Source organism: Nocardia brasiliensis, assembly GCF_042691675.1.
GTDB classification, from domain to species: Bacteria; Actinomycetota; Actinomycetes; order Mycobacteriales; family Mycobacteriaceae; genus Nocardia; species Nocardia brasiliensis_D.
On sequence record NZ_CP170507.1, the window covers coordinates 5,179,475 to 5,235,560 of the forward strand.

Genomic DNA, 56,086 nt, shown 5'->3' on the forward strand with positions numbered 1-56,086 from the left:
GACCTGTCAACTCCGGCCCGAACGTGACGGGAATCTTCCAGGCCAACCGTGACCCGGCCGCCTAAGCGGACGTCCCATAATGGCACCCCTTTATGTCAAGACACTGCTGCGGATGCGGGGTTAGCCTTGTTGGTGGCAGGTCCGGGATGTGGCTTTTCCGAAGGATCGGTGTGCGGGGTGAGGCCGGTCGCGCTGGATTGCAGAGTCGTTCCCGAGTGCCCTCCCGGGCTTGCCTTTTCGCGTTGTCGCTGGTCGGCGAGCATACGGGCGTAGACGATGTTGGATAGTCGCCGTTTGAGTGAGCGCATCGACTCCATTGAGGTCTTTCCTGCGGCTTTGCGCGTGTCGAAGTAGACGCGGCCTGGGGTCGGATTGCGGAGTTGGACCACGGCCATGATGTGCAGGACGCGGTTGATGCGCCGGTTCCCGGCGCGGGAGAGTCGATGCCGTTGCTGTTCGCCGGAGGAGGCGTCCAGTGGTGCGGTGCCGTTCCAGGAGGCGAACCGATCTCGGTTGCGGAAGCGGTGGATATCGCCGGTGTCGGCGAGAAGCCTTGCGGCGCTGGAGGGTCCGATGCCGACCAAGTCCATCAACGTCGAGCCGCGGTCGATGATGAGTTGGCGCAACTCTTTGTCGGCTGCTTTGATCTTTCGATCGATGCTTTCGAGTTCACCGATCAGCTCGACGGCCAGCCGGCGCCGGGCTTTGCCGAGCGGATCGCGTGGTTTGATCGTCGCGATCAGTGTGCGTGCCTGCTTGGAGGACAAGAATTTCTTGGCCCCACCAGGGAAAAGCTCGAGCAGGAACCGGTGCAGTCGGTTGAGGGTTTCGGTGCGGGCGCGACCGAGTTCGTCGCGGCGATCAGCGAGCATGCTCAGCAACAGCAGGTCTGGATCGGGTTCGACCCGACGTAGGTTCGGTGAGTGCAGTGCTGCCATCGCGACCGAGTGGGCGTCGACGGGGTCGGTTTTGCGGCCGTTGCCGGTGGCGAATACTCGTATTTGGGCGGAGAGTTTCGCTGGGACGTCCAGCACGGTTTCCCCGTCGTGGACCAGGCGGTGGGCGATATGGCGGCCGATACCGTTGCAGCCTTCCACCGCCCACACCCTGTTCTGGAATTGTTTTCCGGTGGTGAGCATTTCGGTGTATCCGGCTTTGTCGGTGCCGTATCTTGCGGCGGTCAGGATCTTGCCGGTGTGGTCGATGATTTCGATGGTTGCTGAGCGTTTGTGTGGATCCATGCCGATGATGATTGTCATCGGTGTCCTCCCTGGTCAGCGGATGTTGTTGGCGAGGAAGGGCAACGCTACTTCGAGCTCGGGCAGACCCCTTTCCAGCCACTCCTCGCGCGGTGACCGGCGAGAGGCAAGCCATGAGAGAGCCACACCAATGACGCAGGTGGGCAGCCGATTAGGGAGCTTCTCGTCGGGCACCTGGACTAGATCCTGGCCGGGATCAGGTCCTGGCACCAGTCTTAAGTAGCCGAGTTGAGTACGTCCGAAGCGAACCTGCGGGCTTGCCTTGGGCTGGTGGGTTTGGCTGTTCGGGGTGTCGCCGGGTGCGAATGATGGCTGCCGATGCTGTGGTGTCGGTTGCTGGTATCGGCGGCGATCGGCATTTTGTCAACCATCAAGTCCTGCAACGTGATTCCATGCGTGGCGCGAAACGAAAGAGGCTACGATTAGTTCTCGATCGTCCGGATTTGGTTCCCCGAAGGGGTCGGGGACGTATGTCGGAGACCGCGGGCGTTGGGCGGTGACATCGGTCCGGCGCAGGGAGAGGGCAGGTCATGCCATTGGGTTTCCCGGACGGAAAGTTCCGCATCATCAATGAAGCCACGGGAGAGTGTCTGTTCATCTCGTTCGGCTCGGGGCGGCCTCCCGAAGTCAGCCACAAACCGATCAACAACTCCAACAGCGAGCTGTGGTCTATCTACACCGAAACCGATCCTTGGGGCGCTAAGAAGTACTTCCTCATCAGTGCCGAGACCTACAACGGGTCCGATATGGCGATCCACGCCACGCCCGAAGACGTCCGATTGGTCGGCACCGGCAGGGCCGACGTGTCGCAATGGGAAACCAAGGATGGGTTGATCTATCTCCGAGACAAGCCTGGGCGGGTGCTCGCCGTCCGCGGCGGAGTGCTACCCGTGATGGAGGATCCCTCAGGTGACAAAGCGCAGATGTTTCGGTTCCAGTAGCCGCCAGGGCGGCACGCTCGTTCGGGTGATACCGCGCTAGGCCGCGCTCGCAGACAGAACAGTGATGCCCCGCGCACGCCGTCAGCCCGCGCGGGGCCTCACACGGAGGACGGCATGTCAGCCCGTCCATCCCTGACCTGCTCATCGAGTGTCTAGATGACCGCTCGGCAACGTCCGCTACTGCCGCATGGCGGGCGTTCCGCGCGGCGAGATCAATTGCGGCGCAGAACATCCGCTCTTTCCGACGAGCGCGCGGTCCCGAACCTGCACCCGCGCCGATGTGCCGGTACCGGCGGGAGCCGGGCACCGTACTTCCCGCCACGTCACGTGTGGATGTCGACGCAGGCTCTGCCGACGGCCCGCTTGTCTTCGCCCGATGCGCTGTGCTCCCAGCCCTCGGCGCAGATCTTGGTGTGGTTTTTCACGCCGTGGCCCACCGCGACGCTGTACCGCGAACCTTCCTTCCACTCCTGCACCTTGCTTTGGCCGTTGATGCCGGGGCCGAAGATCCGGAAGTGGCCGTAGAACTCGGAGCCGGACGCAGGGGTGACAGTCACGCGGGACACATACAACCTCGAGCCCTCGACCTCCAGGCAGGTCTGACCCGAACAGCGTCCCCAATCCGCCGACGCCGGTGGCGCCATGGCGGAGGATAAGGCCACCGCGCCGACCACCGTGGCGAACAGGCGTAAGGCCCCACGGGTTCTCACAGAGATACGCTTCATCTACTCCGCTTTCATCGGATCGTCCGAGCGATCGACGGATCGGTCACAAAGCCATTCGGTACAGAACCGACCAAGGATTGCTTCGCAACGGAAGCAACACCACGACCGAACGGACATCGCCACGGAGCAGCTCCCGATCAGCCTTCCACCGAACGTACGCAGATCAGCCGTGGGTGCGGTGTTCAGGGCGATCTTCGCGTGCCGTCGGAGAAGGGTTCCCGAGCCCTGAGGGCACCGCCATGACAGGGGAAGGGCCCGACGTGAGGATCTGCTTCGAACATGTTGCTGCTGCTGCCGGATCGCCGGTGCCGTCGTGTTGGCGGCACCGCTACCAGCAGCGCAGGCGTCACCAGCGGCGCCGGTCCAGGATTCCGGCAACTTTCCCTCCGGGACGTTTCTTATCGTCTCGGCCTCGGTGGACAAGCAACCGGTCGGCCGTTGCGCTCAAGCCGTCGACGATCCGAACGGTCCGCGAGTGGCGACGAGACCGTGCGCTGCGACCGATGGTCAGTCCTGGACCTACGATGCGGCCACCCAGCAGCTCCGCAACGTCGGTTCCGGCAAATGCGCTGAGGTCGGCTCCCACCCGACTATGCGCTCCCGATAATCATTTTGACCGAATGCCGGGCAGTGCAGGTCGTCAACTATGACGGTGCCTCCAAGCACATCACGGTTGCTGAGGCCAACAAGCCGAAGCAGCAACGCTGCTGGCGGGCGCGCAGGACGAATTTCGACATGGGGATGGGCGCTTGCGACAGTGAGCATGCTGGGCGGGCTCAGTGAGTCTGAGCGCCAGCATGTTCAGCAGCGCACGCGCGCGAGTATGGACGCACAGGTGCTGAACGAGGGACGTCACCAAGGCGGACGCGCGCCCTACGGCTATGTCGTGGTCGACGGACCGCCGCATCCCAATCCGCATCGAGCAGCGGACGGGCTGAAGCTGCGCATCGTCTCGATCGACGTGGTTGCGGCGCCGGTGATCCAGCGCATCTTCCGCGAATACATCGTGGCAGAGGCGATAAGGCGATTGCAGAGGGACTCAACCGGGACGGGATACCGTGCCCTTCCGCCCACCGTCCCGAACAGAACCGCCACCGCTCCGGAGACCGCTGGCAGGCCCCAACGGTCGCGGCGATCCTGCAGAACCCGCGCTACACCGGCTACGCGGTGTTCGGACGGTGGACCAAGCGAGAAGAACTGATCGACCCCGATGATGTCGCCGCCTGGTACGCGATCCGGTTCGTCCGCGCCACCGCGGATCGCATCATCCGTTCCCGACGCCCTGCTCATCCTCAGATCGTCTCGGTCGAGAATTTCACCGAGGCACACCTGATCCGACGAAGCCGAGCCGGGATCAACAACCGAGACGGCGCCAAACTCGAGCCGACAAGGTCGTTGATCCCCCGCCTGTACCTACTCCGCGGACACATCCGCTGCGACGCCTTCAACCGCAAGATGCAAGCCGAAATGGTCGGCCAGAATATCTACTACCGTTGCCGCGCAAAAACTCTCGCGCTCGGTAGCGACGCGCTGGCCGATCACCCGAAGACGGTCAACCTTCGAGAATCGATACTCGTGGACCCGCTGGATGGCTGGCTCTCAACCCTTTTCGATTGCGATCACCGAAACCAGACCATCGCGACCCTTCTGAAGGCGCAGGAAGCCGACGATACGGATGCCGTTCGCGCTTGCTGCGTCGCCGAATTGCCAACGCGGACACGAAGTTACAGCGCCACCTGACAGCCATCGCGGCCGGCGTAGACCCGGCCGCTTTCGTGACTTCGATGAACGCAGCACAAGCCGAGAAGGCCGCGGCGCGGGCCGAACTTGATGCGATACCGAAGCCGCTTCGGATGACCGAGATCGAGATGCACAGACTCATCGAATTCGGTGGGTGACATCCACGCCGTACTGGCTGCCGGAGCCCCGGAGGATAAGAAACTTCTCTACGAAGCCCTGAACACCCAGGTCCGGTACCAGCACTGACAACAACTTGCTGTTGTCAGTGCTGGCCTCCCTGGGTTTAGCACTGGTGTCCGGAGGGGGACTTGAACCCCCACGCCCGTTAAAGGGCACTAGCACCTCAAGCTAGCGCGTCTGCCATTCCGCCACCCGGACCGGTGGTGCTCAGCAAGGTTATCGGATGTCGCCGCGTGGACCAAATCGCGGGTTGACCGCGTGATTTGTCGAGAGGTGCGGGGCGGGTGGGTGGGGTTGTGGGAGGGCTTCCGGCGGGGTGGGTCGGAAGCCCTTTCCTTGGGTCAGACCAGTTCTTCGATGGTGCGGGCGAACTCGAGGGAACCGTTGCCGTCGGCGATCTGGCGGTCGATGAGGTTCTTGATGGGGGCGACGAAGTCCACGGCGACGCCGGCGTCGCGGCTGGCTCGGTTGATGGCGTCGAGGGCGGCTTTGTGGAAGGCGAGGCTCTGGATGGGTTGGGTGTAGTCGCCGCCGTCGATGAGCTCGCCGTAGGCGGGCAGCATCTGGGCCATGGCGGTGATCCATGCCGCGGCTCGGTCGGCGAACGCGCTCGCCGAGACGCCGACCGAGCGCATCATGGCGGCGCCGTGCATGAAGCCGCCGAACATGGCGTACATGTTGGCGAGCAAGGCGAAGTCATAGGTGGCGGCTAGTCCGGCATCGTCGCCGAAATATTCTGCGGCGGCGAGCAATTCGAGGGCCGCCCGGTGCTCGTTGAAAATCGTCTCGGAGCCGCTGTACAGGATGGACGCGCCCGGCTGACCGATCATGGACGGGATGGCCATGATGCCGCCGTCGAGGTAGTCGATGCCGTGTTCGGCCGCCCAGGTGGCCAGTTCGCGGGCCTCGTTGGGGGCGGTGCTGGTCAGGTTGATCACCTGTCTCCCGGACAGTTCGCCGACCACCGGGTCGAGCGTGGTGTGCACGGAGGCGTGGTCGAACAGGACGACGATGATCGGGCCGCCCGCCCGCACCGCCTCGGCCACCGACGGGGTGCTGACCGCCCCGGCTGCGACGAGGTCGGCGTCCTTGCCGGGGGTGCGGTTCCAGACCGTCGTCGGGTGGCCGCCCTTCAGCAGAGTGGCGGCCAGCGCCTGGCCCATCGCGCCTAGTCCGAGGACCGTCACCGGGGTGTTCGTGGTTTCCGCCATTGCGGGGTCAACTCCTTGGAAGTTCGTCAACAGGATGGTCAGCGCGCTGAAACCAACCTTGCTCGTTGCCCGCGATGGCGACAAGTACCTACTATTTGGTCCGGTACTTACCAATGGGTGTGTGAACAGGTAGCGAGGTCGGGCGATGGGCGAAAAGAGATCCGGACCATACTTCTGCGGGATCGACGCCGCGATGGACGTGATCGGCGGCAAGTGGAAAGCGCTGATCCTGTGGGAGCTGGAGAACTACGGCGTCCGCCGCTTCGGCGAACTCCGTCGCGGGCTGCCCGGCGTCTCGGAGAAGATGCTGATCCAGCAGCTGCGCGAGTTGGAGGAGGACGGCATCGTCACCCGCGAGGTCTATCGCGAGGTGCCGCCGCGGGTGGAGTACCAACTCACCGAGCTGGGGGCCGCCCTCAACCGTGCGCTCGAACCCCTCGGAGTCTGGGGGCGTGACCGTATCGATCGCATCGGCGCCGACCGCGTGCATCCGGTGACCGCCTGACCCCTATCAGCGGTCAGGCGCGACGGCTGCGGCGCGAGGTATCACACCGACGGTTGACGTCAACGGTGTCGAGATGAGCGGCAACTGCCGCATCTGCTGCCGTTCGGGCGCATCAGGAGCCAGCTACGGTGTCGTTCGTTGCCTGAAAGGGGCATACCAATCCTTAGGGAGACCTTGGATTGTGCCGATTTCAGCGAGGGAATCGTTCACGATGCCGAAGCATGTGAACGTCGGAGAATAGTACTCCGCAGACATGGCCTGCTCCCGGGTAAGGACACGCAGCTCACCGACGCGGTCGCCGGTGACCTGAAGCGTGGCGCAGAAACCGATCCCGTCATCCCGGTATACCTCGACAACTGTTCTTTCCTGTGAGGTAGGAAATTCCAGATGCCATACCGTTTCCCACCGCCCGTCGTCGAGTTCGGTGATATTTCCCCAGACGGTCTTTCGGAGGTCTGCGGCAGAGTATTCATTCATGGGGTGACCTTCGCTATCCACTCCATCTCGCGATTCAATACGTCGAATGAATCCGGGTGGAATATCGTTTCGTCAGGGACTCCGCTACCGACTTCTCTGATCTCGACCAGCCCGCGTTCGACCAACCGTTGGTAAGTCGCCTCGGGAAGTCTTCCCACTATGACAGTCGAGGGCGAATCCGGATCGACCCGCAAGCCCCACTCGTATGCGGCCTGGAACCCTGGCGAACCACCTCCGGCAACCTCGTGTGTGAAGAACGAACCAGGTCGGCTCATTGCTCCTCCGTGCGTGGCCGCTCGGCCCGCGTCTACGCTGATCCCATTGTTGATAATGTCCTCGGCGTGAGCAAGGGACGTGCCGTGGGCGAATTCTCTATAGCACGGTTCCGGTACAAGCCCTAGAGGGTCGCTCCAGGTAGTGGGGTTATGGGGGTAGATGTTCGGATTTGGGGCCGGTGCTAGTCCGAGCGGGTCTTGGGTGAGAAATCGGGCGGTTGCGGGGTCGTAGGTGCGGTGGAGGTTGTAGTGCAGCCCTGTCTCTGGGTCGTGGATTTGACCAGGGAAGCGCAGTGGCGTGCTGACAGAGCCGTGCCAGGTGGTGTGGCCCCATAGGTCCGCGGTCGCGGTGGCTACGGTGTGGGCGGTATCGGGCTCGATCAATTCGACGGGCGTGCCGATCAGGTCGGTGACGATGGCGTAGAACTCGTGATCGATGCTGTTCTGATCGGTGGTTTGACTGATAGGTGTGTAGGAGTCGGGCTGGTAATGCCAGCGGGTGACACCGGCGGCAGTGACTTGCTCGATTAGATGCGTGCCGTCCCAGGTGTAGTCGACGCGTTCCAGAACAGCGCCGTCATTGGACAAATGCTGCTTGGTGGTGCGGCGGCCGAGAGCATCGTATGTGTAGTGCCACCACTGCCGATCCGGTGTCCAGACATCGGTCAGCTGATCGAAGCTGTTGTAGCGATAGAACCAGGTCTCGGATTTGCGCGAGAGCCGCGTGCGGGTCTTGCGAATCAGCCGTCCGGATTCGTCGTAGTAGTAGCGGGTTCGCCCGTCACGGATGAGCAGGTTGTCGCGATACTCGCGCCGTCTCCCGTGTGTCCCGTGCGGATGGGGTGCACCGGGACTGTCGTCGCGGGCCCCCTGGTGCTCGTCGACAGCGGACAGGGTCGTGGTGATGTTGCTCAGCGGGTCGTAGGAGTACTGCTCGGTCACAGTGCTGTTGCGCAGAACAGTGGTGATGCGGCCGAGCGGGTCGAGGTCGTAGGCCCGTTCGATCGAATCGGCCCCGGGCCGGGCGGTACGGTGACCGACGAGGTATCCGTCTGGGCGGTAGGTGAATTCGTCGCGCCGCAGTTGATAGGGCGCCGGGCGGGTGGACTGGCCCATGTCGAGGGACAGGGCTTGCGCGGGGAAGGCAATTACCGCTTGGTCCGCGGTGCGCCCGAGAGCGGTGAGATTCCGGGTAACCGCGATTTCACCGGTGCGCCAACCGGTTAGACGTCCGAGGGGGTCGTAGCTGAAGCAGACCTCGTGGTTCTCGGTGCTGAGACCGTCAAGGCGGCCGACGATGTCGTGGTGCCAGGTAGTGGTGGCGCCGGAGGGGGTAGTTCGGTGGGTTCGATTGCCCCGTGGGTCGTACTCGAACAGCATCGGCTGCTGCCCGTCCAACTGCTCGGAGGCGACTTTTCTGGTTGCGGTGTGAGCGAATTCGAGGGTATGCGTCGCGTCCGCGCCGATGCCATTGGCAGCGGTCAGGACTTGACCAGCGGGATCGTAGGTATAGCGGATCCAGGCGTCGTCTGCGGTGATCTCAGTGAGGCGGCCGAGGATGTCACGGCGGTAGCTCCGGGTGGTGCCCGTCGCCGGTGTAATGGTGGCGACTCGTCCCGCCCTGTCATGGGTGTATCGGGTTGTGGAACCGGAATAGTCGGTCTCGGCGGTCAGCCGACCAGCCCTGTCGTATGTGTAACTCCAACTTTGCCCTAGCGGGTTCTGCACGGCCGTGAGCCGACGCTCGGTGTCCCAGGTAAACCGAGTGACGGAACCCGCGGGATCGGTGCGGGTCCGCGGGAGATCGAAAGCGCCGTAGGTGAATCGGGTGACGCCACCGGCGCGGTCGGTGTGGGCGAGTACGTTGCCCTCACCGTCGTAGGTCCAGCATTCGGAGTGGCCGTCGGGATCGGTTCTGCGGAGCAGTTTTCCGGTTGGGGACCATTCGTAGTGCGTTACCGCGCCGATCGCGTCGATGATCTGTGTCGGGCGTCCTGCGGCGTCGCGCTGGATCTGGGTGATCGCGCCGTGTGGCGCGGTGATTCGGATCGGTAGTCCGGCCGCGTTCACCTGGACTACGGTGCGCGCGCCGTTGGATTCGACGATGGTGGCGATGGCACCGTTGGCGTGGTAGGTGAATTCGGTGCGGTCCCCCGCCGGGTCGATCACCGCGGCCAGGCTGCCGTCCTCGGACCACTCGCGCTGCCAGATCGCGCCGTCGGGGGTGGTGACCTTGGTGGGGCGGTTTCGCCACAGGTATTCGATGAGGGTGGCGTTTCCGTCGGGGCGGGTGATTTTCACCGGATCACCCGCGCCGTTGTAGAAGTAGGTGGTCTTCGCTCCGTCAGGGCCGGTGACGCTCAACGGTTTTCGGTCGGCGTTGTAGTCGATGTGGGTACGGCCACCGGTGGGGTCCATGATGTCGCGGAGCTGTAATTCGCGGTCGAAACCGTGGGTGGTGACCGCGCCGCGGGAGTCGGTGACGGTGGTGAAGCGTCCGGTGCCGTCGGGAAGCGACAGATAGTCGAAGTCGGAGTTCAGGACTCCGTCGGTACCGCGCTGGAAGACCACGCGGCCGGACTCGTCGTAGGTGTTGACCATCTGGTTGCCGTTGGAATCGGTCCATGACGTCATTCGATGGTCGGCGTCGTAGGTGTAGCGGGTGGTTGCGGCCGCGGCGTCGGTGACGGCGACCAGGAGGCCTGAGGCGTAGGTGAATTCTTTTATGGGCGTGGCGAATTCGCCGAGGTCTGGATTGTCGGTGATGAGGGATAGGCCGGTGATGCGGCCGTGGTCCGAGTGGATTCGGACGCGGTATCCGCCCGAGTGGGTGACCTCGGTCGGCACGCCGTCGGCGTCGTAGTGGAAGCGGACGCGGTTGTGGTGGCGGTCGGTGATGGCCGAGATCGCGTAGTTGCCGAGGCGGGCTTCGATGCCGTCGAGGCCTAGTTCGGGGGCGAAATGCCAGATCAGTTCGCGGCGTTGGTCCCAGACGCGGTAGCCACCGGAGTCGGTGCGGGTCAACGACCACTGCTGGCCCTCGCTGAGCGGGTGCACGGGGACCCCGACCTCGGCGTGCGGGTAGGCCAGCATCATGCCGTCTTCGCCGATGAAGGTCACGCCCGCGTCCTCGATGACCAGCCGGACATCCAGAGTGGCGGACCAGGACGGGCCGAACCAGCGACCGAATCGGTAGTTCGAGTGGTGAGCGCGCCGCAGTACCAGCGGCAGCACACCTGGTAGCGCGAGATCTGTTTCGGGGAGCAGGAATTCGCCGGTGCTGATATCTACCGGGTCGGTGGAACAGGTCTTTTGCTCCGGCGTGCGATCGGATTCCGAGCCCGAATCGCGAGCCTGCTCGTGCGCGTTGCGGTCAGCGGCGGCGCGGTCTTGCGGCGTCGGGTTGTCGGAGTCGCGATCGGGTCGCGGTTCGCGATCGGGATCGGAGTCGCGATCTGACTTCGGGTCGCGGTCGGACTCAGGGTCGCGGTCGGACTTCGGGTCCCGGTCCGAGTCGGGATCGCGGTCGGACTTCGGATCCCGATCGGACTTCGGATCCCGGTCCGAGTCGGGATCGCGGTCGGACTTCGGATCCCGGTCCGACTTCGGATCCCGGTCCGACTTCGGATCCCGATCCGACTTCGCATCCCGATCCGACTTCGCATCCCGATCCGACTTCGCATCCCGATCCGACTTCGCATCCCGATCCGACTTCGCATCCCGATCCGACTTCGGATCCCGATCCGACTTCGCATCCCGATCCGACTTCGCATCCCGATCCGACTTCGCATCCCGATCAGACTCCGAGTGACGATCCCGTGGTGGATCTTCCGGACCACGCGGACGGTCGTCCCCATCACCGCGATCGCGTGTTCGGTCCGGATCATGGTGCGGGGTACGCGGGTTCGCGTCGTCAGGTCCTCGGCGGGGGTCCGGATCCGATCGCCGCGGCGCATCCGGATCGGTCCGGGTGGACGGATCGGCGTGCGCGCGTTGCGGCGCATGGTCCGGAGTCGGACGGGCGGTTGCGGGCGAATGGGGTTGTGTGCGGGCCGCCGGTGACGAGTGCGGATCGGCCCGGACGGCGGGCACGGGTTCGCGGCTGGGGGTTGCCCTCGGCGAGGAGTCCGGTTGCACACGGGGTGCGGGTTCGGGACGCGCGTTCGGCCTGGATTCCGGGTGCGTGCGCGGGGTGGTCGGGTCGCCGTGTGGACGGGTAGCAGGCGATGGGTCGGCGGGTGGCCGGGTCGGCGACGACGAGTCGGGTTGCGTGCGCGGTGTCGGACTGTCGGCGTGGGTGACCGGGCTGTGCCACCCCGGCGTCGGGGCGGGATCGGTGCGTCCCGCAGGCGTGGTATCTGGATCGGTACGCGGTGTGCCGTCATTGCGCGCGCCGGGTGATTGGTCCGAGTCGGGGCGATTGACGGGCGACTGGTCCGGATCTGGGCGTCCAGCGGGCGTCTGGTCGGGGTCCGGTCGACCCGGCTGTGCCGCATCGGGATTCGTCCGCGGCGTACCGTCCGAATCGGGCGATGGACGATCGGCATCCGGGCGTTGCGTGGGCGTCGGATCGGGATCCGCGTGCGAAACCGGCCCCGGATCGTGGCGTGGTTCCGGCGTCGAATCCGCGTCCGGGCGGGTAGCCGGGTTCGGATCAGCCTCCGTGCGCGGTGTCGGATCGGGGTCGGTGCGCGAAGTGGGGGAAGGATCGGTGCGTGTCGTCGGGTCGGGCTCAGTCCGCGACGTCGGCGTCGGGTCAGACTCGGAACGCGGCGTCGGCGTCGGATCAGATTCCGAACGCGGCGTCGGCGTCGGGTCAGATTCCGAACGCGGCGTCGGCGTCGGATCAGGATCAGCCCGCGGCGTCGGGTCAGGATCAACACGCGGCGTCGGCGTGGAGTCCGACTGCGGCCGAGAAGCCAAGTCCGGATCGGGATCCGGACGCGGCGTGGGCGTCGGATCCGGATCCGCGCGATTACCAGCGGGCTCGGTGCGTGGCGTCGGATCAGGGTCGGACCGCGGCGACGGGTCCGGATCGGCACGCGGTGCCGGGTCTGGATCAGAACGCGAACTGGGCGTCGGATCGGGATCCGCATGCGGCGTCGGGTCAGGTTCGGGTTCGGGTTCGGACCGCTGCCTCGGCGCAGGATCGGGATCGGCACGCGTATCCGGAGCGTTCGACGGCGACTCCGAGCGTTGCGGACTCGATTGCTCCGGCGTCGTCGATGGACCATCGCCGGTGTCGGCCCGCGGTGCGGGCGATTCCGGCCGACTGCTCGCATCGACCGGACTCGTCGGCGTCGGCCTGGTATCGGAATGCGGTGCCGGACCGGCACTCGGGCTCTCCGGCGTGGGTGTCTGCCCCAGCCGTCCCGGCGGATCGGTCGGCAGCCGTCGTCCGAGGTCACCGGCGTCGTCGGCAAGACGGGTAAGCCTGGACGCGTCGGTGAGCTTCTTCAGCGCGCTGACCCCGATCTTGGCGCTACCAGCACCGCCGGTGGCGGCGGTGAGCAGCGCGTCGCCGGTCAGCGAACCGAGGAATTCGAACGGATTGCGGCGTGCGTCAGACAATATCGCCGACACCGTGGCGCCCGGATCGGCTACGGCGACAACCAATCCCGTGCCGAGGTTGGAGAGTCCCGCGGCGTACTCGGCCGGATGGGTCAGGTTGTAGATGTCGGTCGGATTGACCTGGCGGGCGAACTGGACGAGCCCGGTGAGGCTGGTGAGCAGACCTGCGGAGAAGTTCAGCGCCCCGTGCTCGAACACCCCGCCCAAGTCCGAGATATTGGCCATCCAGCGTTCGGTGAAAGGCGGCTCTTTCGGCGCCTTCTCGGTGGCCGCGGCGAACGCGCTGACCGCGACGGAGGCGCCGTTGTCTCGTTGCGTTCGCGCGCCACGCAGGATCTCGCGCGCCTGGTTGCGGATCGGCGTCCAGGTGTCGACCAGCGGGGTCTGCGCCTGCTGTTCCCCGGAAAGCGAGTTCCACCAGGTCTTTTGCCTGCGTTCCTCGGCGTCGGCGGCCTTCCATTTGTCGATCGCGTCCGCGGCTTTGCTCTGCGCGGTTTTCACCTCGTTGTGCCAGGCCTCCATGGCCTTGGCCGCCGCGGTCATCGCGTCGGCGCCCTCGAACCACAGCTTCGGCTGTTTGTCGTAGACCTCGTTGAACGCGTCCGCACCCGCGCCGACCCAGTCGGCGGCGTCGATCTGCTTGAGTGCCTGACCGGTGGAGTCGATCGCACTGGCCATCTTCTTCAAGGTATCCGCGGTGGAACTGATTTCGGCGGGTTCGCCGCGGATCAGCTCCTTGGGGTCTTCCGTCTCGCCGAGTTCCTCCTCGTCGACGTCGCCACCGGTGCCCGAGGCGATGTTGTCGCCGAGGTCGTCGAGGCCCTCCCCCAGGCTGTCGAGGCCGATCGCTTTCGCCCCGTCGCCGAGTAGGTCCAACCCGGCGTCCGCGAGCTGACCGGCACCCTCGACGACCGATTCGACACCCTTCTCGATCGCATCGCCGACATTATTGATTAAATCGCCGAGCCCCAAAGCTATTGCCCCCCTGACTCCTTCATGATGTCGGCGGCCTTCTTCGAGGCACCGGTGTTCCAGCCGGGCGTCTCACCGGTGGCGAGCCCACTCAACGGGCTCACATTCGCCAACGCCTGTGGGCCGACCGCCTCGATCACCCTCATGTTCGTTTGCATCGTCTGCCCCGCCTTCTGGAACGACTCCGCACTGTAGTCCGCGTTGCGTATGTGATTGAAGGCGTTGTCGGAGAATGTATCTCCCCACGACCGGGAGGTGATCTGTTCGTCGGACAGGTGTGGGTTACCGGCCAGGTGCGTCCACATCTTCTTCAAGGTGCCCTGGGCCTTGGCGTCCATCTCGTGATAGCGGCCCGCCGCGAGGCCGAGGGTTCGCGCGATCGAGTTGCCCGCCTGCACGAGTGCGCGCACACCCCATGACCAGCGCTCGGTGAACTCCTCGAAGGTCTTCTGTACCGAGTGCTTGCCCGCCTCCATTGTCGACAAGGTCAACAGCGAGAAACCGCGCCCCATATTGCCCGTTTCACCGATGCCCATATTCGACAGCTCACCGATGGTCGATTCGATCCCCTTCGCGGCTTGTACCAGCACCGCAGGGTCCACCTTCACCTGCTGTGTCATGACCGGCCTCCCGATTCTGTTGTTACTCGGTCACATCGGGCGGAAATGCCATCGGCGCCGACCCCACGACGTCGACAGTGACGCCGGTCGGCTGATCGCGTGTTTCGGCGTAAGCGAGCAGGCGCCACCCGGACAACGAATGATATCGATACTCCCGGTCGGCGTCGATGCCGCCGTCGGCCAGGTAACCACGGGCCATCATGTATCGGGCGTACTCCTCGATGCTGGTGAAGGCGCACAGCCAGTCGATGCCGCCGAACTGCGAAACATACACGCGCTCGTCATCGGTCACCGGCACCAGCAGGGCAGCCTCCCGAAATGCGGCCAGCAGGGCGTCGGGTTGCCCGAAACCCGCATAGAACGCGGCTATTTCACTGCGCAGAGCAGCCCGCCCGTCGCCATCCCCCACGGACCTCCTCCTCGGTATGTATAGTCCGCTGAACGGAGCACATCATAGTTTACCCGCATGACCGGCGTTTTTCGGCACGACAGCCATTTGCCATTGCCCATAATTCCAGTGGCACAGCCGGGCTCAGCGCGCGTCGATGAAATCACCGATCAGATCGGCGATCATCGCTGCTCCCCGGCTGTTCTGGTGGACGAAGTCGGTGGTCAGCTCCAGCCCGTGCAGCCTGGCGATGTCGTCGAGTGAGCGCCCCATCAGCAAGCGGTGCCGAGCGAAGACGCGCGCACGGAAAGCCGAGTCGTCGCGATATGGAATACACGGACGCGACCGGACAGATCGCAGATGCTCGATCTGGCGCTCGTACAGCGGCAGATACGCGACACCGTATGCGGCGGCGGTTTCCTTGACCACCCGGCTGAACAAGCGCGTCGTCCGCGCGGGCAGGGAGTCCAATTCCTGACCGAGCACCGGCAGGGACAGCAGGGCGATCCGGGCGTTGGTCTCCTCCAGCAGCCGCTGGGTGATGGCGGACAGGTTCTCCCGGTAATCGCCGATCGTCGGCATGGTCGGCAGCTTCTTGCGGCGCATCGACGCCAGAGCGTTGTCTTCACTCAGACTGCACCAGGCGTCGTTACTGCCGATCAGCACGGTCGCGATATCCGGTTGCTGCTCGATGATGGCGTCGAGGCGGGCCAACAGACTGTACGAGTGGTCGCCGTTGACGCCCGCGCGGATGAATGTCATCAGGCGTCCCTCGGTCCGTGCCCGCAGCATCGCGATGTAGTCCGCACTGTACTGACCAGAGGTGATACTGTCCCCGGCGCAGACCACAGTAGTGTCGAGAGTACGAGTTCCGGATCTTGGCACCGTGTTCTCCTCTGTCCCGCACCATGTCTCGACGCAGCCACGTCCCGTGGCTAGCCTCTCAGTCATGACGGTTGCGCCGCTTCCGAAAACGTGCGGTGATCGACGACCGGTATTGTTCGTCCGCCCAGGCTATGTCTGTTACATCGGTCCGGACCTGAGCGTTGCCGCGCACGCCACCTCGGTTGCGGTCCTCGGCGTCGGCCTGGACGCGCCGCTCATTTTCCGTGCGCCGGAGCACGGGCCGACGACAACGGGCAGCGCGTTCGCTCCCGCACGGGCCGTGCACTCGATGGTCGCATCGGACGGGCGGATCATGTTGCTCTTCATCGACCCGGCCGGAACGCCGATCGCCCCCGTTGCCGCGGCGATGCGCTGCTTCACCGGTCCCTTCGGCTTCGGCCACCGGCACGAGCGCGAACTCATCGCCGCGTGCGACAACAACTGCGATCCCGGAGCTCTGCTGCGGCATGCCGGAGTCCCCGCACCGGAAAACGTGGACCAGCGGATCATCCAGCTGGCCGAGGCGATCCGGCGGGACCCCGTCCGGGTGTTCCACGCCGAGGAGACCGCCGCTCGGCTGGGACTGTCGGCCTCGCATTTCCTGCGCCTGTTCGGGCGGAGCACCGGCACCACCTTCCGCCGCTACCAGCAGTGGGCCCGCCTACGGCAGGTGGTTCAGGGCATCGCGGCAGGCCACGATCTGTCCCGCTGCGCGGTGGACGCGGGCTTTGCCTCCCCGTCGCACTTCAGTGACACCTTCCGCAAGACATTCGGTTTGTCCGCGACCGCCATGCTCGACTCGGGGGTCCGCTTCGATCTCGAAATGGACAACCTTCCGCCATCGAACCCGTGACTCACCGATCAGCGGACTCCGGAGTGCCGGACAGGGATTCCGCGAGATAGTCGACGATGCGGCGGGCGTGGCGCTGGTCGCTGTCGAGATCGGGGTTGTAGATGGTCAATGTCATTCCGACACAACCGGGTTGGATCGCGGCGTCGGTAATGGCCCGCAGGTCCGACCAGTCGAGGCCGCCCGGTTGCGGGTAATCCACCGCAGGCATCGCGGCGGTGGAAAGCACGTCCAGGTCGACATGCAACCACCAGGAAGAGCCGCGGCGACGGAACCGGCCCACGGCGATTTCCGTTGGTACCGCGGCTTTTTCGTGCAGCTCGCGATCGGTGAGCAGGGCGATGGTCGAGGCGAGCGAAGGCACTCCGTCCGCCTGTAGCTCGGCCGCGTCGCGTGGGCCAAGCGCGACGACCCGGGTCGGGTCGAGGGCGGGCAGTTGATCGGCCAGCGCAGAAGGAAGCCGAGCGTCGGTACCGGCCAGCGCGAGGCCGAGTTCGCAGTCCGCCGCTTCGCCGGTAGTGCTTCGCTCCGGCGGCCAAGCGTCCTCGTGTCCGTCCACGAAGACCAGCGCGACGTCATCGAGCACGTCTCGAGCGCCGCGCAGGGCGCCCAACAGCACTGGGCAGTCGCCACCGAGCACCAGGGGGAACTCCCCCGCCTCGATGCTCGCGGCAACCACGGTGCGTACGGATGTGGTTGTCGCGGTGAGCGATTCCTGCGCCAGTAGGCCGCTCACCGGGTCGCGCGCTGGGCTGGGAGTGCCGACATCGATGTCGCCGATATCGCGTACGTCGCCACGGTGACCGCGGAGCGCGTCGAGGAGACCGGCGGCGCGCAGTCCGGCGGGCGCCTTCGCCACCCCGCCGGTTGTCCCGGCGGAGTTGAACGGTGCGCCGATCACGGTCAGCAGTGGGTGGCCCTCGCATTCCTGCTCGCTCGGCGAGGCCAAGCGGAAGGTTCGCACCGAGGCCTCCTTGCTTCGAGGGTAACTCGCCGTCCGCCGTTCGCTGCGATGCGCATCACATCTGCCTATTGAATGTGGCCCGCCTTGATGCTAAACATTGTGGCACGCAACGCAATACGCGTTGCACAATACGCAACATGCTATGAGTGGGACCCCGAAGGACCTTGATGCTGCATCGTGAATTCCGGCCGAGAGCCGTTGGCGGGTCCGTGCGACGCGCACTCACCTTCGGAGCCGCACTGTTCCTGCTCGCCGGGTGCGCACCGGTGCAATCCGGACCGGCCGGGTCCGGCGGTGATGAGCGGACCGGCACCGTACGGGTCTGGCTTTTCGACGAAGCGAACCGCGCACCGAAGGAAACCGTGGTCAACGAGGCGATCGCGGAGTTCCGGGCGACTCGGCCGAATGTCGAAGTGGACGTGCAATGGGTGCCCGTCGCCGGCCGCGCGGAAAAGTTCGCCGGCGCCTTCAACGATCCGGCCAGCGCACCGGATCTGGCCGAATTCGGCAATACCGACCTGGCCGGCTACGCCGTCACGGGCGCGTTCGCCGATCTCGGCGGCGATCTCGCGTCCTGGCCGGAGGGTAAGGACATCGACGCTTCGGTCCTGGAAACCGCGAAATCCGGCGGCAAGATCTACGGGCTGCCCTGGTACACCGGTATGCGCGCGCTGTACTACCGCACCGACATCTTCGCCGAACTGGGCCTGCGGCCACCGGCCACGCTGGCCGAACTGACCGACACCGCCCGTCGTATTCGCGCGAAACGGCCTGACTTGTACGGCATTTCGGTCGGCGGCAAGTACACCTACGCCATGCTGCCGTTCCTCTGGGCGCACGGCGGCGAGATCGCCGAATACGACGGCACGATGTGGAACTCCACGGTGAACTCGGATCGGGCCAAGGAAGGGATCGTCCGATACGCGGAGCTGATCCACGACGATATCTGTCCGGCCGCGCAGTGCGCCGACTTCACCGGAACCCAGAGCGTGCAAGCGTTCGCGGGCGGGAAGGCCGCGATGACCATCGGCGGCGACTTCAGCCGCAAGGCGATGGATCAGGGTGCGGTCAAGGACAAATACGCGGTGATCCCGCTGCCGGGTACCGAAACAGGTTCGATCGCACCGGCATTCGCGGGCGGCAATCTGCTCGGCGTCTTCCGCGCGAGTATGCGGCGTGGCCTCGCGGTGGACTTCGTGGAGTTACTCGGCAGCGCGAAGTATCAAGAAAAAATGTACCTGGCGATGGGGAACCTGCCGACGCTGTCCGGTGTGCAGCAGAGGCTCGCGGCGAACGACCCGTTTCTCGCGCCGTTCGTCGAAACGCTCAGGGCGGGGACGAAGTTCGTACCCAGCACACCGGCGTGGTCGAAGATCGACAGCCAGAACGTGCTGCCGACCGCGGTGCAGCAGATCGCCACCGGGGCCAAGGAACCATCGGCGGCGCTCGCCGCGGCAGCCGCCGCGATGAACAAGGCATTCAGGTAGGCGCACATGGCAATTCAGGAACGGCCGGTCACCATCCCGGCACCGCGTATCGCACCGAAACCGCGGCGCATTCGCCGAGATACGGTAGCCGCCTGGCTCTACCTCGCCCCGGCCGGGATTCTACTCGCCGCCGTGCTGGTCTATCCGATCTACCAGATCGTGCTGATCTCGTTCTACGACTACGGCCAGGCACAGGCGACGGGCGCCGCGCCATTGGAATTCATCGGCTTCGGCAACTATCGCGAACTCCTCGCCGACAGCCAGTTCTGGATCGTGCTCGCCAACACCTTCGGGTTCGGCGCGGTCTGCGTGGTCGGCGGACTTTTGGTCGGCACGGCGCTGGCCGTGCTCGCCACCCGGGTTCGCGCGGTGCCGCGAATGCTGCTGTTCCTCGCGGCGCTCGGCGCGTGGGCGACTCCCGCCATGGCGGGTTCCTACGTGTGGCTCTTTCTGTTCGACGCCGACTTCGGTGTCGTCAACGAAGCGCTCTCCGGGCTCGGCTTCCGTTCGATGGACGGTCATTCGTGGACCTTCGGGACCCTCAGCGCGTTCGGACTGGTTGCCGCCGAGGTGATCTGGTGTTCGTTCCCGTTCGTCATGGTGACCATGTACGCGGGCATCAAAGCGATCCCGGAGGAAGTACTGGAGGCCGCGGCACTGGACGGCGCTTCGGCGTGGCGGGCGGCGCGCTCGGTGATCCTGCCGATGCTGCGGCCGCTGTTGCTGATCGCGACGGTTCAATCGATCATCTGGGACTTCAAGGTGTTCACCCAGATCTACGTCATGACCAATGGCGGCGGTGTCGCCGGGCGCAACCTGGTGCTCAATGTCTACGCCTATCAAAAGGCCTTCGCCGGGCAGGAATACGGGCTCGGCTCAGCGATCGGAGTGCTGATGACACTGTTGCTGTTGTCGATCACCGGGCTCTATGTCCGGTCCCAGCGCAGGAGCACACCGTGGCAGTGAAACCGGTGCGCCGCACCCCACGCAAGCCCGGCCGGCTTGTCGCCGAGGTGGTTACGGTGGTGATCGCGGGGTTCGTCGCCTTCCCGCTGTACTGGATGGTGCTCTCGGCGCTGAAACCGCCGGGCGAGATCCAATCGGCGGGCCCGAAACCGTGGACGCTGACGCCCAGCCTGGACAGCTTCACCCGGGTGCTCTCGATGAACGGTTTCGGCCGGTTCTTCCTCAACAGCTTGCTGATCGCGGTTGTGGTGGTGCTGCTTTCGCTTGTCCTGTCGTTCCTGTCCGCAGTGGCGCTGACCCGGTTCCGGTTCCGTGGCCGGACGGTGCTGCTGGTGATGATTCTGGTCGCCCAGATGGTTCCCGTTGAGGCGCTGACGATTCCGTTGTTCTTCCTGATGCGCTCGATCGGCGGCACCGTTCCGGCGCTCGGTCTGAACGAACTCGGCTCGATCATGCTGGTGGATCTGGTGTTCAGCCTGCCGCTGGCCATCTGGTTGCTGCGCGGATTCGTCGCGGCGGTGCCGATCGAGCTCGAAGAAGCGGCGAAACTCGATGGTGCGAGCCGCCTTCGGTTCGCGTGGCAGATCCTGCTCCCGCTGGTGGCGCCCGGGCTGGTGTCGGTCAGCGTGCTCTCGTTCATCCACGCCTGGAACGACTTCCTGTTCGCCAAGACGTTCATCATCTCCAAAACCGAGAATCAGACACTGCCGCAGGCGATCTTGGTGTTCTTCAAACCGGAGGACACCGATTGGGGCGCTGTCATGGCAGCCTCGACATTGATGACCATTCCGGCCCTGGTGCTGTTCGTGCTGGTCCAGCGAAAACTGGTCTCCGGCCTCGGTGGGGCGGTGAAAGGCTGACATGCCGGGTTTCGACACGCTGCTCCCCCGTCCGGTCTCGGTGACCCCACTGCCCGGTGTTTGTTCCTGGCCCGCCGAACTCGACGTGCGCACCGACACCGACCTGCCGCCCGAGGGCTATCGGCTGGAGATCGCGCCGACCGGCATCACACTCACCGCCGCGGATCACGCGGGCCGGACCCACGCGCAGCAGACCCTGCGCCAACTCGCCGGGCCGGACGCCTTCCGCGCCGCACCCATCGGTACGCGCGAGCACACTGTGCCGTGCGGTGTGGTGACGGATCATCCCAGATTCCGTTGGCGCGGTTGCCTGCTCGATGTGGCGCGGAACTTTCGCACCAAGGCGGAGGTCCTCCGTTTCATCGATCTGCTGTCGGTGCACAAACTCAACGTGCTGCACCTGCATCTGACCGACGACCAGGGGTGGCGGATCGAAGTCCCGGACTTCCCCAGGCTGACCGAAATCGCTTCGTGGCGACGGGAATCGATGGTCGGACGGCATGACGGTCCGGAACGCGACGGTCGCCCGCACGGTGGTTTCTACACCACCGACGACCTGCGCGAGATCGTCGCGTACGCGGCCGAGCGGTCGATCACCGTGGTGCCGGAGATCGATGTCCCCGGCCATGCTCGCGCGGTGATCGCCGCCTACCCCGAGCTCGGACCGGAACCCGAAACATCTTGGGAGGTTTGGACTTCCTGGGGTGTCAGCACCGCATTGCTGGAGCCGACGGCCTACACGACGGACTTCTTCCGCCGCGTCTTCGATCACGTGTTGACCGTGTTTCCCTCGCCGGTCATCGGTATCGGCGGCGACGAGGTGCCCGGCGCGACTCCGGCGCACGGCCGCCTGGTCGCCGAGTTGGCGGCGTATCTCGCCGAGCGCGGCCGACGTGCGTTCGGCTGGGACGAGGTGCTCGACGCCGGTGCCCTACCGCCGATGGTGATCGGCGCATGGCGCGACGCGGCGGCGGCCGCGCGAGCGGCGATGGCAGGTCACGAGGTCGTGTTGTGCCCGGAAGAACATGTCTACCTGGACCATCGGCAGTCGGATCACCCCGAGGAACCCATCCCGGTCGGCTACCTGCGCACGCTCGAAGACATGTACCGCTACGAGCCCGGGTCGGACGAACCACGCGTCCTCGGTGTGCAAGCCCAGTTGTGGAGCGAGCATCTGGATTCGGTGCGGCGAGTGGACTATGCCGCCTTCCCCCGGCTGTGCGCCATCGCCGAAGTCGCTTGGAGCCCGGCGAATCGGGACTTCGCGGAGTTCCTGCCGCGGCTGCGCGACCACCATCTCCCCCGCCTCGACGCACTCGGCGTCGAATACCGCCCGCTCGATGGGCCGCGGCCCTGGCAAACCCGTCCCGATGTTCCGCCGACGGCACATCGACCGACGCAACTGAAGCTGTGCCCTTAGCGGTCCTATCGGCAGGTGTCGAACTCCTCGCGCATCCTGCGCTGGACGGTGAGGGCCGGTCCGCTGAGGGCGTCGTCGAAGACGGTGGGAATGGAATAGTCGCAGCCAGCGGCGTGGACGAAGCCCTCGTTGGCTTTTCCGTCGGTGTAGAAGAAGAGCCATGTCCACCTCAGGCGCAGGGGGTGGTCGGTGGTCGGGCCCAATTTCGTTACGGTGTCGGCGAGTTGGTCGTAGGCGAGGTCGGGGTCGAAGGTCGACGGCACCCTGTTGCGCACCGACAGCTCGGTGAGGTAGCTGTCTTCGATAACTACCATCATGGTGGCCAAGGGGATTTCGGACAGCTGGCGGCGAAACTCTGCCTCCCGTTCGGCGGATAACGGTAGGTCGACGCTCCACTGTCCATGCTCGGAGGTCTCGATCGAGACATCAGCGGCCGTTGTGGCGCCGATCATCGCTCGGATCGCGGCGAGCGGTTCGGCCGTGCTGGTCTTCCCGTCCGAGACGGAAATCGCCGGTGTGGGGCGCACATCCCAGAAGATCCGCCCATCGGGCACTGACGCCGTGTACTGGCGGACGTTTCGGATCGCATCGAGGAAAGGGGCGACCTCGAAATACTTGGTGGTGCCGACCCTCGCTCTGTCGCCGACGACCAATTCGATGCTTCGGTCTCTCGAGCCGCCGAAATTGCCAAGGAGCTCCTTGATGCGGTTGATGACGTCACTGATCTGCGGCTCGGTCGCGTCGGGCAGGTGTGCGCCGAGTCGGAAGTAGTTGTCCCCGAGAAAGAAGTCGCTGGCGTAGGCCACATCGACACTCTGCACCCCCGGCATAGCCGAGATCTCCTTCTCCAGCTTTTCGGCTTCGGCGCGGTAGTCGGTCACCAGCGAGGAGCAGGCAGTGAGGACGAGCGCGGCGACGGCGGCGAGCACGGCACACCGTACAGTCCTGAAAGCTGTTATCGGTGTGCGAATCGTACTGACTCCTCTACGTTTCGCCGAATGCTACCTCGCCCGACGGGTCCTCCGAGCGAAGGGCGCGGCCGCCCCGCGCCGGTCCGATTCACGGCCTGAGTCGGTGGAAAGCCGCCAGCCGGTCGCGGTGGTATTCGAGGTCGTCCTCGTCGTGCACCACGCCGCGCGCGACCGCGATACCGAAATACACTGCCTCCCTGCGCAACCGGTGCCGCATCAGCTGGGCGAGCGCGAGGTCGTCCAGGGGTCCCGCCGTGCCGCCCTCGGCGTGGTAGGCGTCTACGAACATTCGCGCGTTGCCGAGGTCGCGTCCCATCTCATCCGCGAATTCCAAAGCGGCCGAAGCCAGTTCGACCTCTGGCGGGCCGATCAGAGCCTCGTCCCAGTCGAGTACGGCCGTGACGTGCCCGTCGCGAGCGAGCAGGTTGCCTTCGTAGTAGTCGCCGTGCAGCGGCTGCGGGCGGGCAGTTCGGGTGAACTCGGCCAGCCAGCGGTCCAACTCGGGATCCGGCAGCTCCGCCGACGGCTCGCCATCGAGGCCGATCTCCAGGAACGAGCGGGCGGGTCGCGGCGGCGGACGGTAGTCGGCGAGCGCGCGGTGCACGCGCGCCAGCAGCCTTGCCGCCTCGGCGAACTGCACCGGATCCGCGCTGTCGGGCCACTGTCCTTCGATCAACGGCCACACCGTGATCGGGCGTCCCGCGACCACCTCGACCGTCGATCCATCCGCGCGCGGCAGCGGGGCCACGGCCTCCGGCACCGTGCCAGCGGCGGCAACGGCGACACTGTCGCACCACTCGACCTCGGCGGGGTCGCGGTCGAGTGCGCCGATCCGCACCACCACCTCACCGACCCGGTAGGCGGCGGACTCCTCACCGCCGTGCAACCGCACGCCGTCGCCCTTGTATCCCCATTCGGCCGCGACGGCGGCTCGGATGTCCTCGGTCAGCGGAATGTCGACATAAACCACGCGTCAACTTCTACCAGCGCGCGCGAGCGGGGCGCAGCTCGATTTCCGACACGCAGGTGCCTGCGGATCAATCCTGCGCCGATCCGCCTGACGGGACCTACCAGGCCGCGCTGTCGCCACCGGGCATTGACCGGTAAGCGTGCTCAGCGGCCGCGGCCGCCCGAGCCGCCCTACCCGCCGAGGCGGTAACCGCACCGAAGCGTCGCGCCGGATGCCGTGCAACGCGCCTGGCCAGTCACCGCCCCTACCTCCATCTGGCGTAATACGCGCGTATTATGTGGAGTTGTGGGTTTCGAGTGGCCTGATTGGGCGCTGGACATGCTCATCGGGATCTCTCCGAACGAGGTGATGCAGGTGCTGACCAAGCAGCGACGGTGGCCACGGCGTGGACGCGGTACCGCGGGCATGGAGATGCTGACGATCTGGGGCCGGACGGCGGCGGGTCGACCGCTGATCGTCGGCCTGCGTCAGGCCGAGCCCTGGCAATGGCAGATCGTCGCCGCCCGAACGATGAGCCCGGAGCAGGTGGCCGAGTTCGAAAAGTGGGAACAGGAGAACCAGTGATGGGCGACAACAACTTTCCGTCCACACCCCGGGGCGTGGACGAACTGATGGACAGCCTCGTCTTCGACGACGCACCGGTGCCCGAAGCCGACGTACCGCCACCGCTGACACCGGGCGAGGACATCATGGTGGTGCGGTCCCTGCGCATACCCCTCGACATGGACCAGGCGATCAAGGCCGAAGCCCAAGCCCGGGGCATCAGCATGAGCGAACTCATCCGCGACTGGCTCGCTATCGAACTCGCCGCCCTCGCCGACGATCAGCCCATCTCGCGCGCCGACGCGCTGCGCGCCCTCGCCGGTGTACGACCGATCCACCACCGCGCCAGTTGACCACTGCGCCGAGCCCCGGCGCACGAACGATGGCCCGCGCAGCCTCCGGCGTCTCGACACCACGGTGCCGATACCGCCGTGTGTATGCCCTGCGTCCTCGCCACACCCCTTCTGAACTGCTGATACGCAGAAAAAGACGACCCGATGGCAATCTGCGCCAACGGTCCATCCACCCGTTCGCGTCCGCACACGCGCCCCGCAACAACGTGCGTTCGACACTGCTGAACAGCTGAAACGTTGCGTGAACTATGGGTGAGTAAAGCGCCGAAGGGACAAGCCGATCCGGTCGCCGACCAGCCGTGCGTTCCGCCCCGCCGACAGCCGCGACACCGGCGTGAAAGTAGTCACGGCAAATTCCTGGCGAATTGCCTTTAATCTTCCCTCACCTGGTCGTACGACCAGTTTCTGTCGATAACGGCAGACACTTCCCATACACCCGTGCCATGCACCCCTCTTTCTAGGAACCAGCAAATGAGAAGCATCCTCCGTTCGTCGCGCATCGCCGCGGCGATCACGGCAGCCGCGATTGTCGGGTCAGGGCTGAATGCCGCGGTGGCCATTGGAGATCCGGGGCCGGTCTCGGAAACACACTCCGCCGACACCGTCGAGTACGGCCCGGTGCTGACCGACGAGGCCGCCGCCTTCGCCTACGGACTCGTCAATCCGGATGTGGCCCCGCAGGGCGCCAACAACTGGGCGTGCAAGCCCGACGAGGCTCACCCACGCCCGGTCGTGCTGGTGCACGGCACCTGGGCCAGCGCCTTCGGCGCCTATTCCTACATGTCGCCACAGCTCGCCAAGGCGGGCTATTGCGTTTTCACGTTCAACTACGGACGCGCCAACGTCGCGGGTGCCGGACTGAATCAACCCACAATCGGCGCCACCGGCTATATCGAGGATTCGGCGAAGCAACTCGCCGTCTTCGTAGATCGGGTGCTCGCCGCCACCGGCACCGGCCAGGTCGACATGATCGGACACTCGCAGGGCGGCGTCGTGGCACGCCAGTACCTGAAGTTCGAGGGCGGCGCGGACGCGAGCGATCCCGCGGCGAACAAGGTGAAGAAACTCATCACCTACGGCGCCACCAATCACGGCACCACGCTCAGCGGTCTCGGCAGCCTGCTCGGCGTCTTCAAAAACACGATGGGACTGGATCTTTCGACACCCACCGAAGCTCTCATCGGCCACGCGGGCATTCAGCAGCTCATCGGATCGCCGGTGCTGACCAGGCTGAACGAGGGCGGTGACACGATGCCGGGCATCGACTACACCATCGTCGCCGACCGCTACGACGAGGTGTCCAGCCCGTTCACCCGCACCTACCTGACGGCAGGCCCCGACGCGACCGTCGACGATGTCCTCCTGCAAGACGGGTGCACCCAGGACATCTCGGACCACAATTCGATGCTCTACTCCCCCCGCGCGGTCTCCATCGCCCTACGCGCACTGGACCCGGTCGCACACCCCACCGAAGTCTGCGCCGCCAATCCCTGGCTGCTCTGAATGACCGCGGAAGGCCCCGCATCCATAGATCGGGGCCTTCTTCGCGCGCGCCGAGCTCAGTCGGCGAGCGCCTGCTCGCGCAATCCCAGCAGGGTCGTCGACAGAATTCTGGACACCTGCATCTGCGAGACACCGAGGATTTCCGCGATCTCGGATTGGGTCTTCCATTCGAAGAATCGCATGATGAGGACGCGGGTCTGCTCGTCGGGTAAGTCGGCGAGCAGCGGCCGCGCGGTGAGAGCGTCCTCGACCTGACAGTAGGACGAGTCGACGGCCCCGAGGGTTTCCAGCAATGGCACCGCCCCGTTTCCGGTGTCATCCTCGGCGGCCGCGTAGATCGAGTCGGAGTTATAGGCGTTGCCTGCCATCAGTGCCCGATCGACATCATCGGGACACACCCGCAGCGTCTCGGCGATTTCCTCGGCCGTGGGCGTCCGGCCGGTGCGCTGGGCGAACGATTCGATGGCGGGCCCGAGTTCGAGGTGCAGCTCTTTGTCCCGCCGCGGCACCCGCACGCCCCAGGTGTAGTCCCGGAAATGCCTGCGCACCTCGCCCATGATGGTCGGTACCGCGAAGGAGAGGAACGGCGAGCCGCGGGAGACGTCGTATCGGTTGATCGCGCGCAACAGTCCCACTCGCGCGACTTGCAGCAGATCGTCGAATTCCTCGCCGCGCCCGGCGTATCGGCACGCGATGTGTTCGGCCAGCGGCAAGCACATATGAATGATCTTCTCCCGCACCTCCGTTCGATGCGGGTCGTCGTGCGGTAGCGAAGCCAGCTTGTCGAACCAGGGCTCGATATTGTCGTAACTGTCACCGCCGGTGCGCGATTGCCGTGTCGTCGTCTTGCTGTCCGCTGCGAATGCGGTTCCCATCCGGCCTCCTCACACAATTTCCCATGCCGTGAGGTCGGAACAGCATCGACGAGAGCGGTCACCGCTACCGAGAAGCCTTGCCGCAGCTTGCTATTCCCGAATCGCCCGGCACGGAAACCACTGTCCGCCTCGGCCTTGTTTCCTCGTCCCGACCAGCACACTTCCAGCATCAGCTCGCTGCACGACGGCATCAAGGGGCCGAGTGGCACTCGGTTTCGGGACCAAAGCCCCGGGTCCTGCGGCCGGAATGCGGCGACACTGCCCTACCCGTGCCAATTTCACTAGAGCTCTGCTCTAGTGAAGTACTATCGTCGGCATGACCCCAAAGAGCATGAACGTGTTGGTCCTGGGCGGCTATGGAGCGGTGGGTGTGCGCTTGGTGCGACTACTGCGGGCGGACGGCATGGTGGCACGCGCCGCCGGACGGGACAGCACCCGAGCGGACGTGGTACTCGACCTCTCCGACATGGCCGGTTTCGAGGCCGCGTTGAACGATGCGGCCGTGGTGGTCAATTGCGCGGGCGCTGAGGACCTTCGACTCGCCGAGGTCTGCGCGGGCCGTGGGATTCCGTTCCTCGATATCTCGGCAACCACCGAATACGTTCAGGGACTGGAGAAGATCGCCGGTCCGGTACTGCTCGGCGTCGGGTTGGCACCCGGCCTGACCACCCTGCTCGCCGCGGACGCCTTGTCCGCGAACCACGGCCCGGTCGACATCATGATCGGCCTCGGATCCGGCGAGCACCACGGGCCCGCTGCGACAGCCTGGACGTATCGCCTACTCGGACAACGCTTCCCTGATCCCGACGGCACCAGCGTCCGCAACTTCACCAGGCCGGTCCGCTTCGACGTCCCGAAAGAGTCCGGCTACCGCCCTGCTAGCGCCCTGCGTGCCGACTTCGCCGACCAGGACCGGCTCACCCGGGAATTCGGTGTCCAGGTACGCAGCTATCTGAGACTGGACTCCCGCCTCGCCACCGCAGGTCTCGGCCTGCTCACCCGTGCGCCCGCGCTCCGTCCGCTCGTGCCGAAACACATGCCAGGCAGCGACAAATGGGTCGTACTCGCTCGCTCGGCAGCCGGTTCCACGCGCTGGGCGGCGGGCCGCGGCCAGTCGTTGGCGACGGCCGTGGTCGCGACGGCGGCCGTCCGGGCGGTAGTCGCGCACCCACTCACCGCCCCCACTTGGATCCACGAAATCCTCGGACTCACCGATCTCCGGAATATCCTGCGCGACAACCAAATCACACTCAACTACTGAGCGAGCGACAAGTTCACACTGCCGCGATGGCTTTCACCCCCGTTCGTCAAGCCAGTGCGATGCCCGCGATAGCGGCCGTAGCGAGAACAAGCCCGAGTACCTGCGCGCGACTGACCCGTTCGCGCAACACGGTGAGCCCGAGCACGACCGGAATGACCGGGTAGAGCGCCGCCAGCACCACGGCAATGGCAAGCAGCTGTTGCCAGGTGGCCCAGGTGTAGAGCGCGATGGCGATGGTGCCGAGCGCACCGGTACCGAGCGCTCCGAGCAACACCCGAGGACGCATGCGCAGCGCCGCGTGCGCGCCCACCGCGAGCGGCACGATCGCGATCACCGAGGCGAACCGGCTGGCGACCAACGGCCAGAGCCCGGCAGCCGAGTCGACCCTGGCCAGTGCGATGAATTGCAGAGCGAACCCAGCCCCCGCGATCAGCCCGTCGACGCTGCCCCCGCTGACGCTCCCCTCACCGTCTCCCTCGCCCGCGGACCGAGAAACCAGCCACAGCGCGGGCATGGCAACGACAATGCCCGCCCAGCTCAGCGACGACGGCCGTTCCCCCAGCAACAGCACGCCGACCAGCACCGGCAGCATGAGGGCGCCCACGTCGCTCAACGGGACCACCACACTCAACCGTCCGCGGCTGACCCCGCGGTACAGGAAGGTGACGCCGAGCCCGGTCCCGATCCCGGACAACGCACCCCACGCCATCGCGGACGCGGTGACCGACGACGCCGGGACCATCGGCGCGACCGCCGAGATCAGCACACTGCCGCCGAGTTGCGCGTACAACGCCACCGCCGTGGCGTCGGCGCGCCGAGCGAGCAGCGCGCTCAGGAAATGCGTCGTGCCGAAGAATACGGCCGAAGCCAACGCCAGCAGCTCGCCCGCTCCCATTCCCGATACCTCCCAGCGTGGCCGGTCGAAGTCGTCCGCGCTCACGCAGCCGATCTTGTACTGCTCCTGCATAACCGGCTTTGCGGTCTCGAAACACCGTCCTCCCCTGCGTAGCCGGTGCGGCCATGCCACGGTGAGTGGGAAAAGCGCAGATCAGCGGCGTGTCGGAGGCCGCGGCGGACCGTGTGATGCCAGGATGGGCAAGCACCGGGCAACATTGTCGGACGCTCGCCGAGGAGAGGTATGTCGCGTCGCCGTCTTGTCGGCATCGTTGTTCCCCTGTTGCTTCCCTTGATTCCCGTTGTCGCGCAAGCCGAGACGGTGGCCGATTCCAGTAGGCACGTGAATCCCTTTGTCGGAACGCAGGACGGTGGCCCCGATTTCGGGCACGGCGGTGGAGCGGGAATGACATTTCCGGGCGCGGTTGCCCCGTTCGGGATGATGCAGTGGAGCCCGGACACGGTGCGCACCGCCGGTGGCGGCTACAAGTACGAGGACAACCGGCTGTACGGGTTCTCGATGACGCACATCTCCGGCCCCGGATGTACTGGCGCACAGGACTTTCCGGTCCTCCCGATTTCCGGGACGATCGGGCGGTCACCGGCCGTCGACGGCGCCGGTTACCTACAGACCTTCGATCACGCGAACGAGCAGGCCAGCCCGGGCTACTACCGGGTCACCACCGACAGCGGCGTGAAAACCGAACTGACCGCCTCGACCCGGGCCGGAATCGCCCGGTTCACCTTCCCGCCGGGCAAGCCGGGCACGCTGCTGCTCGACGTCACCGGCTCGGTCAACGGCGTCGACGACGCCGAGGTCACCATCGACGGCAACACCGTGTCCGGCTGGGCGCACACAGGTGGATTCTGTGGCGCGCGCAGCCGGTACCGGGTCTACTTCCACGCCACCTTCGACCGGCCGATCACCGCGTCCGGCAGCTGGCAGGACAACGTCATCAAGCCGGGCACGACCACCACCCGCGGCGCGGCGCCGACCCGGCGCACGAACTCCGGCGAGATCGCGAGCAACGGCCTCGGCACCGGTGTCTTCCTGCAATTCGACTCCGATCAGCCGGTGCAGATGCGCACCGGCCTGTCCTACGTAAGCATCGACGGCGCCCGCGGCAATCTCGCCGCCGAAATCGCCGAGAAGGACTTCGACACCGTCCGCGTGGACGCGCGCGAGGCCTGGCGACGCAGGCTCGATCAGATCCAGGTGACCGGCGGCGATCCGGATCGGTTGCGTACCTTCTATTCCGCGCTCTACCACGTGTTCCTGCAGCCCTACATCTTCGATGACGTCGATGGCAGCTACACCGGATTCGACGGGGAGGTGCACCGGGTTCGTCCCGGCCACCACTACTACGCCACCTTCTCCGGGTGGGACATCTACCGCAGCCACACGCAGTTGCTCGCATGGCTGGCACCCGACGTCGCCGCCGACATCGCCCAATCGATGTACGACAACGCACACGTTTTGGGCGATGTGTGGGACCGCTGGTCGCATCAGAACACCATCACCGGGGTGATGAACGGCGACCCGTACCACTCGATCATCGCCAGCACGTACGCCTTCGGGGCACGCGACTTCGATGCGCAGGGGGCGCTGGCCTCGATGGTCGCGGGCGCCGAGCGCGTCGGCGAGAAGTCCGGGTACACCGAAAGACCGGGCAACGACCAGTATCAGCGGCTCGGCTGGGTTCCCGGCCAGGTGTCCGACACCCTCGAATACACCATGGCCGACTTCGGCATATCCCAGCTGGCCGATCGATTGGCCGACCGCGCGACGCACGACAAATTCCTGCGCCGCGCCCAGGGATGGCGGCATCTGTACAACCCGCTCACCGGCTGGCTGCAACCTCGCTCGGCCGAGGGCTTCTTCGCCCTCCTGTTCGACCCCGCGGGCACCGACGGGTATGTGGAAGGCAATGGTGCGCAATACCATTGGATGGCCTTTCACGACGTGCGCACGCTCTTCCACATGATGGGTGGCAATGAACGGGCGGCCGCGCGGCTGGATACCTTCTTCACCCAGTTGAACGCGGGCCCGCACGCGCCGTACGCCTACCTCGGCAACGAGCCGTCCCTGCAAACCCCGTGGCTGTACGCGTGGGCCGGACGCCCGGACCGGACCCAGGACGTGGTCCGCCGGGCGCGCACCGAATTGTTCGGTCCGAGTCCGAACGGCTTGGCGGGTAACGACGACCTCGGCACCATGTCGGCCTGGTATGTCTGGGCCTCGCTCGGCATTTATCCGGTGATACCGGGCCGTGCGGAACTATTCGTCCATGGACCGGCCTTCACGAAGGCGGTGATCCGCCGCTCCTCGGGCGAAGAGATCGTTATCAACGCCCCCGAAGCCACCGAGGACGCCCCGTACATTCGCGGATTGCGGGTCGACGGCGAGAACACCACGAAAGCCTGGCTACCCGAATCCTTCGTCAGCTCCGGTCGTCGCCTCGACTTCACCATGGGCGCTGAACCCGACCCGCTGTTCGGCACCGCCGACGCCGACGCACCGCCGTCGTTCGCCCTGCCCACGTAGGCCGTCGCGCACCGGTGAATGATTCTGTCATCGGATGTTAGACGGGTTGCCGATGCTACGGAATCCCTTCTGCTGAGGGCAATCTGGCCCGCGCACCGCCTTGCGCGCTCACTATTGATACGGGCGGGAGGATGAGGTCGCGGCGGTGGATGATGTGAGCAATATCGTCGGGGTGGTCGAGCGGATCGACGCGTTTCCGACGGTGGACGAACTGAGTGGATTTGTCGACAAGTTGGTCCACACGGCGCCGGATCGGGTGACGGTCACCGAGATCGGTAGATCTCGCGGCGGCGACCCGATTCGGGACGTACGGGTCGGGTCCGGCGTCCGGCAGGTGGTGGTGGTCGGAAATCCCCATCCGAACGAACCGATCGGGATGGCGACGATCCGGCACCTGCTCGGCAGGCTGACCCGGGACGACGCGGAAACCCTCGGAACCACGTGGCACTTCGTGCTGTGCCTGGATCCCGACGGCACCCGCCTCAACGAAGGCTGGTTCGCCGGGGAACGGACCAGAACCGGTGTGGCGCGCGGCTTCTACCGGCCACCCGCCGCCGAGCAGCCGGAGTGGTGCTTTCCGACCAGTTGGCGCGGCACCCACGTCGGCGCGCCGATGCCCGAAACGCTGGCGCTGATGCGCTTGATCGATCGAACGCGGCCCGCGCTGATCGTGTCGCTGCACAATGCCGATTTCGGCGGCGGGTTCTTCTACACCACCGGCGGCGATCGCGAATACTGGACCGGGCTCACCGACCAGCTCACCGCGGCGGGTGTGCCCACCTATAACGGCGAACCCGATGTACCCGGCGCGCGCACCTGGGCACCGGGAGTCTTCGAACTCCCGTTGTTCCAGCGGATAGCCGAGACACTGGCCGCCGAAGGCGTCGAACCGCTGGCGATGATGTACGGCGGCGGGATTCGCGACTACGCGGCCGCCTACGGGACCGCTCTGCTGGTGTGCGAATTACCGCTGTGGGTAGATCCGCGCGTCACCGACCATGCGCCGAGCGGACATCCGCTGGCCGACGTGTTGCGTTCCACCGCACTCTCTTACGAAGAGATCGCCGACATCGTCAGCGGCACGCTCGGCCGAATCGCCGACCGGCTGGATGGGCGCAGTCCGTTCGAGCGAGCACTGACCGACATGGTGCGAGCCCTGCGCGGGAACGCCATCGCCAAACGATCCGTCACCGAGACCCGGCAGGCGAGCCGCGGCGAGATCTTCATCGAAGAGTACGTGTGGGTCGGGGTAGCCCGGCTCCGCGCCGGCGGCATGCTGCTGCGACTCCTCGACCAAACCGGCCGGGACGGGTCGGCCGCCGTTACCGCGGAGCGCGCCCGATTCGGCGCGATCTTCGAAAGCTGGTGCGCCGACATCGAAACCAACGCACCGGGCCTGCCCGTTCCGGTGCACCGCCTGGTGACGATCCAATCGATGGCGATCGTCACCGCGGTGACCCGGCTCGGGCACGGCCTGCCGATCTGAACGCAGGCGCGGCCCTCCATCGGAAAATGGGTTGCCCCGCTGCGCCGTCTGCACCAGCATGCGGGTGGTGCAGGTTGCCACGATCCGCTCAGGGCTGGAGCTGAGATCCCTCCTGCCCGGCGACGGGTCCGCCTACGCGGATCTCCTCCGTTCCAGTGCCGAGCATCTCACCAGACACGGCGACTATGTCGACGCGGTCGCGGCCCCCGCCGACGTCCACGCAGCGGCCTTCGCCGAGCTCGACCCGCGGCATAATTTCGGCATCTACGAAAACGACGTCCTCGTCGGCAGTGTCGAATTGGTTCCGCACGACCCGCCGAAGTTCGGACTCGGCTACCTACTTGCCCACAGCGCCTGCGGCCGCGGTATCGCCACCCTCGCGGTGCACGCTGCCGCCGCACACGCACGATCCACCCACATTGCGACCGACCTCTTCGCCGGAGTAACCCACGGCAACCACAAGAGCATCGCCGTACTGCAGCGCGTAGGTTTCGCCCGCATCGCCACCTTCGAAACGTACGCCCGCTACCACCTCGACCTGGCTCGCCTGCCCGCTTTCCCGAGCCACCCGTGAAAACCCCACGAGCGGGACATCACCGAGCTTGATGTCCCGCTCGTGGCTAGTTGACGCCGGTGGCCTCGGCGACGTCGGTGAGCATTCGATCGGCGGCCTGAATGCCGATGCCGGACATCCAGGTCTCGTCGGGGACCTCGATGGCCTTGCCGTTCTTCACCGCGCGGAGATCACGCCAGACGGGACTGGTGGTCACCGGGCCTTTTTCGGTCTTGTCCGGATCATCGATGGTGGCGACGAAGATGAGGTCCGCGTCGGCCTGATCGATCTGCTCGGGGCTGACCTCCTTCATGATCTTCTTCGGGTCCGTGGAGATCTGCGAGGCGGGGCGCGGCAGGCCGATATCGGCCAGCACCACACCGCTGAAGGAGTTGCTCTGGTACAGCCGGGTCGGCCCGGCGAGGAACCGGACGACCGAGACGGTGGGCAGCACACCGTTGTTCTTTGCCTTGATGGCGTCGCCGAGCGCGCGAGCGCGGCCCTCGTAGCTCTTCAGCGCGTCCGCGGCCTGCTGGTCGAGACCGAGCGCCTTGCCGTGCACCGCGAGGTTCTCTTTCCAAGGGCCACCGGTGGTTTCGGTGAACACGGTCGGCGCGATGCCGCTGAGCTTGCTGTAGATCTTCTCGTGCCGGACCTTGGAGGACAGGATCAGGTCGGGCTTCAGCGAGGCGATCCGTTCGAGGTTCGGCTCGAGCAGCGGACCGACATCGGTCACGCCACCGACCTTGTCCGCCAGGTACTCCGGGAACCCGCCCTTGGTCTTGGTGTGCGGGATGACCGCGCCGACCGGCTTGATACCGAGCAGGGTGACCGAGTCCAACTCGGCGGTGTCGAGCACCACCACCCGCTTGGGCACGTGCGGAATGGTCACCTGCCCCATCAGGGTGTCGAGGGTGCGCGGAAAGCCGGCCGAATCTGCCGCGGACACCGCGGAATCCGTGCTGGTGGTGTTGTTTCCGCAGGCCGTGAGGCCGGCCAGACCGACTGCCGCGACCAGTGTCGCGATACCGATTCGACCGAGCCCGCGGGCGCGGAATCGACGTGTGGACATGTTCAGTCCCTCATCTCTTGGAGTGGTGCATCAGCTCGAGCGAGGCGACGCAGTGGACGGGCCGCTCAGGCGCGAGCGGCGGTCGGGCGGGCGGCCCGGCTGCGCGGAATCACCAGCGGGGTACCGGTTTCCGGGTCGGGCATCACCAGGCAGTCGACACCGAAGACGGTGCGGACCAACTCGGCGTCGAGCACCTCGGCGGGTGGCCCGGCCGCGGCGAGCCGTCCCTCGTGCAGCACCACCAGGTGGTCGGCGTACCGGGCGGCCTGGCCGAGGTCGTGCAGCACCATCACGACCGTGCGGCCCGCTTCGGCGTGCAGGTCGGCGACCAGGTCGAGGACGTCGAGTTGGTGGCGCAGGTCGAGGAACGTCGTCGGCTCGTCGAGCAGCAGCAGATCGGTGTCCTGCGCCAGCGCCAACGCGATCCAGGCGCGTTGCCGTTGACCGCCGGAGAGCCGATCGACCTGTTGGTCGCGCAGTTCGGTGGTGCCGGTGCGCCGCAACGCGTCCTCGACGGCCGACTGGTCGGTGGCCGACCAGGGCCGCAGCAACCGCTGATGCGGATAGCGGCCCAGCCGTACCAGCGCCTCGACCGTGATGGCCTCCGGCGTGATCGGCTGCTGGGGCAGCAGGCCCATCCGTAAAGCCAACGCCCGGGCCGACATTCGGTGGATATCGGCGCCGTCGAGGGTGACCGTGCCGCCGGACGGACGCAGCAGCCGAGTGAGACCGCGCAGCAGGGTGGACTTACCGCAGGCATTCGGACCGACGATGGCGGTCACCGAGTCGCCGGGCAGCACGAGGTCGAGCCCATCGATCACGACCCGGTCCCCGTAGCGCAGATCGATTGCCTGCGCGGCCAATTCGTTGCGCTGCGGGCTACCAGCGGCCGCGTCGCTCGCGCGGTGCGGTTCGTCCGGTCGTTGCGCGCGGGCTGCTTCGCGCTTGTCACTCATGCGGTCCTCCTGGCGACGGGCGAGCTCTCGCGGAGCATCAGGATGAGCAACCACGGGGCGCCGACGGTGGCGGTGACGACACCGACGGGCAGCCCCTCGATCGGCAGCGCGTGCTGCACGATCAAGTCGCAGACGAGCAGCAGCGTCGCACCGGCCAGGCCGGTGACGGCGAGCGTGGCGGCGGTAGGCGGGCCGACCAGCCGCCGGACCAGATGCGGAACCGCCAGCGCCACAAAGGCGATCGGCCCGGTGAGGGCGGCGGCCAGGGCGGCGAGCGCGATGGTGGACACCAGCAACGCGAGCCGGGAGTAGGAGACGCGGACCCCGAGGGTGCCCGCCGACTCGTCCCCGAGATCGAGCACCGCGAGCGTCCGGTATTGCAGATACAGCAGCGTCAGCACCAGCAGGCACGCCACCGCCGCGCCCTGGATTTCCGGCCAGGTGCGCCCGTAGAGCGAGCCGGTGGTCCATTGCACGGCCGATCCGGCGAGTTCCCGCGGGAAACGCACCACCATCAGATTCACCGCGGCGGCCAACCCGGCCTGCACGGCCAATCCGACCAGCACCAGGCGGGTCACCGGCAGTCCGGAACGCCAGCCGAGCACGCCGAGCAGCACGGCGGCGAGCATCCCACCGCCGAGTGCGCCCAGCGGGATGAACGACTGGCTCGCACCGAGGGCGAGGACGAGCACCGCCCCGAAGGACGCGCCGCCGGTCACCCCCATCACATCGGGCGAGGCCAGTGGGTTGCGGAACAGTCGTTGCAGCACGGCGCCCGCGGTGGCCAGCCCGGAGCCCGCGAGCAGTGCGGCCGCCAGGCGTGGGGCGCGGAACTCCTGGACGATGTACACCTCGCCCTGATCACCGAAGCCGAGCGCGGCACGTAACGCGGTGGCGGCCGACATCTCCACTTCGCCGACGCTGAGGGCAACGGTCGAGAGCACGGCAATCGCCACCGCACACACCGCGCCGATCAGGATCGCGCGCCTGCGCTGGCGCACCCGGACATTCGACGGACCGAGTTCAGACAGCTGGGAGCGCACTGTCATTCGGCCGTTCCGCAACGGGGTGTCGTCGATCATCGCGCCGTCCGCCGAGCAAGTACGGCGAGCAGCGGCGCACCGAGGAAGGCGGTGACGATGCCGACCTCCAGCTCGGAGGGCCGGGCGATGAGCCTGCCGAGGATGTCGGCGCTGAGCAACAGCACGGGCCCGGCGATCAGGCACCCGGGCACCAGCAGGCGATGGTCGTTGCCCAGCACCAGCCGAACCAGATGCGGCGCGGCCAGCCCGATGAAGGCGATCGGCCCGGCCACGGCGACCGCGGAACCCGCGAGCAATACCACCGCCACCATGCCCGCCAGCCGAATGCGGCCCACCGGCATGCCGAGTGCCTCGGCCGCTTCGTCACCGAGCGCCAGAGTATTGAGGGCAGGCGCGATCGCGAGGCCGATCACCGCGCCGACGAGCAGCGTGGGCAGCATCGGCACGAGCACGTCGAGGTCGCGTTCGGCGATGGATCCGGCCAGCCAGAAGCGGGCCTCGTCCAAGGTGCGTTCACTGAACAGCAGCACCGCCGACGTCCACGACACCAGGACCAACTGCAAGACGGTGCCGCCGAGTACCAGGCGGACCGGATCCAAGTCCCCCGCCCGGCGCCCGAGCGTCAGCGTGAACAGCGCGGCGCAGGCGGCCCCGACGAACGCGAACCCCAGGTACTCGACGGGGCGGGTCAGGTGCAGCGCGTAGATGGCGATGACCACGGCGAGCCCGGCGCCCGCGTTGATGCCGAGGGTGGTCGGCGCGGCGAGCGGGTTGCGGGTGATGCCCTGGACGACGACACCCGCCAACCCCAGCGCCGCGCCCACCGCGAGTCCGACCAGGGTGCGCGGCAGTCGCATGCCGGTGACCACCATAGCGTCGCGGCTGCCACCATCGCCGAGCAGTGCCTGTACGACGGTGCCCAGCGGGACCGAACGAGCGCCGAGAGCCAGGCTCAACACGACGCACAGCAGCAACGCGGCAAACCCGAGCATCAGCATCGGGATTCGGCGCGGCAATGCGGCCGTGCGGGTGGTGTCGGCGGAGGTCACGGGACGAGAGCTTAAGTTAGCGATACCTAAGTTTGTCAATGCGGGCGCGGTCTTGTGATGTCCACCTCGTCCGGTTTCACTGCCCGAGGCGCACCGACGGCTACGGAACCCCGTTCAGGCCCGAACCCAGGGCGCCAGCGGCGATTTTCCCGTCACGGTTTCGTAACGGCGGCCAATGGGTATCACAGAAATATGACATCGACGGATCACCGACCAGCCCGGATCGCCGGCGTGGAGCCGGGGACCGCGGTACTGGCATTCGCTACGTGCCTTGCCTTTTCGATCGGCATCGCCGCTCTTACGCAGTCTGCGGTCACCACGGTCCTCGCGTGCGCCAGCATCGCGGCCGGACTCGTACTCGTACTGACCATTCTCCCGCACAAGGCTTGACCCTTCTCCCCTGCGCCGCCCTGCGCGCCTTCGGCTATTGATTCCCGAGCTCGTACCTCGTGGCCTCGTCCTCGTTGAAATATTTGCGGGCCAATGGTTCTCAGCCGACTATCGGTAGCCCGCGTTCCTCCGCGAGACCGCTCAGCGCCTTCTGCATGATGCCGGTGACGTACTCGTAGGCGGCCTCCACATCCAACTCCGGACCGAGCTCCGCACGCAGATCGATCGGCGGCAGGAATTCGACGGTGACCTTGCTCGGCAACGGAATATGACCGGCGAGATCACCGATATTGAGGCCCCACGGAAGGGCGAGCGAAATCGGGAAGACCTTCAGCCGCATCATCTGATCCAGCCGGAGGAACCGAGCGAGCCGGTCCCCACGAGTCAGCATCAACGCCGTCTGCTGGGCGCCGATATTGACCATCGGCACGATGGGCACCTTCTCGTCCCAGGCCAACCGGAGAAACCCGGTCCGGCCCGCGAAGTCGATCTGGTCTTCCTCCCAGGTCGGCCGGTGCACCTCCCAGTCGCCACCGGGATACACCAGCACCACCGCTCCGTCACGCAACACCTGCCGAGCGCTGTCCGGGTTCGCACCCACCGTCCCGAAGCGGCGCAGCAGCGTACCGATGACCGGATAGGCCATCACCATGTCGTGCGCCAGTTGATAGAACGGGCGGTGCGGGCCGAACCGACGCACGAACGCCAAGGTCGCGACCAGCACCTCCGGTGAGACGTTGCCCCCGGAGTGATTGCCGACCAACAAGACCGGGCCTTCCTCCGGGATCCGCTCGAGGCCCCGGACCTCCGCGCGGAAGTACAACCGCGCGAACAGCCAACCGGGACCCACCGTGTCGATGATGAATTCGGGATCCCGGTCGGCCGGGTCGGGCGACGGGACCCGCGCCTTCAGCTGTCGGCCGACCCAGTCGGTCAGCTGGTCGATCCGGTCGGTCGGCAATCGAAACAAGTTCATGGGCAACGCCTTCCGTTGGTGAGGTCTACTGTTCGATCACCAACAGCCGATGGAAGAAGGCCCGGTAGCCGCGCAGCGCTTGGCGCAGATCCTCGGTATCCGCCTCCTGCAACCCGGCGCACCGTTCCTCGAGCACGCGCTTGCGTTCCGCGTAGGTGGTGGTCAATTGATAGATGAGGTCCGCGACGATCTTGTCGGCCTGGGTCACCGCGTCGCGCGGATTGTCGACAAAGGCGCCCTGCACCTCGCGCCACTGCGTGCGGAGCCGGTCGATCTCGGTGTCGGTGAACAGTGGCGTGCCGACGTCGTCGAGCGAAGCCTGTTGCCGCTCAGCGCCATTCCCGGCGACGGCGGTCTGGTCCGGCTCGGTGTCCGCGGTCGCGGCGGTCTCCTTGTCCGTATCGGTGTCACCGCTCGTGGCGATCACCTGATCCGGCTCGGCGTCGTGCTGTGGCGCGGTCTCGGCGCCGTACTCGGTCGCGGTCGCGGGTTCCGTGCCGTACTCCGTCGTCTTCACGTGCTCCGATTCGACAACGTGCTCCGCCGCCTGCGCCTGGTCGTCAGACTGCTTCTCCGGGCGGGCGCCAGCCTCCGGTTCCGTTGTGGTCCAGGTGTTCTCGGTGCGTCCCGGTCCCTCATCCCACGTCGACGCCCGCGCTTCCCGCTCACTCATCGGGACATCCTCGGTGGGCTTGTCGGAATGCACGGTGCGTTCGTACTCGGTGCTCATGACAGTGCTTTCTTGTCGTGCTCGGTCTTCTTGTCGTCGGTGGCGCCATTCAGCAAGTCCTGGAACAGGTCCCGGTAGTGCACGATGGCGGTACGCCGGTCCTCGGTCGACACCTCGGCGCCGGCCGGGCGGGTCGCGATCTCGTGCGCGGCCCGGTAGTGGCCGAGCGGTTCCGCGTGCTCGACGGACAGGTCGGCGACCTGCTGGTCGAAATTTTCGGTGGGATAACCACGTTGGGCCATCACCGTGGTCAACAGACGATCGGCGGCCTGCAGCGCCTCAGCCGGATCGTCGATGAACTGTTCCTGCACCTCGACCCACTGCGCGGTGTAGAGCTGCTTCTGTTCCGGTGTCAGCTCACGCAATTCGAGTTCGGCATGCCGCCGCTCGCGTTCGGCCAGTTCGCGTTCCGCCGCGCGGCGGTCCTCGTGTTCCTGCACCGTCCGGTCGTATTCCGGCCCGAACCGGCTGCGCAGCCGCTGCCTGCGCACCATCGGCCAGACCAGCAAGGCGATGGCCACCACTGCGAGGACCACCAGAACGATCACCACGATCAACACCCCAGACGACACCTGAACCTCCTTGCCGAGCCGGTCGTATCGGACAGGGAATGCCTCGGCGGCGAGGTTCCAAACTCTTGATCTCGCTTCGATGTCATCCTCTGGGATCGCCCGATGCCCAGGAGTTTCCAGCGCAGAGCGGAAAAGGCACGCGCGACTCAGGCCAGGCGCAGGGCCTCGACCGGGCAGCTGTCGATCGCGAGCTGCAGCAGGTCGTGATCGTTTTCGTCGACGGAGTCCGAACGCGGTGCGACGATTCCGTCGTCGCCGACGCGGAACAGATTGGGCGCCAACGCTTCACACATCCCGTGCCCGTCGCAGCGGGTGCGGTCGGCGACGATCCTCACGACGGCAGCCGTTCCAAGCGGATGGGCAGGCCGTCGGCGGGCATGGGCCCGGTGCCCGCGACGAGCGGGACCTGATAGCCCGGCCGCACGGACCAGCGGTAGCGCAGCAACATCTGATGCAGCACGGCTTTGACGGTCATGCCGCCGAAGTACAGGCCGATGCATTTGTGCGCGCCGCCGCCGAACGGCGCCCAGGCGAGCCGGTGCGATTTGTCCTCGCGGCGCTCGGCCGCGAACCGCTCCGGGTCGAAGACGTCGGGATCGTGCCAGTAGTCGTCGGTGCGCATCATCGGGTAGGAGCCGACCATGATCAGCGTGCCCTTCGGCACGTAGTAGCCGAGCAGGTCGGTGTCCCGGGTGGCTTCGCGAACCTGTTGGGCCACCGGCGAATACAGGCGCAGCGTCTCCTTGAACGCCAGATCCAGTCCGGGTAGCCGGTCGAGATCGCCGTAGTCGAGGGCGGGCTTGCCGAGGGCGCGGGATTCCGCGCGCAGCCGGTCCTGCCAGTCCGGGTGGCGGGCGAGTTCGTAGGCCAGCATCGACGCGGCGATGGTGCTGGTGTCGTGCGCGGCCATCATCACGAAGATCATGTGTTCGATGACCTCCTGATCCGTGAAGGCGTGCCCCTCGTCGGTCTCGGCGTGGCACAGCACGCTGAACAGATCGGAGCCGTCGCCCGCGCGCTTGGCGGGCAGCTCGCGCCGGAAGTACTCGGCGAGGATGCGCCTGCCACGTATCCCGCGGGACCACACGCCGCCCGGCACATCGGTCCGGATCAGCGCGGTCGCGCCGTGCACCGCGTCCTCGAAAGCCCTAGCCAGCACTGTACTTTCGGGGCCGAGCTCGGCTCCGGCGAAGACCTCGGTGGCCTGCTCCAGCAGGATCTGCTTGATCGCGTCGTAGAGCGGGAAGTGCGCGGCGGGCCGCCATCCGGTGACGCCGCGGGTGATGCGCGGGGTCGTCAGCGCCAGATAGCCGACCAGCTTCGGCCGCGTAAACGCCTGCTGCATGATGCGGCGATGGAACAGGTGCTCGTCGAAATCGCGCAACAGCAATCCGCCGCGGAAGAACGGGCCGATCAGAAACTCCCAGCCGCGCTGCGCCGAGAAGACTTTGTCACGATCCATCAGCACGGCCTCGATGGCCGCCGGGCTGCCGACGCAGACCACCGGGCGCCCCAGGATGCCCATCCAATTCACCGGCCCGAAACGTTCGAAACGATTGCGCGACAAGATGATCGGATCACTCAATGCGTGCAGGGTGTAACCGATGCCCGGCGCACCGAAGTCCCCGAGCACTGGCCGTAACCCACTACCGGCGGCGGCTGCGCCAGCGGTCGCGCGCTGGACGGGTATCGGTCGGCGACCCGAGCGCCGAAGGTCTGCGCGCGTTTCGCGATCCGGGCACGCAGGTGGCGGACATCCCCTTGGACATCGGTGATTTTCGGGGGAACGAGAAGACTCATGTCGGTGGTCCCTTCGCGACGCTGCGACCCCTCGACCATATCGGAAACGCAGGTTTCCGTAAACAGTTGTTTCCCGACTTCTCCTGTGCGAGGCTGCTCGGGTGACCCGAGCATTCAGCGGCACCTACCGTGGCACGTCGACCGCCGAGCGCCGGGAAGATCGACGCAGGCGGTTGCTCGATGCCGCACTCGATATCGTCGGCACCCAGGGACTGTCGGCGATGACCGTGCGCGGCGTCTGCGAACAGGCTCGCGTCGGCCCCCGCTTCTTCTACGAGGCCTTCCCCGACCTGGACGCCCTCGCGTCCGAGCTGCTGCTGGAAATTCAGGACGCCGCGCTGGACCGGGCCCGCGCCGCCGTCGTCGGCACCGCGGGTGCGCCCGCCGACAAGATCCGCGCCGGTGTTGCCGCCCTGATCATCGAGCTCACCGACGACCCACGCCGCGCCAAGATCATCTTCGCCCAGGCGTACGGCAACGAGGCTCTGATGCGCACCCGCTTCGCGGGTATGCGCCGGGTCGCCGACGTCATCATCGAACAAACCCGGCTGGTGCTCGCCCTGCCCGCGGGCCACGACACCGCCGTCGCCGCGACCTCGCAACTGATCACCGGCGGCGCCGCGGAACTCGTCCTCGTCTGGCTCGACGGCGGTCTCGACGTGGACCGCGACGGCCTGATCGACCTGCTCGCCGACTTCACCATCGCGATGGTCGACCGGATCCCCGGTGTCGCCGACCGCTTGTCGGCCGATTCCGGATAGGCCGGATCGACTCGATCCCGGTGCGGATCAGGCGTTCAGGGTTTGCCGAATTCCTCGATCAGCACGGGATACTGCTCCGCACCATGCCCGGCGGCGATCGAGCGGTCGGCCATCGCCTTGATCAACTTCGGCAGTTCGGCATTGACACCCAATGCCTCGCTCTCCTCGATCAGGTGCGCCATCGTCCGCGCGTCGTCCTCCAGGGCCGAGACCTCGACCGGGAAGGAACCGCGGTCGATCTGTTCGGCGTACCCGGGCAGCCATTCGGCTACACCGGCGGCGATCTGCCGCGCGAACGGCGCGTACGTCACGGCGTCGACACCGGCCGTCCGGAGCATGGCGGTGCCGTGGAGCCAGGCGTTCAGGACGCTCCACATCATGGTCAGGCCCGCCCCGTCGTACAGGGACGCGAGCCCATGATCGGCACCGAGATAGGTAACGGTGCCGAGCGCGTCGAGGGTCGACTTGTGTGCCTCGAAGTCCGACTGCGCGCCGCTGTGCAGAATCACCGCCTCGGCGGTCCCGATGGCAGGCGGGATGGCCATGATGGCACCGTCCAGGTAGCGGGCGCCGCGCTGCTCGGCCCATCGGGCGGCTGCCCGGGCCTGGGCCGAGTTGCCCGAGGTCAGGTTGAGCAGCATCGTGCCGTTCAGATCGATATCACTCGCGCCGAGCAGCTCGCGCACGGCCTGATAGTCGGTAACGCAGATGATGGTGAGGGAACTCGCCTGGAGCGCGTCGCCGACCGTTGACGCCAGCCGTGCACCCTCGGCCACCAACTGATCGGCCTTGGCGGCCGTACGATTCCACACGGTTGTGGGATGCCCGGCTTTCCGCAACGCCCCGGCGAGCGCCTGGCCCATCAGGCCGAGTCCGATGACTGTCACGGGTGTTTTGTTGTTCATGGCAGCATCATCAACGTTGATACCGGTGTGAAGGTCAAGCGAGGGTTGCGATGCGAATCGGGGAATTGAGTCGTCGGACGGGCGTCAACGCCCATCAGTTGCGCTACTACGAGGCGAACGGCCTGCTGGCGGCAGACCGCGGCGCGAACGGCTACCGCGAGTACGACGAGCAGGCCGTGCTGCGGGTGCGGCAGATCCGGCACCTGCTCGAGGCCGGTCTGTCCTCCGAGGACATCGCCTATCTGCTGCCGTGCGCGGTCGGCGAGGCCCCGGAGCTGCCCGGGTGCCCCGAATTACTGGCCGCGATGCGGTCCCGGCTGCGCCGACTGGACGATCAGTTGGACCGGCTCGCTCGATCGCGTAGCGCTCTCGCCGACTTCATCGATGCGGCCGAGCGAACCGGCAGCGAAAGCTATCCACCCTGCGACGAACTGGCGCCTATCTCCGCCTGAGCAGGCGCTCGGAACCGCTGAGCGCTTGCCACCGCGCTCGATTCGAAGAACGCGGTCAGCTCGCGCACCATCTGCCCGGGTTGTTCTTCGGGGATGTAGTGACCGCTCCCCTTGATCTCGACGACCCTGATGTCGGTCCCTTTATCGGCCGACATCTGTTGGCGCAGTGCCGGATACGACTCCTCCCCCGCCAAGGTCAGGATCGGCACCGTCACCGGCGCATAGCCGGCGAGATCGGCGATGTCCTGGCGCATCGTCTGATACCAGCCGTTGCCCGCGCGGATGGCATCGGGCGAATCGTAGGCGTGCGCGTAGATGCGCCGCGCCTCTTCTTCCACCGATGCCTGATCGACCAGCATGTGCCCGTACAGCCAATCGATCACCAGCCGAAAGCGACCGGCCAGTAGCTGTTCGGGGAGTTCGCGCAATTGATTGAAGGCGAACCACCAGGGATAGCCGCCGCGCCCATGCTCGAGCGCCGCCGCTTGATCGTCGCTGCCCGGCAGCATGGTGATGGCCTGCCAGGCGGCATCCGGGACGCCCATATCCACGGTGACCAGCCGCCGCACCGACTCGGGGAAATTGGCAGCCAGGTGATAGCCCAGCGACGCGCCGATATCGTGCCCGACGACGAACGCGGACCGGTGCCCGAGCTGCCGGATCAATTCGTGGATGTCGCGCGCCATGGTCTTCTTGTCGTAGCCCCCGGCCGGCTTGGCCGAGCCGCCCATGCCGCGCAGATCGACGGCGGTCACCCGATAGCGAAGAGCCAACTCCGGCAATATCTTCCGGAACTGCCACCAGGTCTGCGGCCAGCCGCCGAGCAGGATCAACGGCTCCCCCGCGCCGCCGGTGACGTGGTGCAGGCGGGTGCCGTTGACCTCCGCGTAGGCGCTGGTGAAGTCGCCGTCCAGCGAGGCGGCCAGCTCGGCATCGGTCGGAACATTGCGTGTCACAGAGTGATCCTTTTCTTTAACGATCGGTCCAGTAAATGGACCTAGCGAGGCCCGACGGACAATGCGCTGCCCGACGGGCGGTGTGGTGCGGAACGACCGAGGGCGTCAGCCGAGCAGGGTCAGCGCCTGCTCGACCGTGTCATCGAGAAGGCGGCGCCGGAGCGGAGTCTTGCCGACAACGCGAATCCCCTGAAGGAGGGTCACCAGAAATCTGGCCAGTGCGACCGGGTCCCGATCCTCAGACAATTCCCCCTCCGCGCGAGCCCTCAGCAAAGCACTCGTGAGCAGGGTCTCCATGGTTTCCAAACCGGAGGTGACCAGCTTGCGCGCACCTTCGTCGGCGGGGAGCTCGACCGCGGTGTTGGTCATCAGACAGCCTTTTCGCGCTTCGTCGACGAGCGAGGTCTCGGCGTACCAGCACACCAGCGCGCGAACCGCCGCCAGCGCGGACCCGGGCACGGAGAGCTGGTCGAGCAATCCCGCCCGAGCGTCTTCCGCGTAGCGTTCCAGCGCTTGGAGATACAGCTCTCGCTTGCCGCCGAACGTGCCGTAGATGCTGCCGCGCCCGAGCTTCAGCTGGTCGACCAGGTCCTGCATGGAGGTCCCCTCGTAGCCCTGCCGCCAGAACAGTTCCATCGCTGTCCGCAGTGCCGCGTCCGGATCGAATTCCTTCGTTCTGCCCACGAGAGGAAGGTTACTTCATTTGGACCGATCATTCAAAAATAGGCGATGTCGCTGGCTTTGCGACCAAGTGATCCCTTACCCTTGACTCATGAACGCGTGCAGGCGATTTCTCCGCCCCCGGCCGACAGTCGGCCGCGGGGTCTGCTGCGTGCGCTCACTCACGTAGTTCCTGTGGCCGTCATCGGTTCGGGGGGTTTCACCGAATCCGACTGGCTACCAAAGGAACTCACATGCCTTCCTATCTCACCCCGCTGGACCTGTCGCGTGCGCTCGCCGTGCGCGACCTGAGCGACGCCGCGCAGGGACCGCACGCCATGCAGGCTCTGCTGAACGAGACCATCGACGCGCTGGCCGAGGCCTGGGCGTCGACGGTGCACATCGTCCGCAACTCGCCGATCGTCGCCGTCGTCGACAACTACGACAAGCTCGGCTACCACCAGTCCGACATCACCCGCGACGCGCGCTACACCCGATACCTCAGCCCGACAGTGATGTTGCGCAGCCACACCACCGCGGACATCCCCGAGACGCTGCGGCGCTACGCCGGTGTGGCGACCGAAGTCGACGAGCTCATCGTCGTGCCCGGATTGACCTACCGCAGAGACGTTGTCGATCGAATCCACGTGGGCGAACCGCACCAGGTCGATCTGTGGCGATTGCGGTCGAGGCCGGACACCGGCGACCACGAGGTACACGAGATGGTCGCCCACCTGGTCGAGGCGGTGCTGCCCGGCGCCGAATGGCGCACGACGCCCGCACAACACCCCTACACCGCCCTGGGGCGGCAAGTGGACGTGCGATCGGGTGCCGATTGGCTGGAACTGGCCGAATGCGGGCTCATCGCCGAACACGTCCTCGTGGGCGCCGGGCTGGACCCCGCCCGCTGGTCCGGTACGGCGCTGGGGCTGGGTCTGGACCGAGCGCTGATGCTGCGCAAGGGAATTCCCGATATCCGCTACCTCAGATCGGACCACCCACGCATCGCCGACCAGCTGCACGACCTTTCGCCGTGGCGGCCGGTCTCGATGCTGCCGCCGATTCGCCGCGACCTGTCGGTGGTGATCGCCGACGACACCGATGACGAAACCCTCGGCGACACCGTGCGAAAAGTCCTGCGCGATCGGGCCGACGACATCGAGTCCGTGCTGGTATCGGCTCGGACACCGTGGGCCGAGCTCTCCGCGAAGGCGCGGGACCGCCTCGGCATCGTGCCGGGGCAAACGAATGCCGTTGTGCGGCTGATCCTCCGGCCGTTGGCGTGCACGCTCACCGACCAGGAAGCCAACGCGATCCGCAACGAGGTGTATCGCGCGATCCATATCGGCCCGCTACTGGAGCTGGCATGACCGGGGCAGCAGCCGGGGGACACCAGTTTTCGTGGCTGTCGGGCGGACCGGATGCGCTGTTAGCGTAGAGGTCTTCATCAAGGTGAAGTGGGCGAAGGAGGCCGGGATCACGGCTGGGACAACGGGATTCCGGCCCTCCTGAGCTGGCACAGGGTATGGGCAGCGGTCATTTGGCCTTGCGTAGCAGCCGAATCACCGCCCGGTCGACCAGCTCGCGGCGCTCGTCGTCCGAATCGGCCCGTCGCGCGCGACGCAATGCCGCGGCAATCGTCGCTCCGTTCTCGAATGCCGTCACCACCCGCGGATCGACATACGAGTTGCGGGCCACCGTCGGTGTGTTGCCGAGGGCGGCCGCAACGTCTTCCATCACCTTCTTCGCCACTGCCTTGCGGCCTCGTTGCGACGTGGGGCGCTCGGCCGAAGCGAAGTCCGCCGCCGCCAGCACCGTCGCCTGCCAGGTCCGCAGATCCTTGGCGCTGCAGTCGCAGCAGGCCAGTTCCCGGAAGCGGAGATTGATGTCCTCGGCGTGTAGTTCGCGGTAACCGGCCCCGTTGCGGTAAACGAGCAGTCGCGGCGAGCCGGATCGGCAGCGCCGCAGCGCCCGAACGGCTTTGGCCACCAGCGGTTCGGTGATACGAACCCGTCGCCGGATGCCGCCCTTGGCCGGATAGTCGAACAGCATCTCGTCGCCGGACAACCGCACCTGCTCGCGCAGCAGCGTGGCGACGCCGCGGGTGCCGTTCTCCTCCGCGTATTCCTCACCGCCGACCCGGAATACGCCGCGATCCAGCAGTTCGATCGCCACCGCCTGGGCCCGATGCTTGCCGAGCCCGGCGTCGGCCAGATCCGTGCGCACCTGTCGTCGCACTTCGGGTAGCCGCGCGGCGAGTTCGAGTACCCGGTCGAACTTCTCCTCGTCCCGTTCCTTACGCCACTGCTCGTGGTACAGATACTGCCGACGGCCCGCCGCGTCCACGCCGACCGCCTGTACGTGACCGTTGGGGTGCGGGCAGATCCACACCTTGCGCCAGGCGGGCGGGATCACCAAAGACTTGATGCGATCGAGCGTTTCGTCGTCGGTCACCGCCGCACCGTCGGTCGTGACATAGGAGAAGCCGCGGCCGCGGCGGACCCTGGTGAGGCCGGGGCCGTAGATGGTGCTGCGGCGCAAGCGCATCGGCTGCCATCCCCTCGGTTCGAGACGGGCGATGGGCGAGGCTGATGCCCCGCCCATCGGCTGCTTTCGGATTACCGGTTCTGGTGGCTGTGTTCGCCGCCGAGCCGCTTGGCGGCGGTCGGTTGCGCCGCGGCGCCCTTCTTGCCTGCCTCGCTGGCGCGCTTGGGATCGTTGTCGAAGCTGCCGCTACTCGCCTTACCACCCTGGCTGGCGATCCTGCGTTGCTGCTCTGGATCCATGGCGGCAAAGCCACGTCGGGCGTCGGCCATGTGCATCCCTCCTTGCCTCGGCTAATTCTGTCGGCGACGGCAGTGTGCCGTCCCTGACGCCCTACCCGGGGATCCCGGCAGCAAACAACCCGGTGGTCAGGACTGGTGTTGCGGCACCAGCGCCGGCACCGGTTCTCGGGTCGGGGCGGTCCGGCGGCCAGCGACGAAGTACAGCGCGACGAGCAGCACGCTGAACCACACATAGGTGTTGCCGATGACGTGTTGCCATGGCGTCCACTCGGTTTCGCGATGCTCGCCGTCGGGCAGCCAGTTCTGCGGGCCGTACACGAAGACCGCCGTGATGACGGCGATGGTCACCGACCAGCCGATGGCCCGACGGCGCGGCAACCGGGTGGCGTAGCCGATGGCGGCCAGCAATGCCGGGGCGATCCAGACCCAGTGGTGCGACCAGGAAATCGGCGAGAACAGCAGCGTGAAGACCGCGTTGAAGGCCAGCGCGAGCGGCGGGAAGTCGGCCGCGCGTCGCATGGCCGCGAGCACCAGCACCAGCAGCGCGGCGCCGAGGATCAGCCACAGTCCGGTGAACGCGGGCTCGGGCACCTTCAGCCGGGCCAGCATCGCCTGGATCGACTGGTTCGTATGAAACGCCGAACCACTCAAGCCGGACACATTGCCCATTCCGCCGAACCAGTACTTCGCGGAGTCGTGCGGCAGCACGGCGAAGCCGAGCAAGGTGGCCGCCGCACCGGTCGCCGCGGCCGTCGCCGCCGATTTGTAGTCGCGGCGCACCAGGAAATACAGCACGAACGCCGCCGGGGTCAGTTTGATGGCGGCGGCGACACCGATCAGCATGCCGCGCCGCCAGCGCGGTTTCTCGGTGAGGCAGTCGGCGGCGACCAACGCCATCAGCAGCAGGTTCACCTGACCGAAGTTCAGCGTCGAATGGATCGGTTCCAGCAGCAGGCCGAGCGGGGTCGCGCACGCGGTGGCCAGCAGCGCGAGCCCGCGCTGTCCCGCCGTGGGCCAGATCTGCCGGGCAACCAGGTACAGGGTGAGCGCCAGCGCGGCCACGGACGAGACGAAGAAGGTGAACGCGGCGGCATTCCACGGCAGCAGGGCGAACGGGCTCAGCGCCAGCGCGGCGAACGGCGGATAGATGAACGGCAGGCCCGCGCCGATGGTGGTCTGCGGCAGCTGGCCGTACATGTCGTTGCCTTGGCGCAGTGCGTCCACCCCGAGGCGATAGACCTGCAGGTCGATGAACCCGCCGGTGATCTCGTCGAGCGGCCAGACGGGCAACAGCAGACAAAACGCGGCAAACGCGATGGACAGCGCCGGTGCCAGCCATACCACGACGCCGAGTCGACGGTTCTTGGCTTCCGGCTCAACGCGGGTGGTGACACTACTCATCCGCGGCGACTATACCGGTACACCAGGTGAGAAGGGCATTCGAGGGCGTCCGGCGTGAGCGCGGGCAAAACGGGTACCTCGGCAGCAGTTTCCCCCGCCCGAAGGAGGTCGACCCAGTCATGAGTGCGTTGACGGCCGTAGCGCTGGTGTGCAGTTTGAAGAAGTCCCCGGAACCGTCGAGCAGCGAACTGCTGGCCGGTCAGGTGCTCGACGAATTGGAACGGTACGGGGTGGTCGGCCGGGTGGTCCGGGTGGTCGACTACGACGTGCGGCCAGGGGTGAGCGCCGACGAGGGCGACGGCGACGCGTGGCCGATGCTGCGCGAACAGATCGCGGCCGCCGACATCCTGCTCGTCGCGACGCCCACCTGGGTGGGACACATGTCATCGGTGGCGCAGCGGGTGCTGGAGCGGCTGGACGCGGAGTTGTCGGAGACCGATGACGAGGGCAGGCCGAGCATGGTCGGCAAGGTCGCGATCGCCGCGGTGGTCGGCAACGAGGACGGCGCGCACAAGATCATCGCGGATCTGTTCCAGGCGTTGAACGACATCGGGTTCACCATTCCCGCACAGGGCGGCACCTATTGGAACGGTCAGGCGATGGGGTCCGTCGACTATCAGGATCTGGACGAGACCCCCGAGGACGTCCAGCGGACGAACGGCGCGGTGGCCCGCAATGCCGCGCACCTGGCCGGGTTGCTGCGCGCCGAAGCGTATCCCCCTTACGCGCGGGAAGCTCAGGGGGCGAAATGAAGGCGCCGGGGGCCGCCGAATTCGTTCCGGACGGGGCGGATCTGGCGACCCTCCAGGAGGCATCGTGCGGCTGCCGGGGTTGCGATCTCTACCGGCACGCGACGCAGACAGTATTCGGCGAAGGCCCCGACGACGCGACCGTCGTCATGGTCGGCGAGCAGCCGGGCGATCAGGAGGACCGGCAGGGGCACCCGTTCGTCGGCCCCGCGGGTCACCTGCTCGACCGCGCGCTGGACGAGGCCGGTATCGACCGTGCCACCGTCTATCTGACCAATGCCGTCAAGCATTTCAAGTTCGTCGAGCGGGGCAAGCGGCGGATCCACAAGCAGCCGGGACGTACCGAGATCGTCGCCTGCTCGGCCTGGTTGAGCGCCGAGTTGTCGCTCCTGCGGCCGGAATTGGTGGTGTGTCTCGGCGCGATCGCCGCACAGGCGGTGGTCGGTCCGTCGTTCAAGGTCAGTCAGCAACGCGGGCAGGTCATTTCGATGGCGGACTATCGGGTGATCGCCACGGTGCATCCGTCGGCGGTGCTGCGCGCACCGGACCGTACCGAGGCATACGCGCAGTTCCTCGCCGATCTGCGGCAGGTCAGCACCGAGATGGGAAAGCGGGCGACCTCCGGATGAGTGTCACCGGGGAATGGTAGGAATGGGCGAATGAGCGCTGACATAGATCCGGAACTCATCGAGCTGGCCACCAAGGTGTTCGATTTCGCCCGCCAGGGTGACGCCGCCGCGCTGGCCACCTATCTGGATGCCGGTGTCCCCGCGGATCTCACCAACGACGCCGGCGACACGCTCCTCATGCTCGCCACCTACCACGGTCACCGCGATGCCGTCGCGGCGCTGCTCGACCGGGACGCCGACCCGAACCGCGCCAACGACAAGGGGCAAACCCCATTGGCCGGTGCGGTTTTCAAGGGTGAGACCGAGATCGCGCGAATGCTCGTCGAGTGCGGCGCCGACCCGGACGCGGGCACTCCGTCGGCCCGCGACGCCGCCGTCATGTTCGGCAAAGCCGACCTGCTCGCGCTGTTCGCCGACTACTGAGCGCGCAGGAATTTCGTCACTCGCTCCGTGGTTACCCGGATGAAAACCGACCACCGGAGGCAACGACGTGACCGATCCCAACAGCCCCGACTTCGACCGAAAAAGCTTCAACGAGCAGGTGATCGACGAGTTCCGCGCCAACGCGGGCAAGGTCGGCGGCATGTTCGAAGGCGCGGCCATGGTGCTGATCACGACCACCGGCGCCAAGTCGGGCCGCCGGATCACCAGTCCGCTGGTCTATCTGCCCGACGGCGACCGAATCGTGCTCATCGCCTCCAACGGCGGCGCCGACAAGCACCCGGCCTGGTACCACAATCTCCGGGCCAACCCCGAGCTCACCGTCGAAATCGGCACCGAGCGGTACTCGGCGAAAGCCGAGGAGGTGTCCGGCGCCGAACGCGACGCGCTGTACGCCCGGATGGTCGAGATCATGCCGGGTTTCGGGGAGTACCAGGCCAAGACGTCGCGGGTGATCCCGGTCCTCGCGGTGTACCGGGAAGCGGCCTGAGCGCTACCGGCGCTCGCGCACCGCGGTGACCGCCTTGCGGGCGGCCACCAGCACGGGATCCCAGACCGGGGAAAACGGTGGCGCGTAGCCGAGATCGAGGGTGGTCATCTGGTCGACCGTCAGGTGCGCGGTGAGTGCGACGGCGGCGATGTCGACGCGCTTGCCCGCGCCCTCGCGGCCGACGATCTGCACGCCGAGCAGGCGCCCGGTGTGCCGTTCGGCGAGCATCTTCACCGTCATCGTCGCGGCGTCGGGGTAATAGCCTGCGCGGCTGGTGGATTCGATGGTGACGGCGACGAATTGCAACCCCGAGGCGCGAGCGTCCTTCTCCCGCAGGCCGGTTCGCGCGACCTCCAGGTCGCAGACCTTGCTCACCGCGGTCCCGACGACGCCGGGAAAGGTCGCGTACTCGCCACCGACATTCGCGCCGATGATCTGGCCGTGCTTGTTGGCATGGGTACCGAGGGCGATATGGCGTTCGCGACCGGACACCAGATCGAGCACCTCGACGCAATCCCCACCGGCCCAGATGTTTTCGTAGCCGCGCACCCGCATGGCCAGATCGGTCAGCAGTCCGCCGGACTCCCCCAGCGGCAAGCCCGCGGCGCGCGCCAATTCCGTGTCCGGGCGCACCCCGATGCCGAGCACCACCACATCCGCGGGATATTCGGCACCGTCGGTGACCACCGCGCTGACCCGGCCCTGCTCGTCGGTGCGGAGCTCGGTCACCTCGGCATTGCCGAAGACCTTGATACCCATGCCGCACATGGCATCTCGGACCAGCGCGCCCATGTCCGGATCCATCGTCGACATCGGCTGCGGGCCACGATGAACCATCGTGACGTCGTAGCCGCGCTGGATCAGCGCCTCGGCCATCTCGACACCGATATAGCCCGCACCGACCACGACCGCGCGCTTGCCCTCGGTGTGCTCGAGCGTATCGATGAGAGCCTGGCCGTCGTCGAGGGTCTGCACGCCGTGCACACCGGTCGCGTCGATGCCGGGCAGCGGTGGGCGGATCGGCCGGGCGCCGGTGGCGATCACGAGTTTGTCGTAGCCGGTCCATGATTCGGCGCCGGACTCGAGATCTCGGGCGCGCACCCGGCCACCCGCGACGTCGATCTCGGTCACCTCGGTGCGCAACCGCAGGTCGATATCGCGGGATCGGTGCTCCGCGGGCGTGCGGGCGATCAGCGCATCGCGCTCGGTCACATCGCCGCCGACCCAGTACGGGATTCCGCAGGCGGAGTACGAGGTGAACCGACTGCGTTCGAAGACCACGATCGCCAGTTCGCTCGCGTCCTTCAGCCTTCGTGCCTGCGAAGCCGCCGACATCCCGGCCGCGTCACCACCGATGACAACCAGTCGCTCGCTCATATGCCCCACGCTACGGCGACGCACCCCAACCCGTCCGGCGGGGGTCGCAGCGATTTGCCACGGTATTCCTGGTTGCCGTGCGGTTGACTCGGGTTTACTCCACACTGATCTTCTGGCAAACGCTGTGTGAGGGCAGTGTTTACACCCGGGAGCAGTACATGAGTGAACGACCGTCCCCGTCCGACGACGAACGTCGGCTCGCCGAACTCGGCTATAAACAAGAATTGGCCCGATCCTGGTCCGGCTTCTCGAACTTCGCCATCAGCTTCACCATCGTCTCCATCCTGACCGGCGGATTGGCCAGTTACGGAATCGGTTTGGCCAACGGCGGCCCGATCACCATGGCCTGGGGCTGGCCGCTGGTCTCGCTCATGGTGCTGTTCGTCGGCATGGCGATGGCGGAATTGGCGTCCGCGTACCCCACCTCCGGCGGGCTGTACTGGTGGGCGTCCCAGCTCGGCGGGCCGGTCTGGGGTTGGTTCACCGGGTGGTTCAATCTGATCGGCCAGATCGCGGTGACCGCGGCCATCGATTACGGAGCGGCGATCTTCACCACCGTGGTGCTGAACGTGATCGGCATCGAGATCGGCACCGACCGGACCGCGATCTTCCTGGTTTTCCTGGTGATCCTGGTGTTGCACGCCGTGCTGAACGCGATCGGGCCGCACCTTTCCGCGGTGATCAATAATATTTCCGCCTGGTGGCATGTCGGCGGCGTCGCGATATTCGTGCTCGTGCTGACCTTCGGTGCGAACCAGCATCAGAGCGTCGGGTTCGTGTTCACCGAAACCGTCGACAACAGCGCGGTCGGATTCGGCGGCGTGGCCTTCAGCTTCCTGCTCGGGCTGTTGCACGCGCAGTACACGTTCACCGGGTACGACGCGTCGGCGCACATGTCCGAGGAAACCCACGACGCCGCACGGATGGCGGCGAAGGGCATCATCAACACCATCGTGGCGTCGGCGATCGCCGGATATCTGCTCATCATGGCGGTGACCTTCGCGATCCCGAATCTGGACGACGCGCTCGATCCGACGAAGAACAGCGGCTACCCGGTGATCTACATCCTGGAGAATTCGCTGAATTCGTTCTGGTCCGGGCTGCTGCTGATCATCGCGGCGACCGCGCAATTGTTCTGCGGGTACGCCTCGGTCACCTCGGCCTCGCGCATGCTGTTCGCGTTCTCACGCGACGGCGCGGTGCCGGGATCGGCGCTCTGGTCGAAACTTTCGGCGCGAAAGGTGCCGGTCAACGCGGTGCTGTTCATCTCGTTCTTCGCGTTCGTGCTGCTGATTCCGTCCATGCTGGTGCCCGCCGCGAACGCACCCACCGCCTACGCGGCCGCCACCTCGGTGGCCACCATCGGCCTCTACATCGCCTACGGCATCCCGATCCTGCTGCGCCAGGTGCACGGCTCCCGGTTCCAGACCGGCCCTTGGCAACTCGGGCGCTGGTATCGCCCGGTCGGCGTGGTCGCGCTGCTGTGGATCGTGCTGATCAGCTTGTTGTTCACCCTCCCGATGGACGACCGCGGCTACCCATGGAACAGCGAGTTCACCTGGAATACGGTCAACTACGCACCGATCGCGTTGGTCGGCGTGGTCGGCGCCATCGGCATCTGGTGGCTGGTTTCGGCCCGCA

53 protein-coding genes, 1 tRNA gene and 2 pseudogenes (1 of these 56 only partly in view) are annotated in these 56,086 nt (G+C 66.4%); 24 read left to right on the forward strand and 32 right to left on the reverse strand.

The features are described from left to right. Positions 1 to 95: 95 nt before the first annotated feature. The gene (locus ACFK0J_RS23740; protein WP_378730811.1) at positions 96 to 1,259 is read right to left on the reverse strand and encodes an IS110 family transposase; all 1,164 of its coding nucleotides are present in this window, start codon (positions 1,257 to 1,259) and stop codon (positions 96 to 98) included. Positions 1,260 to 1,789: 530 nt separating this feature from the next. On the opposite strand from ACFK0J_RS23740, the gene ACFK0J_RS23745 reads away from it, so the two are divergent. Further along, positions 1,790 to 2,200, forward strand: a complete 411-nt coding sequence (locus tag ACFK0J_RS23745) for a hypothetical protein (protein WP_378730813.1) — start codon at positions 1,790 to 1,792, stop codon at positions 2,198 to 2,200. A gap of 323 nt (positions 2,201 to 2,523) precedes the next feature. Here ACFK0J_RS23745 and ACFK0J_RS23750 read toward each other — a convergent pair whose 3' ends face one another. Further along, a complete protein-coding gene (locus tag ACFK0J_RS23750; RefSeq protein WP_378730815.1) occupies positions 2,524 to 2,757 on the reverse strand; it encodes a hypothetical protein in 234 nt (77 codons plus the stop codon). A 1,221-nt stretch (positions 2,758 to 3,978) separates the two neighbouring features. Between ACFK0J_RS23750 and ACFK0J_RS23755 the strand changes: the two genes are divergently transcribed. Next, positions 3,979 to 4,665, forward strand: a complete 687-nt coding sequence (locus ACFK0J_RS23755; protein ID WP_378742969.1) for a recombinase family protein — start codon at positions 3,979 to 3,981, stop codon at positions 4,663 to 4,665. A 290-nt stretch (positions 4,666 to 4,955) separates the two neighbouring features. Here the strand turns inward: ACFK0J_RS23755 and ACFK0J_RS23760 are convergent. Both ACFK0J_RS23760 and ACFK0J_RS23765 read right to left on the reverse strand, forming a co-directional pair. Further along, a tRNA-Leu gene (locus tag ACFK0J_RS23760) sits at positions 4,956 to 5,043 on the reverse strand. Between the two features lie 143 nt (positions 5,044 to 5,186). Continuing rightward, a complete protein-coding gene (locus ACFK0J_RS23765) occupies positions 5,187 to 6,056 on the reverse strand; it encodes an NAD(P)-dependent oxidoreductase (RefSeq protein WP_378730817.1) in 870 nt (289 codons plus the stop codon). Between the two features lie 145 nt (positions 6,057 to 6,201). On the opposite strand from ACFK0J_RS23765, the gene ACFK0J_RS23770 reads away from it, so the two are divergent. Continuing rightward, a complete protein-coding gene (locus ACFK0J_RS23770; RefSeq protein WP_378730819.1) occupies positions 6,202 to 6,561 on the forward strand; it encodes a winged helix-turn-helix transcriptional regulator in 360 nt (119 codons plus the stop codon). 123 nt (positions 6,562 to 6,684) lie between these two features. On the opposite strand, the gene ACFK0J_RS23775 is transcribed toward ACFK0J_RS23770, so the two are convergent. The 7 genes and pseudogenes from ACFK0J_RS23775 to ACFK0J_RS23805 all read right to left on the reverse strand — a co-directional run bounded on the left by ACFK0J_RS23775 (position 6,685) and on the right by ACFK0J_RS23805 (position 15,815). Then, a complete protein-coding gene (locus ACFK0J_RS23775) occupies positions 6,685 to 7,038 on the reverse strand; it encodes a hypothetical protein (RefSeq protein ID WP_378730821.1) in 354 nt (117 codons plus the stop codon). Beyond that, complete coding sequence (locus ACFK0J_RS23780) at positions 7,035 to 10,598, reverse strand: DUF6531 domain-containing protein (RefSeq protein WP_378742971.1); 3,564 nt, start codon at positions 10,596 to 10,598, stop codon at positions 7,035 to 7,037. Before ACFK0J_RS23780 ends, ACFK0J_RS23775 begins: the two co-directional genes overlap by 4 nt. 193 nt (positions 10,599 to 10,791) lie before the next feature. Then, a pseudogene (locus tag ACFK0J_RS23785) lies at positions 10,792 to 10,986 on the reverse strand (hypothetical protein); the annotation flags it as partial. Between the two features lie 2,153 nt (positions 10,987 to 13,139). After that, a pseudogene (locus ACFK0J_RS23790) lies at positions 13,140 to 13,856 on the reverse strand (putative T7SS-secreted protein); the annotation flags it as partial. A 2-nt stretch (positions 13,857 to 13,858) separates the two neighbouring features. Beyond that, positions 13,859 to 14,476 carry a type VII secretion target gene (locus tag ACFK0J_RS23795; RefSeq protein WP_378730822.1) on the reverse strand — a complete coding sequence of 206 codons (618 nt, stop codon included), beginning with the start codon at positions 14,474 to 14,476 and terminating at the stop codon, positions 13,859 to 13,861. A 22-nt stretch (positions 14,477 to 14,498) separates the two neighbouring features. Continuing rightward, positions 14,499 to 14,885 carry an SseB family protein gene (locus tag ACFK0J_RS23800; protein WP_218469737.1) on the reverse strand — a complete coding sequence of 129 codons (387 nt, stop codon included), beginning with the start codon at positions 14,883 to 14,885 and terminating at the stop codon, positions 14,499 to 14,501. A 123-nt stretch (positions 14,886 to 15,008) separates the two neighbouring features. After that, positions 15,009 to 15,815 carry an SGNH/GDSL hydrolase family protein gene (locus tag ACFK0J_RS23805; protein ID WP_378730825.1) on the reverse strand — a complete coding sequence of 269 codons (807 nt, stop codon included), beginning with the start codon at positions 15,813 to 15,815 and terminating at the stop codon, positions 15,009 to 15,011. Here ACFK0J_RS23805 and ACFK0J_RS23810 point away from each other — a divergent pair. Further along, positions 15,814 to 16,602: a helix-turn-helix transcriptional regulator gene (locus ACFK0J_RS23810; RefSeq protein ID WP_378730827.1), complete on the forward strand. Its 789-nt coding sequence runs from the start codon at positions 15,814 to 15,816 to the stop codon at positions 16,600 to 16,602. The two genes, ACFK0J_RS23805 and ACFK0J_RS23810, sit on opposite strands and share 2 nt — an antisense overlap. A 1-nt stretch (position 16,603) precedes the next feature. On the opposite strand, the gene ACFK0J_RS23815 is transcribed toward ACFK0J_RS23810, so the two are convergent. Then, positions 16,604 to 17,563 carry an arginase family protein gene (locus tag ACFK0J_RS23815; RefSeq protein ID WP_378730829.1) on the reverse strand — a complete coding sequence of 320 codons (960 nt, stop codon included), beginning with the start codon at positions 17,561 to 17,563 and terminating at the stop codon, positions 16,604 to 16,606. A 209-nt stretch (positions 17,564 to 17,772) separates the two neighbouring features. Here ACFK0J_RS23815 and ACFK0J_RS23820 point away from each other — a divergent pair, with 209 nt between their 5' ends. Genes ACFK0J_RS23820 through ACFK0J_RS23835 form a run of 4 tightly spaced genes read left to right on the forward strand, consistent with a single transcriptional unit; the run spans position 17,773 to position 22,296 of the window. Beyond that, on the forward strand, positions 17,773 to 19,050 hold the full coding sequence (locus ACFK0J_RS23820; RefSeq protein ID WP_378730831.1) for an extracellular solute-binding protein: 1,278 nt from the start codon (positions 17,773 to 17,775) through the stop codon (positions 19,048 to 19,050). A gap of 6 nt (positions 19,051 to 19,056) precedes the next feature. Further along, a complete protein-coding gene (locus ACFK0J_RS23825) occupies positions 19,057 to 20,016 on the forward strand; it encodes a carbohydrate ABC transporter permease (protein WP_378730833.1) in 960 nt (319 codons plus the stop codon). Next, a complete protein-coding gene (locus ACFK0J_RS23830; protein WP_378730835.1) occupies positions 20,007 to 20,876 on the forward strand; it encodes a carbohydrate ABC transporter permease in 870 nt (289 codons plus the stop codon). The genes ACFK0J_RS23825 and ACFK0J_RS23830 overlap by 10 nt, the downstream gene beginning before the upstream one ends. 1 nt (position 20,877) lies before the next feature. Then, positions 20,878 to 22,296 carry a beta-N-acetylhexosaminidase gene (locus tag ACFK0J_RS23835; protein ID WP_378730837.1) on the forward strand — a complete coding sequence of 473 codons (1,419 nt, stop codon included), beginning with the start codon at positions 20,878 to 20,880 and terminating at the stop codon, positions 22,294 to 22,296. A 5-nt stretch (positions 22,297 to 22,301) separates the two neighbouring features. Here ACFK0J_RS23835 and ACFK0J_RS23840 read toward each other — a convergent pair whose 3' ends face one another. Both ACFK0J_RS23840 and ACFK0J_RS23845 read right to left on the reverse strand, forming a co-directional pair. Next, positions 22,302 to 23,225, reverse strand: a complete 924-nt coding sequence (locus ACFK0J_RS23840) for a hypothetical protein (protein ID WP_378730839.1) — start codon at positions 23,223 to 23,225, stop codon at positions 22,302 to 22,304. A gap of 130 nt (positions 23,226 to 23,355) precedes the next feature. Then, positions 23,356 to 24,237, reverse strand: a complete 882-nt coding sequence (locus ACFK0J_RS23845; RefSeq protein WP_378730841.1) for a phosphotransferase enzyme family protein — start codon at positions 24,235 to 24,237, stop codon at positions 23,356 to 23,358. Positions 24,238 to 24,522: 285 nt separating this feature from the next. On the opposite strand from ACFK0J_RS23845, the gene ACFK0J_RS23850 reads away from it, so the two are divergent. From ACFK0J_RS23850 to ACFK0J_RS23860, 3 genes are all read left to right on the forward strand, one after another. Continuing rightward, positions 24,523 to 24,801 (forward strand): hypothetical protein, encoded by a 279-nt coding sequence (locus tag ACFK0J_RS23850; RefSeq protein ID WP_218469748.1) that lies wholly within the window; start codon positions 24,523 to 24,525, stop codon positions 24,799 to 24,801. Then, positions 24,801 to 25,133, forward strand: coding sequence for a ribbon-helix-helix protein, CopG family (locus ACFK0J_RS23855; RefSeq protein ID WP_378730843.1), 333 nt, complete (start codon positions 24,801 to 24,803; stop codon positions 25,131 to 25,133). Before ACFK0J_RS23850 ends, ACFK0J_RS23855 begins: the two co-directional genes overlap by 1 nt. 471 nt (positions 25,134 to 25,604) lie before the next feature. Continuing rightward, positions 25,605 to 26,636, forward strand: a complete 1,032-nt coding sequence (locus tag ACFK0J_RS23860) for an esterase/lipase family protein (RefSeq protein WP_378730845.1) — start codon at positions 25,605 to 25,607, stop codon at positions 26,634 to 26,636. 56 nt (positions 26,637 to 26,692) lie between these two features. Here the strand turns inward: ACFK0J_RS23860 and ACFK0J_RS23865 are convergent, their stop codons facing one another. Further along, complete coding sequence (locus ACFK0J_RS23865) at positions 26,693 to 27,511, reverse strand: RNA polymerase sigma factor SigF (protein WP_378730847.1); 819 nt, start codon at positions 27,509 to 27,511, stop codon at positions 26,693 to 26,695. A gap of 316 nt (positions 27,512 to 27,827) precedes the next feature. On the opposite strand from ACFK0J_RS23865, the gene ACFK0J_RS23870 reads away from it, so the two are divergent. Further along, positions 27,828 to 28,772: a hypothetical protein gene (locus ACFK0J_RS23870; RefSeq protein ID WP_378730849.1), complete on the forward strand. Its 945-nt coding sequence runs from the start codon at positions 27,828 to 27,830 to the stop codon at positions 28,770 to 28,772. A 46-nt stretch (positions 28,773 to 28,818) separates the two neighbouring features. Here ACFK0J_RS23870 and ACFK0J_RS23875 read toward each other — a convergent pair whose 3' ends face one another. Then, positions 28,819 to 29,712 (reverse strand): EamA family transporter, encoded by an 894-nt coding sequence (locus ACFK0J_RS23875; protein WP_378730851.1) that lies wholly within the window; start codon positions 29,710 to 29,712, stop codon positions 28,819 to 28,821. Positions 29,713 to 29,910: 198 nt separating this feature from the next. Between ACFK0J_RS23875 and ACFK0J_RS23880 the strand changes: the two genes are divergently transcribed. The 3 genes from ACFK0J_RS23880 (at position 29,911) to ACFK0J_RS23890 (ending at position 34,271) form a co-directional block, all read left to right on the forward strand. Then, positions 29,911 to 32,211 (forward strand): GH92 family glycosyl hydrolase, encoded by a 2,301-nt coding sequence (locus ACFK0J_RS23880; protein ID WP_378730853.1) that lies wholly within the window; start codon positions 29,911 to 29,913, stop codon positions 32,209 to 32,211. 145 nt (positions 32,212 to 32,356) lie between these two features. Next, positions 32,357 to 33,697 (forward strand): M14 family zinc carboxypeptidase, encoded by a 1,341-nt coding sequence (locus ACFK0J_RS23885; RefSeq protein ID WP_378730855.1) that lies wholly within the window; start codon positions 32,357 to 32,359, stop codon positions 33,695 to 33,697. Positions 33,698 to 33,764: 67 nt separating this feature from the next. Continuing rightward, positions 33,765 to 34,271: a GNAT family N-acetyltransferase gene (locus ACFK0J_RS23890; RefSeq protein WP_378730857.1), complete on the forward strand. Its 507-nt coding sequence runs from the start codon at positions 33,765 to 33,767 to the stop codon at positions 34,269 to 34,271. Between the two features lie 46 nt (positions 34,272 to 34,317). Here ACFK0J_RS23890 and ACFK0J_RS23895 read toward each other — a convergent pair whose 3' ends face one another. The 4 genes from ACFK0J_RS23895 to ACFK0J_RS23910 form a co-directional block, all read right to left on the reverse strand. Then, on the reverse strand, positions 34,318 to 35,322 hold the full coding sequence (locus tag ACFK0J_RS23895) for an ABC transporter substrate-binding protein (protein WP_378730859.1): 1,005 nt from the start codon (positions 35,320 to 35,322) through the stop codon (positions 34,318 to 34,320). Positions 35,323 to 35,387: 65 nt separating this feature from the next. Then, positions 35,388 to 36,278, reverse strand: coding sequence for an ABC transporter ATP-binding protein (locus ACFK0J_RS23900; protein ID WP_378730861.1), 891 nt, complete (start codon positions 36,276 to 36,278; stop codon positions 35,388 to 35,390). Then, complete coding sequence (locus ACFK0J_RS23905; RefSeq protein WP_378730863.1) at positions 36,275 to 37,360, reverse strand: FecCD family ABC transporter permease; 1,086 nt, start codon at positions 37,358 to 37,360, stop codon at positions 36,275 to 36,277. Before ACFK0J_RS23905 ends, ACFK0J_RS23900 begins: the two co-directional genes overlap by 4 nt. Next, positions 37,357 to 38,370, reverse strand: a complete 1,014-nt coding sequence (locus tag ACFK0J_RS23910; protein WP_378730865.1) for a FecCD family ABC transporter permease — start codon at positions 38,368 to 38,370, stop codon at positions 37,357 to 37,359. The genes ACFK0J_RS23905 and ACFK0J_RS23910 overlap by 4 nt, the downstream gene beginning before the upstream one ends. A 192-nt stretch (positions 38,371 to 38,562) precedes the next feature. On the opposite strand from ACFK0J_RS23910, the gene ACFK0J_RS23915 reads away from it, so the two are divergent. Continuing rightward, positions 38,563 to 38,760 (forward strand): hypothetical protein, encoded by a 198-nt coding sequence (locus tag ACFK0J_RS23915; RefSeq protein WP_378730868.1) that lies wholly within the window; start codon positions 38,563 to 38,565, stop codon positions 38,758 to 38,760. 100 nt (positions 38,761 to 38,860) lie between these two features. Here the strand turns inward: ACFK0J_RS23915 and ACFK0J_RS23920 are convergent, their stop codons facing one another. The 5 genes from ACFK0J_RS23920 to ACFK0J_RS23940 all read right to left on the reverse strand — a co-directional run bounded on the left by ACFK0J_RS23920 (position 38,861) and on the right by ACFK0J_RS23940 (position 42,671). Continuing rightward, entirely contained in the window at positions 38,861 to 39,736 is an 876-nt protein-coding gene (locus tag ACFK0J_RS23920; protein ID WP_378730870.1) for a lysophospholipid acyltransferase family protein, read from the reverse strand. Positions 39,737 to 39,761: 25 nt separating this feature from the next. After that, positions 39,762 to 40,466: a hypothetical protein gene (locus ACFK0J_RS23925; protein ID WP_378730871.1), complete on the reverse strand. Its 705-nt coding sequence runs from the start codon at positions 40,464 to 40,466 to the stop codon at positions 39,762 to 39,764. Then, entirely contained in the window at positions 40,463 to 41,038 is a 576-nt protein-coding gene (locus ACFK0J_RS23930; RefSeq protein ID WP_378730873.1) for a hypothetical protein, read from the reverse strand. Before ACFK0J_RS23930 ends, ACFK0J_RS23925 begins: the two co-directional genes overlap by 4 nt. A 146-nt stretch (positions 41,039 to 41,184) precedes the next feature. Then, on the reverse strand, positions 41,185 to 41,373 hold the full coding sequence (locus ACFK0J_RS23935) for a ferredoxin (protein ID WP_378730875.1): 189 nt from the start codon (positions 41,371 to 41,373) through the stop codon (positions 41,185 to 41,187). Beyond that, entirely contained in the window at positions 41,370 to 42,671 is a 1,302-nt protein-coding gene (locus tag ACFK0J_RS23940; RefSeq protein WP_378730877.1) for a cytochrome P450, read from the reverse strand. The genes ACFK0J_RS23935 and ACFK0J_RS23940 overlap by 4 nt, the downstream gene beginning before the upstream one ends. Before the next feature lie 268 nt (positions 42,672 to 42,939). On the opposite strand from ACFK0J_RS23940, the gene ACFK0J_RS23945 reads away from it, so the two are divergent. Beyond that, complete coding sequence (locus ACFK0J_RS23945; protein ID WP_378730879.1) at positions 42,940 to 43,599, forward strand: TetR/AcrR family transcriptional regulator; 660 nt, start codon at positions 42,940 to 42,942, stop codon at positions 43,597 to 43,599. A gap of 35 nt (positions 43,600 to 43,634) precedes the next feature. Here ACFK0J_RS23945 and ACFK0J_RS23950 read toward each other — a convergent pair whose 3' ends face one another. Next, positions 43,635 to 44,504 carry an NAD(P)-dependent oxidoreductase gene (locus ACFK0J_RS23950; protein ID WP_378730881.1) on the reverse strand — a complete coding sequence of 290 codons (870 nt, stop codon included), beginning with the start codon at positions 44,502 to 44,504 and terminating at the stop codon, positions 43,635 to 43,637. 50 nt (positions 44,505 to 44,554) lie between these two features. Between ACFK0J_RS23950 and ACFK0J_RS23955 the strand changes: the two genes are divergently transcribed. Further along, positions 44,555 to 44,956 carry a MerR family transcriptional regulator gene (locus ACFK0J_RS23955; RefSeq protein ID WP_378730883.1) on the forward strand — a complete coding sequence of 134 codons (402 nt, stop codon included), beginning with the start codon at positions 44,555 to 44,557 and terminating at the stop codon, positions 44,954 to 44,956. On the opposite strand, the gene ACFK0J_RS23960 is transcribed toward ACFK0J_RS23955, so the two are convergent. Together ACFK0J_RS23960 and ACFK0J_RS23965 are read right to left on the reverse strand one after the other, a co-directional pair. Beyond that, positions 44,917 to 45,912 carry an alpha/beta fold hydrolase gene (locus tag ACFK0J_RS23960; RefSeq protein ID WP_378730885.1) on the reverse strand — a complete coding sequence of 332 codons (996 nt, stop codon included), beginning with the start codon at positions 45,910 to 45,912 and terminating at the stop codon, positions 44,917 to 44,919. The genes ACFK0J_RS23955 and ACFK0J_RS23960 overlap by 40 nt on opposite strands. Before the next feature lie 105 nt (positions 45,913 to 46,017). Continuing rightward, positions 46,018 to 46,596, reverse strand: coding sequence for a TetR/AcrR family transcriptional regulator (locus ACFK0J_RS23965; protein ID WP_378730887.1), 579 nt, complete (start codon positions 46,594 to 46,596; stop codon positions 46,018 to 46,020). Between the two features lie 230 nt (positions 46,597 to 46,826). Between ACFK0J_RS23965 and ACFK0J_RS23970 the strand changes: the two genes are divergently transcribed. Beyond that, entirely contained in the window at positions 46,827 to 47,942 is a 1,116-nt protein-coding gene (locus ACFK0J_RS23970; RefSeq protein WP_378730889.1) for a hypothetical protein, read from the forward strand. A 166-nt stretch (positions 47,943 to 48,108) separates the two neighbouring features. On the opposite strand, the gene ACFK0J_RS23975 is transcribed toward ACFK0J_RS23970, so the two are convergent. From ACFK0J_RS23975 to ACFK0J_RS23985, 3 genes are all read right to left on the reverse strand, one after another. Next, positions 48,109 to 49,119, reverse strand: a complete 1,011-nt coding sequence (locus tag ACFK0J_RS23975) for a DNA topoisomerase IB (protein WP_378730892.1) — start codon at positions 49,117 to 49,119, stop codon at positions 48,109 to 48,111. A gap of 71 nt (positions 49,120 to 49,190) precedes the next feature. Beyond that, positions 49,191 to 49,388, reverse strand: coding sequence for a general stress protein (locus ACFK0J_RS23980; protein WP_378730894.1), 198 nt, complete (start codon positions 49,386 to 49,388; stop codon positions 49,191 to 49,193). Positions 49,389 to 49,484: 96 nt separating this feature from the next. Next, the gene (locus tag ACFK0J_RS23985) at positions 49,485 to 50,759 is read right to left on the reverse strand and encodes a glycosyltransferase 87 family protein (RefSeq protein ID WP_378730896.1); all 1,275 of its coding nucleotides are present in this window, start codon (positions 50,757 to 50,759) and stop codon (positions 49,485 to 49,487) included. Positions 50,760 to 50,878: 119 nt separating this feature from the next. Between ACFK0J_RS23985 and ACFK0J_RS23990 the strand changes: the two genes are divergently transcribed. The 4 genes from ACFK0J_RS23990 to ACFK0J_RS24005 all read left to right on the forward strand — a co-directional run bounded on the left by ACFK0J_RS23990 (position 50,879) and on the right by ACFK0J_RS24005 (position 53,068). Further along, the gene (locus tag ACFK0J_RS23990) at positions 50,879 to 51,511 is read left to right on the forward strand and encodes a flavodoxin family protein (protein WP_378730898.1); all 633 of its coding nucleotides are present in this window, start codon (positions 50,879 to 50,881) and stop codon (positions 51,509 to 51,511) included. After that, a complete protein-coding gene (locus ACFK0J_RS23995) occupies positions 51,508 to 52,137 on the forward strand; it encodes a UdgX family uracil-DNA binding protein (protein ID WP_378730900.1) in 630 nt (209 codons plus the stop codon). The genes ACFK0J_RS23990 and ACFK0J_RS23995 overlap by 4 nt, the downstream gene beginning before the upstream one ends. A gap of 30 nt (positions 52,138 to 52,167) precedes the next feature. Beyond that, positions 52,168 to 52,560, forward strand: coding sequence for an ankyrin repeat domain-containing protein (locus tag ACFK0J_RS24000; RefSeq protein ID WP_378730902.1), 393 nt, complete (start codon positions 52,168 to 52,170; stop codon positions 52,558 to 52,560). A gap of 67 nt (positions 52,561 to 52,627) precedes the next feature. Continuing rightward, the gene (locus ACFK0J_RS24005; protein WP_378730904.1) at positions 52,628 to 53,068 is read left to right on the forward strand and encodes a nitroreductase family deazaflavin-dependent oxidoreductase; all 441 of its coding nucleotides are present in this window, start codon (positions 52,628 to 52,630) and stop codon (positions 53,066 to 53,068) included. 3 nt (positions 53,069 to 53,071) lie between these two features. On the opposite strand, the gene ACFK0J_RS24010 is transcribed toward ACFK0J_RS24005, so the two are convergent. Continuing rightward, positions 53,072 to 54,445, reverse strand: coding sequence for an FAD-dependent oxidoreductase (locus ACFK0J_RS24010; protein WP_378730906.1), 1,374 nt, complete (start codon positions 54,443 to 54,445; stop codon positions 53,072 to 53,074). A gap of 158 nt (positions 54,446 to 54,603) precedes the next feature. On the opposite strand from ACFK0J_RS24010, the gene ACFK0J_RS24015 reads away from it, so the two are divergent. Beyond that, a protein-coding gene (locus ACFK0J_RS24015; protein ID WP_378730908.1) for an amino acid permease crosses the window boundary here: on the forward strand, positions 54,604 to 56,086 show its 5' portion. The gene runs 83 nt beyond the window's last position; 1,483 of the gene's 1,566 nt are visible here — the first part of the coding sequence; it begins with the start codon at positions 54,604 to 54,606; the stop codon falls past the right edge of the window.

Bases quoted from the DNA above. Each gene is read 5' to 3' on its own strand.
- ACFK0J_RS23825 (WP_378730833.1), top strand. From the start codon at position 19,057: ATGGCAATTCAGGAACGGCCGGTCACCATCCCGGCACCGCGTATCGCA.
- ACFK0J_RS23915 (WP_378730868.1), top strand. From the start codon at position 38,563: ATGACATCGACGGATCACCGACCAGCCCGGATCGCCGGCGTGGAGCCG.
- ACFK0J_RS23895 (WP_378730859.1), bottom strand. From the start codon at position 35,322: ATGTCCACACGTCGATTCCGCGCCCGCGGGCTCGGTCGAATCGGTATC.
- ACFK0J_RS23795 (WP_378730822.1), bottom strand. From the start codon at position 14,476: ATGACACAGCAGGTGAAGGTGGACCCTGCGGTGCTGGTACAAGCCGCG.
- ACFK0J_RS23980 (WP_378730894.1), bottom strand. From the start codon at position 49,388: ATGGCCGACGCCCGACGTGGCTTTGCCGCCATGGATCCAGAGCAGCAA.
- ACFK0J_RS23955 (WP_378730883.1), top strand. From the start codon at position 44,555: ATGCGAATCGGGGAATTGAGTCGTCGGACGGGCGTCAACGCCCATCAG.
- ACFK0J_RS23975 (WP_378730892.1), bottom strand. From the start codon at position 49,119: ATGCGCTTGCGCCGCAGCACCATCTACGGCCCCGGCCTCACCAGGGTC.
- ACFK0J_RS23860 (WP_378730845.1), top strand. From the start codon at position 25,605: ATGAGAAGCATCCTCCGTTCGTCGCGCATCGCCGCGGCGATCACGGCA.
- ACFK0J_RS23925 (WP_378730871.1), bottom strand. From the start codon at position 40,466: ATGAGCACCGAGTACGAACGCACCGTGCATTCCGACAAGCCCACCGAG.
- ACFK0J_RS24000 (WP_378730902.1), top strand. From the start codon at position 52,168: ATGAGCGCTGACATAGATCCGGAACTCATCGAGCTGGCCACCAAGGTG.
- ACFK0J_RS23865 (WP_378730847.1), bottom strand. From the start codon at position 27,511: ATGGGAACCGCATTCGCAGCGGACAGCAAGACGACGACACGGCAATCG.
- ACFK0J_RS23775 (WP_378730821.1), bottom strand. From the start codon at position 7,038: ATGAATGAATACTCTGCCGCAGACCTCCGAAAGACCGTCTGGGGAAAT.
- ACFK0J_RS23740 (WP_378730811.1), bottom strand. From the start codon at position 1,259: ATGACAATCATCATCGGCATGGATCCACACAAACGCTCAGCAACCATC.
- ACFK0J_RS23810 (WP_378730827.1), top strand. From the start codon at position 15,814: ATGACGGTTGCGCCGCTTCCGAAAACGTGCGGTGATCGACGACCGGTA.
- ACFK0J_RS23900 (WP_378730861.1), bottom strand. From the start codon at position 36,278: ATGAGTGACAAGCGCGAAGCAGCCCGCGCGCAACGACCGGACGAACCG.
- ACFK0J_RS23970 (WP_378730889.1), top strand. From the start codon at position 46,827: ATGCCTTCCTATCTCACCCCGCTGGACCTGTCGCGTGCGCTCGCCGTG.
- ACFK0J_RS23870 (WP_378730849.1), top strand. From the start codon at position 27,828: ATGACCCCAAAGAGCATGAACGTGTTGGTCCTGGGCGGCTATGGAGCG.
- ACFK0J_RS23990 (WP_378730898.1), top strand. From the start codon at position 50,879: ATGAGTGCGTTGACGGCCGTAGCGCTGGTGTGCAGTTTGAAGAAGTCC.
- ACFK0J_RS23745 (WP_378730813.1), top strand. From the start codon at position 1,790: ATGCCATTGGGTTTCCCGGACGGAAAGTTCCGCATCATCAATGAAGCC.
- ACFK0J_RS23770 (WP_378730819.1), top strand. From the start codon at position 6,202: ATGGGCGAAAAGAGATCCGGACCATACTTCTGCGGGATCGACGCCGCG.
- ACFK0J_RS23805 (WP_378730825.1), bottom strand. From the start codon at position 15,815: ATGACTGAGAGGCTAGCCACGGGACGTGGCTGCGTCGAGACATGGTGC.
- ACFK0J_RS23835 (WP_378730837.1), top strand. From the start codon at position 20,878: ATGCCGGGTTTCGACACGCTGCTCCCCCGTCCGGTCTCGGTGACCCCA.
- ACFK0J_RS23880 (WP_378730853.1), top strand. From the start codon at position 29,911: ATGTCGCGTCGCCGTCTTGTCGGCATCGTTGTTCCCCTGTTGCTTCCC.
- ACFK0J_RS23995 (WP_378730900.1), top strand. From the start codon at position 51,508: ATGAAGGCGCCGGGGGCCGCCGAATTCGTTCCGGACGGGGCGGATCTG.
- ACFK0J_RS23855 (WP_378730843.1), top strand. From the start codon at position 24,801: ATGGGCGACAACAACTTTCCGTCCACACCCCGGGGCGTGGACGAACTG.
- ACFK0J_RS23765 (WP_378730817.1), bottom strand. From the start codon at position 6,056: ATGGCGGAAACCACGAACACCCCGGTGACGGTCCTCGGACTAGGCGCG.
- ACFK0J_RS23920 (WP_378730870.1), bottom strand. From the start codon at position 39,736: ATGAACTTGTTTCGATTGCCGACCGACCGGATCGACCAGCTGACCGAC.
- ACFK0J_RS23905 (WP_378730863.1), bottom strand. From the start codon at position 37,360: ATGATCGACGACACCCCGTTGCGGAACGGCCGAATGACAGTGCGCTCC.
- ACFK0J_RS24010 (WP_378730906.1), bottom strand. From the start codon at position 54,445: ATGAGCGAGCGACTGGTTGTCATCGGTGGTGACGCGGCCGGGATGTCG.
- ACFK0J_RS23950 (WP_378730881.1), bottom strand. From the start codon at position 44,504: ATGAACAACAAAACACCCGTGACAGTCATCGGACTCGGCCTGATGGGC.
- ACFK0J_RS23985 (WP_378730896.1), bottom strand. From the start codon at position 50,759: ATGAGTAGTGTCACCACCCGCGTTGAGCCGGAAGCCAAGAACCGTCGA.